We start from the raw sequence: 55506 nt of genomic DNA, 5'->3' as shown, positions 1-55506 counted from the left end.
GTGTGTCGGCTATGACCATCACGAGATTCGAGAACGGCCATACGAAGGGATATCCTGATACACTGTCGGCCATCCGCTTCGCTCTTGAGGGGAAGGGCATTCAGTTTCTAGAAGGCGGCACGGTATCGACCGGCGTTGGTGTGACACTCAAGACCGGACCAGACGACACGACACAGTTTGGCGGCGGGTAGCTGCGCCCCCTCCCTCGTTAGGCAGAGCACTGCAAGAGCGGCCCGGCCGTGCTATGGTCATCGGGCGTTACCGGAACCGCTGAACATGTCCAAGCTCAAACAATTCGTCTTGCACGTCGTGCTGTTCGGGCTTGCCTATTGCGTCGCCAAGGCTGTGATCGGCTGGCATCGCTTCGTATCGAGCCCGACGGATATGCTGTTCGGATCTCTAATTACGGGACTGGTTGCGGGGATCACCCTGGCGATTTTGACAAGCCTGCCCAATGGCGGGCGCTACAAGAAGTAGGCGCCTATCGCCACTTCGGCCTGAACACCTTGCCGTCCGACGTTCTAAGCTGAGGCCGGGCGGTCCGCCGCTGCGCGGCTTCCAAAACAAAAGCACTAATTCCCAAAAAAAGAAATCCTAGCTTCAATCATGAAATCACAACTTCACAATTCGTGATGGCATGTAACACGAATCGTGCTGCTCGATCACAAAAGATGTTGATGCGATAATCGCATTCTAGAGCGAAAATCGCATCAACTTTTGATGAAAATTCTTTTGAAATGTTATTTATGCGCTTGAATTTTATATCATAAACACGTCGATTCCGCCTACGATTCGCTTTATATTGCTTTTGGGTAACGTGAAGGAGAATCTATTATTTTGGGCAAGAAAGACGTTTATGACCTTCGAGACTTTGGGCCGAAAACGCCCTCTGCCGGCGCCGCGCCAAAATCAGCCCGGCTTTTGCCACGCCCCGCTCACCGCGACGGCGATTAGTGCGACCAAGCAGCCTGACGCCAGGCAGTCGCCTCCCAAGCCGGCCGAGCGGAAAAAGACAGGTGTCCCACCCAAGCCAGTGGTGGAGTTCCCGAAGGCGCTCTTTGACGTTGTAGATGAACCGCAGACGTTCCCAGAGGCATTGGCTCTGCACATGCGGCGCCATGACGATACCGCATGGCATCTTCATCGCGCCGTTGTCCCGGCCGATGGGAGCACGGATCGAAAGACTATCTTCAGCTGGATCAAAGGAACCAAGGTCCCCCGCAGCGTCGAAAGTATGGAGATTCTGGCACGTATTGAGCGCCGCTATCGGCTACCGGCGGGATATTTCACCAGCAAACTTCCACATCAATCCCGCGCTTCGACGGGCTTTCATCTCGACGACATATCGCCGTCAGAGCGCCGCCGAATGGCGTGGCATCTGCCTCCAGAATTCAACTTTCTGCCGTTGGACAAACAGGAAGAGATCGTCGAGTGGGTTAGACGTGTAATCATTAGCGGCGCCACTGGCTATCGACTTTTCCAAGCCGCTGCTATGAAGCAGAGATACGCCATCCGATTCCCGGGTGTGGTCTTCGGGCGCTCTAGCGGCTTCGGCTGGGATAAGTTCGACGCTGAGGATGCATCTTCCGAACATCTCGATGCCGACCCCGAACTATTCTCCGGCGTTGTTGACGCTCCTCCTCGCCTCAGAATGGAGATGGCGGAGCTGATCAGCTTCAAAACCTCCACTCTGACAGCGCTCGGATTGCAGCGAAATGGCGTGTGGGGCGAAGAGACGGCATCACAGAAGCTTGAGCACCTTGGCCTCATGTTGGGCGCTTTGGCAGCTTCTCCCAATGGCGAGGTCAGAGGGCTCGGCGTACCACACTCTCATCTGACGCTGGCGATGCTGGCCTTCCCTGGCATCTGGGATTGGTATCTGCAGTGGCGAGAGCGCCGCCGTGGCTTCTACACCTCATGGGAAGTGGACATGCTGCGCATAGCCTTGGCACTGACTCGCCAGGACACGGGCTGGCTAAGGCAGCACGGCCAGCTTGCGCAACGAGTGCGACCAATCGCCGGGCTGATCAGCGCCGATGAAATCGAGCGAGCAAAAACCGATTGGCACGGCGCTTGTGATGCATTCTACAAACACGCAACGGCCCGCGTGCGGGAGATCAGTAGGATCGCGCGGATCCATCGTGATCCGTTCGAGCCGATCATGCCGATTCTTGAGGCTCCCAGCCCTGTTGGGGAATACCGAAAGATCACCGACGAGATCCTGCGGCGCATTCCGGATGAACGGCGATATCCTCGCGACGCCGCCGAGGCGGTTCGATCCTTCCTATTGCTTCGGCTGGGCCTCCATCTCGGACTGCGTCAAAAGAATCTACGGCAGCTGATGCTATGCCCCCGCGGGCAGGCTCCGCGGACAGAACGGCAACTGGAAGATGTGAAGCGTGGCGAGCTTCGCTGGAGCGAGCGAGATGCCGGATGGGAAGTCCTGATTCCGGCCGTTGCGTTCAAAAACTCCAATTCCTCATATTTCGGGAGCAAGCCATTTCGCCTGGTGCTGCCAAACGTTGTCGACCTCTATGACCAGATAGAGGCCTACATCAGTCGCCACCGCCGCGTCTTGCTTAGAGGAATGCCTGACCCCGGGACGTTCTTTGTAAAGACAGTGAAGCTCACCAGTGCCGACGCTTCGTATGACGAAAACACGTTCTATGAGGCGTGGCGCCTGACCATTCAGCGATACGGGGTCTACAACCCCTACACGGGCCGCGGCGCAATCAAGGGGCTCCTGCCCCACGGTCCGCACAATGTGCGCGACGTGCTGGCAACCCATATCCTGAAACAGACAGGCTCCTACGAGCAGGCCAGCTACGCCATTCAGGACACGCCCGATATGGTCGCCCAACACTATGGGCGCTTTCTGCCACAGGATAAGGCAGCGTTGGCGGCGAAGATTCTGAATCAGGTTTGGAGGGACGAGGCGTAGTCCCCACCAAAAAGCCCGGCCATCTCAACACGGCCGGGCTTAAGTTGGCTCAGTGCGACACAGGGGGATGCGGACCTACACGACTCGATCACCCATTGGCGCGCGTGAAAGTCAGCAGGCACATACATTTACAGATCTAGCGTAATACCAGTGCGATCCTCGATCTGTTTTTTTACAAATCCCTTAGCCAAGGCGACCAATAAATCAACGGTGAATCCTTTGGCCGCGCTTGCTCCCGCTTTAGTGCGACGCCATATTTCTTCATCACGTACGCTATCCGCAAAGTCGTGCCCTTTCCACGACAGGCGCTCCGCAATCCATCCCTCACCCGTATGTGTAAATTCGACAAAACCGGCGCTCTCAAGAAGAGTAAGGTGATACTCTAGGCGGTCGGCCTCCGCCTTGCTGACGCCATTTCCTTCGATACCAAGGATCTCCGCCGTTTCATCCGATGTAGTTTCAAACCAGTCACGCCCATTCTCGATTTCGAGAACAAGTGAGCGAATAAGATCCATATCGCGCTTCATGTCCCATCCAAAAATTATCTAAGAAAAAGACCGGTGGTGCCCTTCACATAGGGGCGCTTCAATAGAGCCGTCACGGGCATTCAGGCAGACTGAGTAAATTGTCAAAACCAACCGAATCTGGCTCGGTCTTGATATATTTACGCCGCCCTACTGGGGACACAACGACTACATTAGCGGTGTATACCCCAACCTGAACGTAAAAGTCCTCGTGGTCCGCACCTTTGGTTTCAATCCGTCGAATAACTTCTTCGACTGAGAGCTTCCACTGTGGTGGCCCAAAGCCTCCAACGTGAGTGATGTGCTCTACTGAGCTATCGCGATTTGGCTTGTTGATGCATTTTATCTGAAAACGACCCGCCATAACTGCCTCCCCGTTTGCGTTGGGCAGTACAGAACCTCTGACGTGACAGCGGCGTTAAATACTACCGCCTCATACGCGCGAGCTGAAGTGAAAGGATTCGGGGGTGGATGCAGCTCGCCGTCGAAAAGCCCTGCGGTACTTGGCAGTGGAGAACCAAACCACCACTACGGCGAATCTACCCTATTCACCTTGTCGAATAAAAATGTAATGGAATATATCGTAAGCGTAACATAATGTATTATAAAGAATACAATGAAAATTAATAAAGCATTATTAAAAATTGTATTATATAATTCAGCTTCAAATTTAATGTTAATGTTAGAGACAATGAGATATACAAGTATATAGAAAATTCCAATTGAGCACAAATAGCCAAACAAAAGGCTTATATATTGCCTCAAAGTCAAAGCTTTATAAAAATATCCATTGTCCTGATTGCTCCATACCCGCAATTGGGCGTGGTTCCCCGGCAATACGTCATCGAGCCCGGACGCCTGGAAGGCGGCAAATGCGGCCAAAGCAGCCAGATGAAAAGGAACTACAAACACCATAAATTGGAATATCTTGTCCCCTAACCCAGACAATATGTTGCCACTGAAGGATGAAGGGAAAAGCCAATAGAATGTATAGAATACTAAAGAAAGAAATACCGGTATAAAAAATTCATATACCCTCTTGCTTTTATGTGCAGGCTCGACCCCTGTTATGGATATAAACTTAAAGCACGATGATATTTCTCTTATCCACCACATGTTATTTCCAATATTCTGGTTTATTGAGACACTTCATCGCAAACTTCTGAATCGGAACGAATATTTTAGCGTGACATTCAGTTAGTTCAGGCCCGATTCCTGGCATCGATATTGTTTTGCAATAACGCATGTCGCCATCGTCAAGAGCGTCTATCGCTATGGTGCCCGTGCTATCCACCGAATGGCCAGCATCATCCACCAATTCTAGGTTTAAATTCTCAAATGATATGTTTTCGAGGGCACCTTTTATGTGGTTGATGAGTGCAGTTACTTTTTTTACATCACTTGTTGGCGCAATCTTTGCCTGAAGCTGCACATCAAGCTTTTCAATTATAGCTTCATCTGCTTCGCCCATATATTTCGTCTTTCCTCTCGTTAATTTAAAACCGCCGATGCGCCCCTGTTCCAGATCGCCTTTTAGACTTCCATTTTCCTGCGGATGGAGTCGCAAGGTTGGACGATACGAAATGGTCTCCGGTTTTTCGTTTTTCCGTTGTCGCTTCTTTTCGGCAATGAATTTATGGGGGTTCTCGGCGGAGTATTTCGCTAGGAGATGAGCGAGAAATTCTCGAACAAGTGCGCGACCGATCCCTCGCGTTCTCTGAATAGCCACCCGAAAACGACCCTGGTCGGCGCCTGCTGCAATTTCCTGTTTCGAAATTACTACATGACAAGATGCACCAGGCACGTAGCCGGGCTCGTCTGCCTCAATCTGAATCACATCTCTGGTTGTTGGATTAACAAATCCCGGTAAAGCCCTGCCCGGGTCTCCCCTCACAAGGAGCAAAGAAAAATTATCTTCGTTCTCTTCTAGATCCGATATGTATATGGCATTTGTCTTATCCGGCGCGTCATTTTCTACACCTGAACCAACAATAAACGCTATAGCTTCTTGTTTATTATAGTAATAATTGCAAACTTCTACTAATAAACTTCCAGGAACTACGACGTCAACTGATGGATAACGCCCCATCGCTAGTTTCAGCAATGTGATGGTTTGCTCTGACATGCGATTCTCCCTAGCACCGAACTAGAAAGCGATTCTATCGAGCGTCGACCAAAAAAAGCAATATCCTGGGGAAGACTTATACAGGGTCAACTTGCTTTCGTCGCCAGTAAACTCTGGTATTCAAACCAAGGTACCGCCCAGCCTATCAATACCCCTGCCTCGCGTTGCGTATCAGGGGCCGAAGGCCCGGCAGTTCCACACTTGCCGGGCCTTCGCTCTTAGATCACCAACCCCTTTCGACTCTGATCTGATAGCGCCACCGCGCAAGGGTGAGACCGGTGGTCGAAGTCGCGCCGGTGCTTAAGTTGACGGCATGCCAGCCCGCATAGGTGCTGCCGGTCGTGAACGTGACGACGTTTTTCCGGGTCGCGACTTCGAACGAAGCCGCCGCCGCGCTGCCCCACAGATGGGGACAATCGAGCATGTCGCCGACCGAATAGCCGAGTTCAGCCGTCACGCAGCGAGCACGCAACCTGGCGACGACATCAGCATTGACGCCGATGTTATGATTTTTCGCCACATTCGTCCCGGCACCGGGCAGCGAGCCCGTGTCGTCATAGACGTAGATCCCCTGGTAGGCGTAGGCGATCGTGCTCGTGACCGAACTTGCGCCCGTCACCACCTCACCGACAAAGACAGCATTCACCGGGTTGGCCACCGAGCCATTACCCAGATACATCTGCATGGCGACGATATCGAATGTGTACTGGCCGTTCGTGGTCGAGATCGTCCCGCCGCGCTGATAGACCGGCTCCAGCGTCGTCGAGAACGGAGTCAGGGCGCCGCCGCTAATCGTTACGCCCAGATATACGGTCGTGGAGGCGGCGAGCCCCGACCAAGTCAGGTTGGTCGTTGACATGCCGATGACATTTGCCGCGCCGCTGGCGCCGAAGCCGTTTGCGGCGGTGACGACAAGTGCCGCGCTGCCAGTCGAAATGTTCTGGCTGGTCAGTGAGAGCGAGCCCGAAGTAGCCGGCAAGAAATTGGGCAAGCCACTGGCTGCCGGGCCGGAAAGAACCGTCTGGCGAACCGGGACCGCCGCCGCGTTGACGTTGGTTAACTGACTCCCATCCACAGCCGGCAGCCTAGCGGAGCCATCGAGTTGAACCACCTGGCCAGCGCTGGTTCCGACGTTCAAGAGTGCGGCCGAACCCAGGGGCGGGTTTTCGATAAGGTGCCAGTCCCAATTGGCCGCATAGACCGCGACGGCACCTTTGGGAGCGATCGTGTAAGTGCCACCGGATGCGCTGACGCCGCTACGCGAGTAGATATAGTTGTTGGCAGCCACTTTGAGCGTCTGCGGCACCGTAGATGCGTTGAAGATGTAATATTTGCAGGGCTGGGTACCGGTACCATTGTCCGGCAATGTCGTAATAAACGTGGTCCCGCTACTGAGGCGAATGATCGAGCCAGTGTCGCTCTTAGCAAGCGTGACATTCGCTGAATAGTTCTGGATCGGTGGCGATGCCAGCACCCTGACTTTCGGGCTATTCAGCTCACCCTGCACAAAGGCCGTCGTGGCGATGCTGGTGTCGTTATCGCCGGCCGAAGGCGTCGGAGCAGTCGGGTTGCCGGTGAAGGCGGGGGAGGCCAAGGGCGCGACGGTGACGTTGAACGCCGCATTGAAGAAGTCATAGACGTACTTCGTGTTTGCGACGTTTCCATTGCCTTCGCCTACCGACTGGTTGGGCACCAAAGCGCCGCCATTGAAGGTCTGCGCCGCGGTCCAAGTCTGGTTGATGTTGACCCGAGCCACATCACCCCACACCGCGCCGCTGCTTTTCACAGCCCCAGCGCCGGTATCAAACAACGCCACTTCATTGTCATTTGCGGCAGCGGGGGCGGCAACAGCACCAACAGTCACGCGCCATTGCGACGCGCTCGTTTTTGACAGTACGGTCTCGGAGAACGTGGTAACAGCTGAGGCCGGAAACGCCTGCAGAAAGGCCGCGTTGATCTGGTCCGCTCTGGCCAGGGTGTTCGCGACGAAGTTGGTAACAACACCGGTCATGGGTGCTCCAAAAAAGAAGCCCCGCCGAAGCGGGGCTGAATGTTGAGATTGTGGTGGGAGCGCGAGCCTAGATGCTCATCAGGTTCCCGCGCTTGATCGAGAGTTCTTGGAACAAGGGCGAGCCGTCCGTTTTGGCATCCACAGGGTGATCCTTCGACCTAACATCGATCGAAACGCGACCGTGTAGACCATCCCGGCCGGCAGCCGCGGCGTCCGCTTTGGCGCGGGTATTGGCCGCCGACTTCCTGGGCGTCGCGCTTGCGGTTGGCGTCGGATCTGCACCAATAATCCGCCCGGCTCGCCAGCCTTCATGCCGCTGCATGGCGTTGAGAAGTTGCTGGCGCTGGGCAGGCGTGAAGTCGCGCATGCGCGTGTTTGGGTCAGCACCCATCGCTTTCAGATAGGCTGGAACATTGTTCTCACTTGCCGGTGCCCATCGATGGATGGCGCCGGACAGAGTGAGGTCGCGATAGCGCTTCGAGTCGAACAGCAGGCTCTCCTGCGCTTTTCTGCCGGTCGCGTAATCCGGAAAAATCGCGAATCTGCCATCAGTGCCAATGGCGCCGTGAGATGCTGCGAACTTCCCATACTCGATATTACCCGGATTAAAATTTCGCCATGAGCGCGTACCACCGATACGCTTGCCGGCAGGCTCCGAGCCGGGATTGTATGATGGTGTGGTGACGCCAACGGCCTCTCGAACCGCTCTCATCCCATTGAGTGCCCCGCGAGCGCCACCTCCAGGCTGGTAGCTGGCTTTCATAAAGCCACCTCCACCGCCTCCACCCGCGCTAGGCGCGCCACCGTCGCCAGCCTGCAGCGTCTGCGCGAAGTCTTGCATGCCCTTCGTCACGCCTGCCGCGATCGTGGCAACGGTGTCTTGCGCGCGCGCCATGCCGGTGAAAGCTGCACGGGCGCCTGGTCGATACGCGATCGGATCGGCGCCCATAAACGTCTCGCGCATGCCGCGGTTGGCATTCGGGTCTGTTCCGGGCGTGGGTGTCGCAGTATGGGGATGTGCTGGTTGCCCAGGCTCACTTCCGTTGAGGAGCCAGTCCGCAAAGCTCCCCTTCTTCAGACCCAGGCTAAACCAGTTCTTAGGCAACTGATCGAGCCATGTGCCGGTTTTCTGCTGGAATATCTCGCCCGGTTTGGCTGCATCGCGGCTGCCGGCCATGTTCTGGTCAAGCTTGGGCGAAAGGCTCGTCATATATTCAATGAATGCCCTGGTCTTGCCGAAAACCAGGGCAATCGCCGCAGCGTCCTCGGACCAATTGTGCGAGCTGAGCGTTTTTCCAACATCGTCGAAAAATGCCTTCACCTGTCCTGAATTGGCATTCGCGAAAGCCGCCATGGCGTCCGCAACCGCCGTCAGGTTAGGTGCTAGAGCGCCGCCAACACTGAGCTTGATCTTGTCCAACGCAGCACTGACTCGCTCCGTGGAATCCAAGAACGCCTTCGCCTTTTCCTCGTCGTCCTTTGACTGTTGACTGATCGAGGCGCGGGCCGCGGACCGGCGCGTTGCCAGGTCGGCGGGGCTCTCATTGCCGAGCGCGCCCATGGACTCGTCGCCGAACAGCATCCTAGCCAGGGTGCGCCTCTGCTGGGCGTCCTTCTGGTTTTGGAGGTACCGAAGGCTTTTCTCCAAAACCTCGTCGTTCGACTTCGTGCCTGCCAAGTCGTTGGCGATCGACCGGCCGCCGGGGCCAAGGGCCGATAGCTCTTGGAACGTCCCCTGATGGCGCCGCAGGGCGTCCGCGTTCTGCGCCGAGAAGGTCACGGCCTGCTTCATGGCGTCGGAGTCGATGCCCAGGCCGGCCGATACGGCTTGCAGTTCTTTCAACTTGGCGGTCGCGATGCCGGTGTCGCGGGCGAAATTCCGCATTGCGACCGTCTGTGTTGCGAACTGGCGGGTGTTGGCGGTTAGTGCCGCAATAGCGCCGGCCGCCGACAGAGCACCGATCGATAACCCGGGCAAGCCCATGCCGCCGGCAAGGCCATTGCCCGCGTCCTTGATGGCGCGAGTGGCCTGGTTGACCTGATCGCGCAATGTCCGAAAATTACGCTCCACGGCGCGCATGCCGTCCGAGGGGCGAAAATCCTTCAGCTTTTTCTGAAGGTCTTGCAATGGCTTGCTGAAGCGGTCAGTTACGCTCGCCGGTAATACAAGTTCTTCTGCCATCAGGTCACGTGTCCTCTGCCGTAGTCCATGTTCACCACGGGGTTGCCTGGGGTTATGTCGTTTTGAGTAGCTTCCTGGGCCGGAGTTTGCGGCGGAGGCGAGCCGTTCACGTCCGGGTTCTTCGAAAGAACTTTCTGGAACAGCCAGGTTGTTCGCGTGCCACTTTGATCCTGGCTAAACAGCAGCTCTGCCACCGGCAGTTCGTTCGTCTTCAACATGAGCATGGGACTGTCTATTTCGATCGAGTCATAGACCGCTGGCAGCTTGCCACTAGCCAAAAGCCATCCCTGCGATACGATCTGCGCGGTGGCCTGCCTTGCTCCGCTAAGAAGCTGGTGCGTCTCGGCAAACCGACGCGCGTCGTCGGCGTCGCCGGGGACATCCATATGGGCCACGGAGTGCACTTTGTAGGTTCCGCCCGACATTTCGTATTTCGCCGCGCTGCCACGGTTTTGGTCCGGCGTTGTCGTATCGCTGCCCTTTTGGCTGCCGACTACGTCAGCGCTGGTGTCGATGACATATTCAATCTGGGCAGATGCCGAGAGAATGTTCTGACCTTCGACCAGGCCGCCCTTGCTGTCCTTAGACGCCGAGCCGTGGGCAACCAAGTTGCCTTCCGCGTCGTCGATAAGGCGGATTCCTCGGTAGCGAGACAAACGCTCCAGCAACGTCCACACGGACTCCCCCGGTTCGGTCTGCACGTTCCGAAATGGTTTGTCGAAACCAGGCGGAGGGTTCTGGACCTTGAATTTCACACCGAGCGGAGCCAGCACCTTGTTGGCAATCGCCTGAAAGTTATAGCCTTTGAAATTGCCATCCTTCAGCGGAACAGACGCGCGGGTGGTGGGCTGGACATTCGAAGCGACGGCAACACGCACCGAATGATTGTTCGCATCGAATGCGGCCTGGCGCTCATACACTCTGCCCGAAAGGAACAATTGGCCGGCCAAGGTCACGGTTGCCTGATCGCCGGGCTTGATCTGGAGAGCTTGGCCAACCTTGCCATTGGTGCCTGGGCTTTCCGTCACTGTCAGCACGACGACCCGAGTCGCCGTGCTGTAGCTCGTCGATGCCTGCACCGACTCCCAATCCCGAAATTCCCGGCCGTTGATGGTGACGACGCAGGTCTCTTGCGGCTTGGGCATCAACGCCTCCCGAACGTTTTGCGCAACGCTGCATCCCATCCATTGCCGGCCGTATCGGCCGAGCCACCACGCTCCTTAGCGATGGCCGCGATGGCTTTTTCCCAACTTGCGTTGATGGCCGTATTGTGCTGCAAATTGAGCTTGCGCTTGCCGCTGGCCAAAGCCAGCGCCGCGTCCCAGCCGAACGACCGGTCACGACGAGCAGCTTTGATGGTCGCACGGTGCTTTCGCGGCAGGGACGACATGTTGGGGGCGTCGCCCATTCCACTCGCTAGGTTGTCGGCGTAGCCGAGCCGGATGGCCTCGTCGGCGCTCATCAGACGGTCTTCGTCCATCAGCGCCCGAACCGCCGCTACAGACTGGCCAGAGCGGGCCGAATAGATCTTGGCGTATGAGTCAGACATGCGCTTCAAGTCGCCGGCAGCGGTGGCGAGGTCGTCAGCGTCGCCCGTAGCCGTGGTATAGGGCATGTGAATGAGCATGAACGCGTTAGGCGAGATCTCGATGTGATCGGCGGCCATGGCAATGAGAGATGCCGCGCTGGCAGCAATGCCTTCGATCCTGGCCGTAATGCGTGCGCGGCTGGCCTTAAGCATCGAATAGATCGCCATCGCGTCCATAACGTCGCCGCCTGGCGAGTTGATGCGCAAAAGAATAGAGCCAGGCGAACCCAGCTCTTTCAATTGGCTATCGAATTGTTTGGCGGTCACGCCGACGCCGGTCTCGGGGTCGACTCCGATAGGGTCGAAAATACAAATCTCGTTCATGCGGCAGCTTTCAGCGGAATGTGCTCGACGAGCACCGGCCGTTCGGCTTTGGGCTTTGGAGCGTAGGCGTCGGGCAGAACAATCTCGCCGAAGCTGATGGCGTGCACGGCAGGCGCGGCCTCGCGATATTCGAGACGGGTGAACCACTGCTTGGCGTAATACTCCGGCACGGGCGAGTGTTCGGGACGGTGATAGCCCCTGCCATTGCTTTCTTCCCGCACCTTGGCCTGGACGATCTCGGAGGCCGGCTCGCGCCGACCTTCGCGCACCCAGAGGTCGACGGTCTTCTCCTTGACGATCTCACGAGGCGCTGCCGGAACGGAGCGCAGCTCGCTGGAGCCGGCAATGTGGGCCGTATCGGCTGGAAGATCCGAATTGGCAGTGCGCACCACACCGTCGATCTCGGCGATCTTGGCGACAACGTCGCGCACCAATTGCGCCAGCCGACCATATTCGTCGATCAGATTTGGCAGTTCGTCTGCCCTGGCCTTCGCGGCCTTGTGGGTGCGCTTCCTGCCGTCCTCTGCCTCGGCCTCGATCGCGGCGGTGTGCTTCGTCCGCAAGGATTGAAGGGCGGCCTCGCCGTCCTCTACGTCGTCACGGGTCGAAGCCAAGTCGCTACGATACCGCCGACGGTCGGCTTCATCGGCAATAGCCATATCCGGCCGCTTGGCTTCCAATTCGGCCAGGCGCCGGCGAGCCGCGGCGGTCTCGGCTTCGGTCTGCGTGATGAGATCGGCCAGTTTCGTTGATGTCAGCGCCGTCTTACCCTTCAGGGCGGCGGCAATGGTGCCCAGGATCTTCATTGCACGTTCTCCGCCGTGGTCTTGGCAACGGCGCCGCGCCATTTCGCGGCGTGGGCGTCGAGATCCTGATGGGCGCCATAAATAGAGAGAATGGCCTTTGCGCCTTTCAGCATCACCCGCTTCTCCGCGGGAGTTGCCTCGGCGTACGCTACCGTGGCCGCGCTGACGGCGACGATGGCGAGGGTGGCGTCGTCATTGACGATGTCGGTGGTGGTGGGTGTGTCGTTCATGAAATTCTCCGGCGCCTACGGCGGCGCGAGCGGGTGGGAATGGTGGAAGTGCGAATGGCGATGGCCAGGGCATTGAAGGCGTTGCCGTCGACAATCGCGATGCGACGGATTTTCGATCTGGGCATGTCGGTTTCGGGAAGAAATGACTCTTCCGCGATATTGCCGTTGGGCTCCCGAAACCGGATCAGGGCGGCCGGGCTGATCGTGTCGAGACCAAGTTCGAACAAGTCCTGCGGGGCGGCCAGGAAGCGTTCCAGGGCCTGCAACAGGGTCCCACCGGTGTCACTGACCAGACGCAGATATTCAGCGGAAGGCAGCGCTGGAGACGGCCCAATCATGGCGCTGACAAGCAGGAGCGCGATGTGCTCGGCTGTGGCTGGTTCGGGTACGCCGGGTGTATTTGGCATGAGGCCGACAGCACGAAGGCGGTCGACATAGTATCGCCCGCGGGGGGCGATCAGGTTGAGATGGCGGTCAAGCAACGACGCCACCTGCCGGATGGCGGCGGGCATGATGTGTTGGCCTTTCGTGAAAGCTGAAAAGTGGGGTCTAAAAAGACAACGGCGCCCCGAAGGACGCCGCTGCTGAAGTCTTGCAAGGATGAAGAGCCGAGGAGCTCTTCAGGCATTCGGGCGCAAACCCTAGTTTGTGTCACACAAAATTTTCAGGGCTTCGACGATTAGATTTTTACCCCTTGCGGCAGCGCGCCAGTCATCTGGGCCGCGGCCGTTGCCAATGCGCCAGGTCTCGCAGCCAGTGGCGGCGTCGAGCAAGGCCTCGGCCATGTCTAGGCCTAAGCGCCGTCGCAGAATGCGAATGCGCTCCTGGGCGGCCTCGCGCTGCTGCCAGAGCATAGTGGGACAATGCTCATGGGCGACATAGGTTGCGTTCTCGTTTGATGCGGTCTTTCCAGCCAAGAACGAAAGGCCCTTCCACGGAATAGCGGCACCTCGATAGTCGTCGAGTTTGACGACATCCGCTGTTTTCGCAGCTCCATTCTTCTTGCTGGTACCCTTCGGTTTTCGCGTCCAGTCCTGCCCGCGCCGGTCGGAGGGAATAATGCGAGATTTGTCGTCAAAGCGGATTTCACCGACTTGCACGAGCTGAGTTATCTCGTCTTGCTTCTGGCGCCGCTTCACCATGACGATACCCGTCTTGCGATTAGTCTTCTGGCGGCGGCGCTCTTGAGCTTCCTGAACAACTGCAATGTTGTGTCGCGCTGGCGCGCTACTGTTTCCGGTGGCGACGCGCAAGAGCATGGGAATATCGTCATTAGCCGGCGCGCCGTTGGGCCACTGATTGATAAACAATTCCGGGCTCGGCGCATTGACATGCCAGGCCGTAATCAACCCTTCAGGCGACGTGCCCATATCACGCTCGGCTTCCCACCCCCATTGCGTGGCGGAGGGGTCGGTCTGTGCCCATGGCATTGGGGTTGCCGCACTTACCACGTTGTCAAGTTCCCGCAAAACGACAGCAGCAGCCTGATTCAATTCAGGGGTGGGCATCAACCGACCACGAACGGCTTCGTCGAGCGCCGGGCGCAGATGGCGAGTTCGCTCGCCATTATCATTCGCATGGTCCAACAGCCACAACTGGTAACGGTGGTCTTCACCTGTTGGTTCAATAAACTGCGGTGCCGTCTTCGGCATGCAAAACCTCGCAAGAAAATTCCCCGCCGGTTATCCGGTCGGGGTCGTCTCATTCATTTCTCATCGAAGCTTTTAGCACTATATCTAGTATGGCCTCACTCGTAAGGAGTCAAGATTTAGTGGCGAGAAAATTCCAGATCCGTTCCTATTAACTAGTCAACACATACCAATTGTCCTGTAGCAACTGATTGCACTTCACAGATTCAAAGACGGTCTCCCAGGCGATGGCAAACTCACTTTTTATCTTTTGATTTATGGCAATCACGTTTTGCGCGGACATCCCATATGTTGTTCCGAATAAACGTCTTACCCGCCCGGAATCCGAGTACGTACAATCGAGTACCGCTAGGTTTTGCGGGGCATAAGAAAAACCAAGAGATACAATATGATCCGCTCGGGAAAGCAGATTCCTGATTTCGCTCTTGAAATCGTCGTCCGTTATTTGTTCTGTAAAAGTTCTTATTTGTTTTGCGATCTCAAGCAATGCCGATCCAGATACATTAGCTCCGTAAGTGGCAATTTGACTGTTGCCCTCCTGCCAAGGGAGACGACCGCACTGGCCATAAACATGAATTATAGGAATTCTATTCACAATTTTTTGAGATATTTCTATTGCTATATTATAGTAATTAGCTAGCCAATGCGATATGTAATATTCCAGACAGCGGTCATAGTTAAATGTAATGATAGAAATATTTTCAATTGCTTGCTCTATGTTTCTCTTATTCACACCTTCTGTCATCATTTGACAAAGGGTGTTGTGCCATGAACTCACTGTATTTGGTATAATTCTGCTCGATTCTGGATCTCTATAGAATATATTCGAACCATTTTCACTTTTTAAAATCGAATAGGCGATACCTAATTTGCCCATCAGTACAATATTACTATCACTTTGGTGCGCCTCCAGGTAATTGTCTATAGATAGGGATTGCGGCATGGCGGTATGTATAGTCCTGCCGGATGCTGCAAGCCTGTTGGCATCGCCAGATCTATTTATGCGATCAATATGAAGTATTGATTCTGAAATATTAGAGGATCCACCAACTAGATCGAAGTGATTGTATCTAAGGTTTACGGCGTCGGCAATTTTGCCTTTGAGTTCGGAGCCCATCGGCAACCCAAAATCCACGCTCGCTCCGGCACCGACTATAAATAGAGTGTTCTTCCGTATCATTTGCTTTCAACTCACCGCCTCACAGTGATGACAATTTAAGGAAACGGGCCGCAAACAAAAGAAAATCAAAGCGTCATACACAGATTATAGGTGCATGCTGGGTACACCAGTAAAGGTGCCTTTCGCCCAAGACTTGGAGATCGGCGCTGTCGCAAAACGCAGCAAGATATCTCTGCATGCCAACAACCGGCCGGCACGCCTTGTCATCGCCTTTTCGGTGCCCGGCAGAAGCAACCGTTAGCCGGAGTTCACAGGCAGCAGAAGGGTTTCCTCTGCCCTCCCAGCACCATCAGAAGACAGGCCTCCCCCTAGAAAAGTCAAAGGTGCTCCCTGCGCTGGCCACACGAAGGTTTCGCAGCACCGCAATTGCCGGATAGCTGAAAGAGTCAAAAAGGTCTTCCAGTGTCCACCCGTAGGAAATTTCCACACCGTGACAAGTGGTTAAGCCTGTAAGGCCCTGCGCAGGGTTTTCATTTTTTGCGCAGGGGTTACGGTGTTAGGCAGCAACCGGCACGGGACCGCCCATGCGGACGGAATCGAGCAGAGACTCGAAAATAGCGGCAGCATCAGGCCGACTCTCCAGCACACGCCGGATAGCCTGAGCACGCTCGTGCTGCAGATAAGATCTTAGGCACGTCTCAAGGTCGTGCTCACCAGCTTTTGCGCGTGGCAGCGCGCCCTTGGAGATCAGTCGATCGACCGTCCGAGCGGACAGGTTAAGATGGGCTGCAACTTGATCAATAGAAGCCATAGAATATCCTCTCTGTTGGCTTGTGGAGCCCGGTGGTGGGCTCCGTTGTTATGGCTGGATTGTTTTGTCGCCTGAGGCCCAGAGCGACGACGCCACGCCTCTACGAAAATCTTCCATCTAAAAATGGATCGAGGTGGGGCGAAACCGGCGAGTGTTTGCCGGATGGGGGACCCGCCACTTTTTTGGCAGGTCGCTCGCCTGACGCGGCCTCACCGTCGGATCGCGGTCTTCATGGCCTCCAGCATCAGTCGCGGCGCCCGTACGGCCATCTCGCGTTTCATCACCTCGTTGAACGTCTCCCGGAACGGGACACGCTTCGGCACCGTGACACTGCTCTTCAACACGTAGGCGAGTCGCAGGCGTTTCCTTTTGCCCTTGCCGACCACCTCATAAATGACGTCACCCTTTCGGAAGGCCTGCTTCAGATTGCGTGGCCGCTGGCTTGGCACGATACCGCGAGCCCCGCGCCGCTGCCCGGCGACAGGCACGGCCAGGCGACCCTGGCCGGTGTGTGTGCCACCGTCTGCGAGTTGCTTGAGCAAAGTGCGCCCCCCAGCACGTTCGTCGCTGATCGTGACGGTTAAGTCGTTCTTGGTCGCCTTCTTTACGCCAAGCGCCCAGCCCAGAAAGCGACTGTTCTTCGACTGTACGCGGCCGGGCCAATCGTCGACCATAGTGGAGCGCGCGACGAAGGCTGACTCGTTGAGCGCCCTGGACAATGCGAAGGGCAATTGCTGTTCCGCGACCTTGAGCTTGGCCGCCATTTTCTGGAAAGCGCTGAAGTCGAATTTCAGGAATTCGTCAGCCATCGACGGACTCCGGTTCGTCGTCGAGCGATACGCCGAAAACCTCATAGGTCGTATCGGGACGCACGCTGCCGTTCTCGCCGGGGCGCATTATGATGAATTGAGGAACCGTGCCGTCGAGGGTGATGCCGACAACATGCACATTGGTGCCGTCCGCCAGATTGGCGGGATACGGCGGGATTGAGATGGTGGGCATGGGAAGCTCCATGGAGGGTTAGGCCAGCGCTGATGGCTGGGGTGGGGGAGGTTTTATTTCTTCAATTTCAAGCTGCGGGACAGGGACACCCTAAAGGGTGTGTCCCTGTCCGTCCCGCTAAGTGCTCCGGGACACTTTTACCGTGTCCCGATATGTCCCGTGATGTCCCGCAGGTCATAAGCAATTGATTTCACTAAGTTCCTGCGGGACATTTATTAGGTTTCGTCTGGCCGGCTAACGTCGGAAGTCAGCCAAAACCACTGCCCAGCCTGTCCCGCCAGGGATTCCCCGACGATCTGGTCGCGGCATCGCCAAAAGGCTTTCTTTCGGCTGTCAGGCTTCATGTCGGGCACTGCGTTATAAAAGGCCTGTCGCCACTGATCTTCGGTGACGACACGAACTCCGCCGGGGAAGTGAGTGCCCTCGGGGATGACGCCGATAGCCCGGATGGTGTCCCGTAATGACTGAAGTGCCTTGGCAGCGTTGCCCTTGAGGCTGGCAATCAACCCTTCAGCAGGATTGTTGTGCCGCATTACTACTGGCGCGCTCGTGGGCTCACCATCCTCGTCGACGCCCACTTCCACCGACTCCATGATGAACCGGGTCACTAGCCCCTCCGGCCCGTCGTTGGCACCATCGCAAAGGAACGCATATGTGCCATCGCTGCGCTTCTCGACCATGAAGCTGGCATCCACCGCGCCATCAAGGTCGATCGCACCCTTACCGCGCTCGCCCGACCATGCCGTGTGATGCACAGCGCTGACGTGTGCCCCGGTACCGTCCATGATCACGTCGCAGGATTTGACGTAGCGAATCATATCCTTCGATGCGTTCTGGTCACCGGCGCCGAATGTGCGCGTCAGGGTGTCCAGCACGATCCACACACATGGCATGCCGCATACGGATTCTGCCTGCTTCACCGCTGCGACAATCGCTGACGCATCTGCCGTGTCTCGCGTGAGATCGATGGCACCACCGAGCACTAGCAGCGGGATCTTGCTCACGCCGTGCTTCTTTCGAAACGCGAGTAGGCGGCGCTCTGTGAGTGTCTTGCGTTCGGCGGCTACATAGACAACGAGGCCCTGCTTCACCCTCCTGCCGTGCCATTCCATACCTGCAGCGACATGGCACGCCATGTCGGTCAGGATGACGCTCTTGCCGGTGCCGGGGAGGCCTGACACTGTCGTGAACTCGTGCACCCCAAAGACGCCCTTGATAATGGTCTCTTTGGGAGCCGAGTCCGCGATGTCATCGAACCACGTCAGCTTGAATCGATCTGTAGCGACAGCTGGTGGATTCAGGATATCGGCGGCCTTCTGGCGAAGCTCACCGGCAAGCTTGTCCTGGCGCTGGCGGGCCTCCTTAAGAGAGATCACGATCATCGGCGTGCCCCCGCGGCGAGCTGCTGGGCGACACGCTCGATGATTTCGTCATCGAGGTCATCGTCGTCGATGCTAATGTACTTGTCGGCCGAGTCTGCGCGCCGATTGAAGTCGGCGTCGCTCTCGCCTGGCCGTTGTGGGGCCTCGAATATCCGCTCGGCCAGTTCCTCCGCGCGCTCGATAGTCTCGGCGATGAAGAAACGAACGCCGCGCTCGTACAGCTCGGTATACGATCGCGAGCGCAGCGGAATGACGCCATCGCAATTGTCGCTCAGCCAGTCCATAGGATTTCGATGCACGCGCAGCGGGCCTGCATTCAGATACGTATGGCGCTCGACATCGGCATCATTCACGAAAGCAGCAGCACCGGTGACAACGCCCCAGAGGGTGGCGTCGGCTTTGTCGATAGCCAAGATATCCACTGCCCGGCCGTCAACATCGATGGGCATGACGATGGCGCGCAGCTTGCTGGCCGAGTTGGGTCGGAATGTCGCCGGAAAGGGAAAACCGGCGCACTGATGCCACTCGCCACGCATCTCGCCGATGGCGAAATGAGCACGGACGGTATCCGGATCGAACCAGTGATAGGCCAGCCAAGCATCAACGCCACGGTCATGTCCGTGGTCTGCCAGGGTGTCCGGGATCTGCGAGGGAGACGGGAAGGCGGGATCTTCAACGCTGAAGGGTTCAGGCTGCATGGCGTGCACCGCCAGCGCTGAGAGCCGCTACAGCGGCGTCGGTGATCCGTGTGGCCAAGACCGGGTGGAAGGTGGCAGCCTTCCGACCGCAGGCATTTGGCGCATAGGTGCGCATCTTGCCATCTTGATTGCGGGTGAGCATCAAGCCAAAGAGCCGAAGATGTTCTGTGATTTCGATATCGAAGCGTGCGACCACGCCAGGCTCATACGAGGGCCTGATATTGAGAATGTGCATTTGGGTTCCTAGTCGATGTTGACGCCTTCCGCTTCCGCGGCAGCGATTGCGAGGTCGCGAAAGACGTCGGCGAGGCCGGGGGACAGGCGGCAAGCCTTTCGCCCCCGCCGGCTTGGCGAATGGCAGTCGTAGTTGCCGCGGGTGTCGTAGCGCAGCTGCAAATCGTGGATGGTCAGGTCGGGACTGACAGCCACGTCGAACAGAGCGACGAGATTGCCGCCGCGGTAGCAGGGGCGGACATTGAGTGCGTTCATGCGGATTTCCTTGCCGCCGAGAGGCGCCGTGCCCCAGGGGGGCGTGTTGAAGGGTGCCCTGCCCGCGTGCGGGACGAGCGGTATCGTTCGCGCCGAAGCGCGTTTTGGTGGGCTTGGTTTTCAGAAGGAACGCCCCGGCAGGTGTTCCAGGGGTCGCACACGGCGATCGGCGCGGGGCGGGTTGGTTTAGGCGGCTAGTGCTTGGGGCTGAGCGTTGTCGTTCGCTCCCCACGTGCTGTTGCGAGTCCGTTCGTTCATCCAGATATCGAGATCGTCAGTGCTGTAGACTACGGCACGTCCGAGTTTGAAGTACCGCGGACCACCGCCGAAGCACCGAAGTTTGTCGAGACTGGACTTGGAGAGGCCAACATATTTTGCCGCCTCATTAACTCGAATGTTTGACATTGCTCGCCTCCGTCGCAACGCCTGTCGTTGCGTTGGACTGAATATCTTCCTTTGTCCTGCACAGATAAACACACCTATTTCTGTGCAAGCATCTTGGCTGCGAGAAGAAGTGCATTTTCCGCTTTAATTTCATAAGGTTGGCGGGCCAGGAAATCTGGCGGAGGCGCTTTTCGCGTGAGCGAGTTTCGAGCTGTTCCCGGAGCTATGCCGAACATTTTCGCGACGATCTTCGCCGCCTCGGTTCTCGTCAGGCCTTTGCCAATCTGATTTTTCATAGCCGACCGGACCGCGAAGTTCTCGAAGCCCACAGGCTTTCCACCCTTACCGCTCCGTCCGGTGCGGTCAGCCGGCGTCTCAATCTTGAATGCGGGATGGTACCTCAGCGCCAGTTCGATGGCGAGTTGGCGCCAACCTTCTTCTGTGGGATAGACGCCGTTGCACGAGGCCATGAGAGCCGACAGCCGCTCTGTCATCTCATCGACGAGTGACTCCGGGGTCGTCTCATCCGATACCTGCATCGGAGCGCGGCTCAGAACCTCGGCCCTCCAGTCTAGTTCGTCGTCCATCACCCCTCCCCCATAGCCGCAGCAATCTGACCCGCGATCACATCAGACGCTCGTTTCAACGGATCGTCCGCTAGATGCGCATATCGCTCCGTCGTCGAGCTGTCCGCATGGCCTAACAGTCGCCCGACAATCTGCAGGCCCATACCGCTGCCGGCTCCAACACTGGCGAAGGAATGGCGGAGGTCATGGAGCCTGACGCCTGCAAGGCCCGCATGGGCGCTGATGCGAGCCCATGGACGATTGAGATCGGAGCGCGGGCGCTCCTCCTCCTGCCCGGCCGTCTCGCCCGCTATGACGTAGATGCCCAGCCGTGGGAGCGTTGCCAGAATGCGTAATGCTGGCGCCCCGAGCACGATGGTCTTCTTTCCTGTCTTGGAGTCCGGCAGAAAAAGAAAGCCACGATCCATGTCGACCTCACTCCACCTCAGGTGCAGGATTTCCCGAAGGCGAGCGCCCGTGAACATAAGGAGTCTGAGCCCAGCCACGGCGAATTGGTCGAACTTCACCAACCTGTTTTCGGCCTTCGGCGCGTGTTTGGTTTTCTTGTCAGGATCGGGGGTCCAGGGAATGCCTTCACCTTCGGCCAGACGTAAGGCATGGCCTAAACGTCCGAGTTCATCGAAGGTAAGATACCGCTCACGGCTCTTCTCGCCATAGCGCGCGATGGCACCCACAGGGTTCTCAAATCCCTTCGGCAATCGACCGGTCTTGATTCCAAAGGCAAACGCGGCGTTGAGCAAGGTCATAATGCGGTTGGCGGTTGTCTTGTGCTTGACGCCCACCGCTTTGTGGAGCCTCGCGATATCCACCTGGGTGATCGCATTCACCCTCTTGCTCCCGATAGCCGGAGCGATGTGGTTGGTCACATAGCCATCGAATAGAACTGCCGTTCGCGGTTTTCGCTTGGGGCGGATCAGCTCCGACATGTACGCATCAAGCAGATCCGACACCGTTTCCGCCTTGCGTTCCTCTGTCCGCTTCGCGGCCGGATCTTCACCTAGATTAACTCGCGACAAGATCTTGCCAGCCTCGTCGCGAGCATCTTCTGGCGACATGACGGCGGGATCTCCGATGACCATGCGCCTTTTCGACACCGCCCTACCTCCGGCCCCAGGGCGATACTCGACAATCCACGAGCGGGACCCCGAGGGCATGACCTTAAGGCCGAACCCTTTCAGCACTTCGTCGAAATATATCGTCTGGCGCTCAACACCGGGCAGGCTCGCAACCGATCGGCGTGTCAACTTAAGAACGGGCATGATGCACCTCCCAACGACACTCTATCAGAGAGTCGCCACCGAGTCGCCACCATGATTTACAATCGGGTAAATGGACAGGAGATAGGAGGAAAAATTAACACGATATATATCAATGCTTTATGCAACGCATTGACAGATCACCCAACACAGGGAAAACTAAATCGTCAGCTTCCCAAGCTGAATGTCGTGGGTTCGATTCCCATCGCCCGCTCCAAAAACCAACACGATTTTCCGGCCATCACAGACCAGCCATGCTGGCCGTCCATAGGATGTCGTTGCTCTCGGCCTCGTACGGCCTCTTAGGGCGCTTCCCGCCCATTGCCGTTTCAGTCGGCTTCGGGATGGCCGCTTCCCTCCCGACAGTCTTGACTATTTCGCTCCAGGGTGTTACCGGTAAGTAACATTCATGGAGAATCAGAAGGTTTTCGGGGGAAGGGGGTTCTCGCCGATTTCAAAAAATTCCAAGGACCGACAAGGCATTCCGGCTTGTATGGCGCGTGCATAATCACGTGCTGAAGCGGCAGGGCTTCGGCTCCTTCCTATTCAATAACGAAATAATATTTCATTTTTAGCTCATGCGATATTTCGCATGGCAGCGGAATACGTTTCAGTTTTCAGAGTTTTACTTCAAAAATATTTTCAAGGATTCCAGCAATGAAGATCCTCATCACGTCTATTTTTCTATTTCTCAGCGCTGTTACCGCGATTACGCTGACGTCTGTTTCGGCTGAGCCCGCGGGCGACAGCACCGCCATCCCGCAAAGCCAGGCCCACGCAGCCATACGCAGTGGGGGTTCCTTCGCGTAACTGCCAGGGCTCCTGCTCGATCAGTGAATCGGAAGCGCCTCTTCAGCCGAACACGGCCTTGACCAGCTTGTTCCGGTCGTAATTGGCCCCGCACAGCAGCACCACATTGACCTGGCCGCGGCAGGCCTGCGCCACCTTGGCGAACCCTGCCAAGGCCAGGCCAGCCGAGCCTTCCGCCAGCATGTTCTCCTTGAAGGCGAGATCGCGGAGTGCCGCGGCGATCTCTTCCTCCGTGCAGATGATCGTCTCGTCCACGACTGCCCGCGCCAAGCCGAGCGTGATCGTTTCCTCGGCAAGCCCGCCGGCAACCCCATCCGCCAGCGTTTCCAGATGCTCGGTTTCGATTACCCTGCCCGCCGCCATCGACAGGACCAGGGCGCAGGAATTGCGCGCGGCGACGCCGTAGATGCGCGTGCGCGGCCGGAAAGCCTTCAGCACGCTGCCTATGCCGCTGATCAGGCCGCCGCCCCCCATCGCGATGAAGACATTGTCGATATCGGGATGCTGTTCCAGGAGCTCCAGCCCGATGGTGCCCTGCCCGGCGACGACGTCGGGATCGTCATAGGCCGAGATATATTCATAGTCCTTATCGCGGGCGAGTTCGAGGGCATGCTGCTCCGCATACCAGGTCTCCGCGCCATGCAGCAGCGTTTCCACGCCGTAGGAACGGATTCGGGCAAGCTTGGCGGCTGCAACCGTCTCGGGCAGCACCACGGTCAGGTCCCGCCCGAAGGACCGGGCGGCCTGGGAAGAGCCGATACCATGATTGCCGGAAGAAGCGGTGACGAGATGCCGGCCCGGCGCCATGGCGGAGATCTTGGCGCTGGCGCCCCGGATCTTGAAGGAGCCTGTCAGCTGGAAGTTCTCGGCCTTGAAGAAGAGCCGGCTGCCCATGTCTGCACCGATCTGCCGGGACGGCAGCAGCGGCGTTTCATAGATATGGGCCTTGATGCGCTGGCGAGCCTGTACCGAACGGGCGGCCGAGGCCAGAACGTCGGGGTTCATGACATTGTCCTCCTTGGCCGATGCTTTGCCATGGGTTCCATGTGCCGTGCGGTGTACCGGCCTTCCGACCGGCATCTTTACCGATGGACGCACCGTTTCCAAGAACGCCGATACCGAGATCGGCACACCGCATTCCCGCGCCTCAGCCGCGCAGGCGCTTGCCGTTCTCGTCGAAGCGCAGGGTTCGTGCCGGATCCGGCGTAGCATGGATGGTCTCGCCCGGCTCGACCCGATACTCGCCCGAGAGACGCACGGTGATCGACCCCGCCTTCTCGGTATCGAGATAGAGGTAGGTATCCGCCCCCAGATGCTCGGCATAGACGACAGTGCCCTTCCAGACACCGGCCTCGCGGCTGACGGTGACATGCTCGGGCCGCACGCCGATGGTCCTCACGCTTTCGCCGAGGCGCGCCCCGTCGACGAAATTCATCTTGGGCGAGCCGATGAAGCCGGCGACGAAGGTGTTGTCGGGATCGTTATAGAGCTGCATGGGCGCGCCGACCTGCTCGATATGACCGGCATTCAGCACCACGATCTTGTCGGCCAGGGTCATGGCCTCGACCTGATCGTGCGTCACATAGATCATCGTCGACTTGAGGCGCTGGTGGAGCTGGGCGATCTCGATGCGGGTGTTGACGCGCAATGCCGCGTCGAGGTTGGACAGCGGTTCGTCGAACAGGAAGAGCTTGGGCTCGCGCACCACGGCGCGGCCGATGGCGACGCGCTGGCGCTGGCCGCCGGAGAGCTCGGAGGGCCGGCGTTCCAGATAGGGTTCGAGGGCCAGCATGCCCGAGGCCGTCTTGATGCGCCTGTCGATCTCCGCCGCCGCCTCGCCGGCCTGCTTGAGGCCGAGGCCCATATTGTTGCGCACGGTGAGATGCGGGTAGAGCGCATAGCTCTGGAACACCATGGCGATGCCGCGTTTGGCCGGCGGCACGTCGTTGACTCGCTGGCCGTCGATCTTCACCACGCCGGAGGTGGTATCCTCAAGCCCGGCGATGATGCGCAGCAGCGTGGACTTGCCGCAGCCCGACGGCCCCACGAAGACGACGAACTCCCCGTCCTCCACCGCCAGATTGATCCCCTTGAGGATATCGACCGAACCGAATGATTTCTTCACATTCTCGATATTCAGCGAACCCATGATATCTCCCCTGGAATTGTGACTGTGGGGCGCATGCGCGCTTTTTCATCCACTGCCAAAGAATGGGACCGAGCAGGCGTCTACGGTTGAACGCACTTTGCTCCAGCGGACGGTGACGAGGTTGCCGTAAGCCGGCTCAATAGAGGCCGCTATTTGACGGCGCCCGAGGTGATGCCGCGGATGAGCTGCCGCGAGAAGATCACATAGAGCACCAGCACCGGCAGGATGGCGAGCGACAGCGCGGCCAGCACGGCATTCCAATTGGTGACGAACTGGCCGATGAAGACCTGGGTACCGAGCGTGATGGTCTTGGTGCTCTCGCCCGGCGCCAGGATCAGCGGGAACCACAGATCGTTCCAGATCGGGATCATGGTGAAGACCGCGACGGTGGCCATGGCCGGCCGCACCAGCGGCAGGACGAGGCGGAAGAAGATGCGGTATTCCGACAATCCGTCGATGCGGCCGGCATTCTTGAGATCGTCCGAGACCTGCTTCATGAACTCGGACAGGATGAACACCGCCAGGGGCAGCCCCTGCGCCGTATAGACCAGGATGAGGGCCGTCAGCGTATTGACCAGGCCCGAGGCGACCATGAGCTGCAGGATGGCGACGGTGCCGAGCCGGATCGGGATCATGATGCCCAATGCCAGATAAAGCCCCATCAGGGTGTTGCCCCTGAAGCGGTACTCGGCCAGCGCGAAGGCCGCCATGCCGCCGAGCAGCAGCACGAAGAACAGGGAGACCACTGTGACGATCATGCTGTTCTGGAAGTAGAGGAAGAAATCGCCCTGGGCGAGCACGGTCTTGTAGCCGATGGCGTCGAAGGTTGCCGGCCCCGGCGGCGTCAGGGGCGAGCGGAAGATCGCATCCCTCGACTTGAAGGAGTTGATCAGGATCAGGATCACCGGAAACAGGGCGATCACGGTGTAGGCGATCAGCACCGCATGGGCGGCGATCGACCGGGCCGGCGAGTGCGTGGCTTTGCTCATGTCGATCTCCTCAGAACTGATACCGCCTGAGCCGCGTCTGGATGGCGAAGAGATAGACGCACACGCCCGCCAGGATGATGAAGAACATCATGGAGGCGATGGTGGCGCCCATGTTCGGATCGCCGAGCTGCAGCTGGAAGCCGAAAAAGGTGCGGTAGAGGAAGGTGCCGAGGATGTCCGTGGCGTAGTTCGGCCCGGCCAGAGCCCCCTGCGCCGAATAGATCAGGTCGAAGGCATTGAAATTGCCGACGAAGGTAAGGATCGAGATGATGCCGATCGAGGGCAGGATCAGCGGCAGCTTGATCTTCCAGAACTGGGCGATGCCGGTGATGCCGTCCATTTCGGCAGCCTCGATCACTTCGTCGGGGATCGACAGCAGGGCGGCATAGATCAGCATCATCGGAATGCCCACGAACTGCCAGACCGAGACGAGGCCGAGCGTGGTCAGCGCATAGGTTTCCTTGCCGAGCAGCGGCGTGAACCAGCTCTTGAGGCCGATCAGGTCCAGCATCGAGGGCGCCACGCCCCAGAGCGGGGAGAGGATCAGTTTCCACACGAAACCGACGATCACGAAGGACAGCACGGTCGGGATGAAGATCGCCGTGCGGTAGAACGCGGCGAAGCGCAGCTTGGGATGGGAGAGCAGCGCCGCCAGCACGACGCCGATCGGGTTCTGCACCACCATGTGGATGAGGAAGAACCAGCAATTGTTGCGCAGGGCGTTCCAGAAACTGGAGGCCCAGCGCGGATCGCCGAACAGCGTGCGAAAATTGTCGAGTCCCACGAAATGCGACGCACCATCGGCGGTCCGGAACAGCGAAAGCTGCAGGGTGCCGACCAGCGGCAGGATCATCACCAGCGTGTAGATGATGACGGCTGGCGCCAGGAAAACCGGAATGTGCCAGCGGAACGCTTTTCTGGCCGGGGAATCTTCGAGAGACATCGCAGCAATCCTCGCCTGTGCGTTGCTGTGGCCGGAGATGGCGATATGACGGGAGACCTGTCTTGGCCTCCTTCACCCTCTCCTGGAGGGGGAGGGTGAGGAGTGGAGCTAACTTACTTAGCCGGCTTATACCAGCTGTCGAGACCTTTCTGAAGCTTCTCGGCAGCGGCTTGCGGCGTGTCGACGCCGTTGATCACATTGGCGGATTCGACCCAGGTCTCGTTTTCGAGATTGGGCGTGCCGCGCGAGAGGATCTTGTAGGTCGAGCGGATGGTCGACTTGCACTTGTTGCGCCAGGACACGAATTCCTGAGCCAGGGCATTGTCGAGCTTCACCTCGTTCTTGGCGAGGCTGAAGAAGCCCGGAAGCGCATTGGCGTAGAGCGTGGCGAATTCGGGCGAAGCCATCCAGGCGAGCAGCTTCTTGGCCGCTTCCGGGTTCTTGCTCTTGGCGTTCAGGCCAAAGCCGATATCGTTGTGGTCGGAGATGTAGCAGGTGTCGCCGGCATTGCGCACGGGCGGAGGGAAGGCTCCCATCTTGAACTGGGCCTGGGCGCCGAACGGGGAGATTTCCCAGGAACCGGCCGGATAGATGGCGGCGCGGCCGAGGGTGAACAGGTTCTGGCTGTCGGGATAGGTCTGCGCTTCGAAACCATCGCCCAGATAGGACTTCCACTTGGCCAGCGTGACGAAGGGCTCGACCCAATCGGCATCGGTCAGCTTCTGCGTGCCCTTGATCAGCGCCAGGCGGCCATCCTCACCCTTCCAGTAGTTCGGACCGATGTTCTGGTAGCCCATCGTGGCGGCTTCCCACAGATCCTTGGTGCCCATCGCCATCGGGATATAGGTGCCGTCGGCCTTGATCTTGTCGAGCGCGGCGAAGAATTCCTCCTCGGTCTGCGGCGGCTTGAGGCCGAGCTTGTCGAAGGCGTCCTTGTTGTAGATGAAGCCGTGGATCACCGATGCCACCGGCACGCAGAAGGTCGTTTTGCCATCATCGGTCTGCCAGGCAGACTTGGCGGCGTCGGTGAAATTGTCCATGCCGGCGAGGCCGGACAGATCCGTCAGCTGCCCCTTCTTGTAGAGCTCGAGCGAGGCATCGAAAGGACGGCAGGCGATCACGTCGCCGGCTGTACCGGCATCGAGCTTGGCATTGAGCGCGGCATTATATTCGGGCGGCGCCGACGGGGTGAAATTCACCTTGATGCCGGGATTTGCCTTCTCGAAGGCAGGGATCAGCTTCTCCTGCCAGATGGCGAGATCATCGTTGCGCCAGCTTTCGATGGTGAGCGTTGCGTCCTCGGCCGAGGCGGCCGTCGCACCGAGAAAAGCGGAGCCCAGCAAAAGGGCCGCCAAAAGTCGCTTCTTCATCCGTCTTCCTCCCTGTACCGGCCACTGCCAGGGCCGGCTCTGGTCGATGTCGGGGTAATCCAGCCCCACCGGAACGCACGCTTTGCGCTGCCCTACCGGCCGGCGGCTGGCCCGCTGTCCGGAGACCCGGCGATCCTGCGTCGCCATGCCCCCTTCGACGGTCGCGACAATACCAAATAAATACCACTTGTCCAGTGGTCTTGCGGTACTTTTCTTAGCAAGCCGCCAAAATCCCATTAAATCATTGATATTGCTTCATATTGTTTTTCATGCCCGAATTCTCCTTGACGAGTGGTAGCTTATTGGTATTGTCACGCCATAGGAGAAGACGGCAATGATGGTGCTTGGCATCGATGGCGGAGGAACAAGCTGCAGGGCTGCGCTCGCAACGGCCCAGAGCCAGATCATCGGCCGCGCCAAGGCCGGACCGGCGAACATCCGCACGGATCTGGACGGAGCCTGCGAGAACATCATGGCCGCGGTGAGCCAGGCCTTCGCCAATGCCGGCCAGGACCCTGCCCGCATCCCGGATACGCCCATCGTGCTCGGTATGGCCGGCGCCAATATCGCAGCCTATGCCACCAGGCTGCTCGCCCGCCTTCCCTTCCACCAATGCCGCATCGAAACCGACGTGCTCATCGCCCTGGAAGGCGCGATCGGCGCGGGAGACGGCGCCATCGGCATTCTGGGCACCGGCAGCCATTATCTGGCACGCCAGTCGGGCCAGGTCCGTCATCTCGGTGGCTGGGGGTTTGCCGTCGGCGACCAGGGCAGCGGGGCCCGGATCGGCCGCGACCTGCTCGAGGAGACCCTGCTCGCCTATGACGGCATCGTCCCCCGCTCGCCCCTCGTCGGGGCAGTGCTGACCGCCCACCATGACGACCCGCAGGAGATCGTCGAGTTCACCAAGGCCGCCCGGCCGCGCGATTTCGGCACCTTCGCGCCAATGGTCTTCGACTATCTCGACCGCGGCGATCCGACGGCGGCCAGAATCGTCCGTCGAGCCGTCGCGGCGGTCGAGGCATCGCTGGATGCCCTCGGGCTTGCCAATGCAACGCCCCGTTGCTTATTGGGCGGGCTGGCAACGCTGATCGGGCCTCGCCTCTCCGCAAGGCACAGGGAGCGGCTCGTGCCGCCCCTGCAGGACGCTTTGGGCGGTGCGGTGACGATGGCTGCCCGACTATTCGGCCTGGAGCGGTCAATGTCGGATGGCATAGGAGGGCTGATCCAGCCATGATCGCCAGAGCGTTGAGTGACGCCGAACTCTTGCCCTCCTTCACGGGACAGGTCCGGGAATTCGGCTTGGAAAGGCAAGCCATGAGTGACGCCGTCGACCTCATCTTCCGCTCCCTCGCCGATGCCAAGGGCAGCAATGCGCCGCTCTACCTGCAATTGCGCAAATCGATCGAGGAAGCGGTCCGGGATGGCGTCCTGACGCCCGGTGACGCACTCCCCTCCGAGCGCGACATCGCCATCAAGGCCGACATCTCGCGCGTCACCGTCCGCAAGGCGCTGCAGAACCTGGTGGAACAGGGCGTGCTGATCCAGCGCCATGGTTCCGGCACCTTCGTGGCGCCCCGCATCGAGCGCGTCGAGCAATCCCTGTCCCGCCTGACCTCCTTCACCGAAGACATGGCGCGGCGCGGCAAGCTGGTGCAGTCGGTCTGGCTCGAGCGGGGCCTCTACGTGCCCTCGCCGCAGGAGACGATGGTGCTCGGCCTGACCGCCAACGAGATGGTGGCGCGCGTGAACCGCCTGCGCTTTGCCAATGAAGCCGCCGTTGCGATAGAGCGTGCCTCGATCGGCGCCTCGCTGCTGCCGAATCCGGAGGCGGTCGGCTCCTCGCTCTATGCGGCCCTTGCCGAGCACGGCAACAAGCCGGTACGCGCCGTCCAGCGCATCTCCGCCGCCAATCTCGGACCGGAAGACGCCCAGCTCCTGCGGGTGCCTCCCGGGGCCGCCAGCCTCAACATCGAGCGCGTCTCCTATCTGCCGAGCGGCAAGGTGGTTGAATTCACCCGATCGATCTATCGGGGCGATACCTATGATTTCGTGGCGGAATTGCGGCTGGCCGAGCCCAGCGAAGGAGAAGCACCGTGACATCCCAAACCCATATGCGCCGCGAGGTGCTGGAAATTCCCCAGGCCGTCGCACGGCTGTTCGAACAATCGGCGGCCGAGATGGAGCGGGCCGGCACCGCGCTGAAAGCCGTCGACCCGCGCGTCCTCGTCACCGTGGCGCGTGGCTCATCGGACCATGCCGCCTCCTTTCTCAAATATGCGGTCGAGCTGACCACCGGCGTCCCCGTCGCCTCGCTCGGCCCCTCCATCGCCTCGATCTACGAAGCGCCGCTCAAGCTCGCCGGCGCCGCCAGTCTCGCCATCTCGCAATCGGGCAAGAGCCCCGACATCGTCGCCATGGCGGAGGCCGTGCGCCGCAGCGGCGCGGTCGCCATCGCCTTGACCAACACGGCGGGCTCGCCCCTGGCGCTCGCGGCCGATCATGCCATCGACATCGCTGCCGGCACCGAGAAGAGCGTTGCCGCCACCAAGACCTTCGTGAATTCCGCCGTGGCGGGTCTCGGCATCCTCGCCCACTGGGCCGGCGACACAGCGCTGCTCGCCGCCCTGCACGACCTGCCTCGCCAGCTTGAACAGGCGGTTGCCTGCGATTGGACCGCCTTGGCCGACGCCCTGGACGGCACCTCGTCGGTCTTCGTGCTCGGCCGCGGCCCTGCCCTGGCGATCGCCAACGAGGTGGCGCTGAAGTTCAAGGAAACCTGCTCCGTGCACGCGGAAGCCTATAGCGGCGCCGAGGTCATGCACGGGCCGATGGCGCTGGTCGGGCCGGGCTTTCCCGTGCTCGCCCTGGCCGCGCGCGACAAGGCCGAAAGCTCCATCATCGGAACCGCCGACGCGCTCGCCGCCAAGGGAGCCGCCGCCTTCATCACCGCCGACGGCGCCCAGCAAGCCGCCCGCCTGCCTTTCGCAGCCACCGGCCACCCGCTGACCGACCCGCTGGTGCTGATCGCTTCCTTCTACGCCTTCGTCGAGGCCTTTGCCCGTCGTCGCGGCCTCAATCCCGACGAGCCCCGCAATCTGCGCAAGGTCACGGAGACGGTATGAGCACGCAATCGGCCCTGCTGGCCCCGCGCATCTTCGACGGCGAGGCCTGGCACCAGGATGCAGCCGTGATCGTCGATGGCGAGCGCATCGAGGCGATCGTGCCTCGCACCGCCATCCCGGCGGGCATTGCGGTCGAGACGGTCGAGGCCGGCTTCATCGCACCCGGTTTCGTCGACCTCCAGGTCAATGGCGGCGGTGGCGTGATGCTGAACGACCGCCGCGACGCCGAAACCATCGCCACCATCTGCGCGGCCCATGCGCAGTTCGGCACCACGGCGCTGCTCGCGACCCTGATCACCGACACGCCCGCCATCACCGCCGAGGCCCTCGAGGCCGGCGCTGAGGCCGCACGGCAGAAGGTGCCGGGCTTCCTCGGCCTGCATATCGAGGGCCCGCACCTGGCCGTCTCACGCAAGGGCGCGCACGACCCGCAATTGATCCGACCGATGGAGGAGAGCGATCTCGCCAGGCTGGTCGCGGCCAGGAGCCAAGTCCCCGTCCTGCTGACGACGGTGGCCACGGAATCGGTGACGCCGGCCCAGATCCGCCGGCTCTCCGAAGCCGGGCTGGTCGTCAGCATCGGCCATTCCGACGCCGAGTATGGTGACGTGGTCGCGGCGGCGGAGGCGGGAGCATCCATGGCGACGCATCTGTTCAACGCCATGAGCCAGATCAAGAACCGCGAGCCGGGGCTCGCCGGCACCGCGATCGCCCTTGGCGGCTTCTCCGCCGGCCTGGTGGCCGACGGCATCCATGTCGATCCCACCACGATCGACATCGCCCTGCGGGCCAAGCGGCCGCCCGGCCGCATTTTCCTGGTCACCGACGCCATGGCCACGATCGGCACGGACATGCGGCAGTTCACGCTCAACGGCCGCGTGATCAAACGCGAAAACGGCCGCCTGACCCTGGATGACGGCACGCTCGCCGGCGCCGACCTCGACATGATTTCGGCCGTGCGCTTCATGCATGAGCGGATCGGCGTCGATCTCGGCGAAGCCTTGCGCATGGCCTCGCTTTACCCCGCCCTGGCCGTGGGCATGGATCGGCATTATGGCCGCCTGGGCCGAGACAGCCGAGCCGACATGGTGGTACTGACGGATGATCTGGCGATTGCCTCGGTCTGGATCAGTGGATCGGTTGTTTTCCGATCAAATACGTAGCGTCAATGCAATAAATTAGGATTTTCTTTCAATGCGCCTTCTGCGAAGATTTGCTCAGAGGGCGCCTTCATCCTCAGCTTACGCTCAGTCGCGGTTACGACAGCTTCATAGTATGTTTTTCTTGCCTTTGCGGCAGCCTGATATCTCTGCTGTCTATCCAGTTCAACAAAATTCTCAAATGATATATTTCGTATCACGCCCATGTCACAGCCCTTCGTCATAGGGAGGGCCATTACTGGATTTGGGCATTGGATGATGGAATGAGCGATCCTTCGGACCCGCTCGAAAGCGGCGACGGCTCGGTCGTCACGCCGCTTCTCACGAAATTTCGCGGCCTGACCTCACCGGAGCATCGGCAATTCGCCGTGGCCGAATTCGAATTCGCGGACGGGGCCATCATCCGCATCCCGATTGCCAGCGATGCTGTGGCCTCTTTCAACGATGCATTGGTGGTATGGATGTCCAAGGGTAACGCGACCAGCGCCGTCGTGCATTGACACCAGCCCGCGAAGAAGCCGACACACGGACCAGTACTCCTGGGAGTACTCAAGCGGGCCACTATTTTCGAGGCTTGATATAAGCCGCTATACCGACGGGCCGGCGAGAAATTGGAAGGAAAACGGTCCGTGGAGTTTGAGGCTCGGCCTCAGCCATGCAGGTGTCGCCCGCCCCATTTGCGCTCGGACAGCTCGGCGTTGCAGCGTTCCTGTTTCCTGTGCCAGAGATAGCCCGACAGGATGACCGCGCCGATGATGATATCGGCGGCCAGGACCTTGAACAAAGCCGGCATCCAGAGGGCTGCCAGCAGCGCACTGGCATCGGCTGCGAGACTGGTCATCGGAACAACTCCCTCAATCGTCCCAAACCAACAACGAACCTACGCCCCGACCCCGGCAATTTAATGTCGTAACCCGAGGGGGAGGAAAAAATGCCTCACAGCTCGCCAAGGAAACTGGCGAGATTGTCGCCGAGCGCATCGCAGACATAGCCTCCCTCCTGCACGATCGCCATCGGCAGCCCCAGGCTGGCGATGCGGGCGGCGATCCGGCCAAACCCCTTGGTGGTCACCGTCAATTCCTGGAAAGGGTCGCCCTCGAAAGCGTCGAGGCCGAGCGCCACCACCAGCGCGCCCGGTGCGAAGGCGGCGATGCGGTCCAGGGCCACGTCGAGGGCCGTGAGGAAGCCCTCGTCCCCCGTTTTGCGTGGCAGGGGCAGATTGAGATTGTAGCCGAGCCCCTCGCCTTCACCCCGCTCGTCCGCGTGCCCCCAGAAGAAGGGATAGAAGCGGATGGGATCGGCGTGGACGGAAACGGTGAAGATATCGGAACGGCCATAGAACATGCCCTGGGTTCCGTTGCCGTGATGCAGGTCGACATCGAGAATGGCGACGCGGTCGTAGCGGCTGCGCAGGGCCTGGGCGGCGATACCGCTATTGTTGAAGAAGCAGAACCCGCCGGCGAGATCAGCGAAAGCGTGATGGCCCGGCGGCCGGCAAAGCGCATAGGCGGCGCGTTCCCCGTCGAGCACGAGGCCGGCAGCATGATAGGCCGTGTGGGCGCTGGCCAGGGCCGCTTCATAGGTCCCGGCGGAGATCGGGCAGGCGGTGTCGGCCATGTGATAGCCCGCCTGCCCCACGGCGGAGGCGGGATAGGCCCCGTTGCGGCGATCGGGATGGATGTTGGGGATCACCTCGGCCGAAGCCCCGTCGATCTCGCGCCAGCGCGCATGGATGTGGCGCAGGAAGTGGATATAGTCGGGCTTGTGCACGGCGGCGACGGGCGCCAGCCCGGCATCGTCGGGGGCGATCTGCGTCAGCCCGGCACCAAGGGCTGCCCGCAGCAGGATATCGCAACGGCGCGGCACCTCCGGATTGGGCCGTTGCGTGCCGCTCGACAGAAAGAAGCTCGGGTCGTGGCGCCTCTGGGTTTCGCTGAATACGACCTTCATGCCTGCCATTCCTCCGTCCGCTGCGACTCGATCCGCCTCTTGTCTAGCCGATCCGGCAGGAGCCGTGTCCGGCAAATTGCCGCTGGCTGTGACCCGCGAAACTGCCGGACAGGTCAATCGATGCAAGAAAGCGGCATTGTTTCCCAAGGACTTGTTTCATGCGCCCGAGCACCGGTTTCCCTGCGCTGCTGGCTTTCGGCTGCGCCGTGCTGGTCTTCTTCGAGACGCGGGGACACTATCTGGCACGGCTGATCAATGGCTGGTTTCCCTGCCGGCAGGATCCTGCCAATTCCGCCCCCTGCTATGTGACGACGAGCCTTGCGGTCATCGTCGTGGCCGCCGCCGTCGGGCTGGCGGCGCTCGCCGTGATACTGGTGCGGGTGCTGATGGCCCGCCGGCCCTGAGATATTATCAATAGGTCGCGCGGCCGCCTGAAATATCGAAGACAGCGCCGGTGGTGAAGGAACACTCTTCGCTGGCGAGCCAGGTGATGATGGCAGCCAGTTCCTCCACAGTGCCGAAGCGGCCCATCGGGATCTTCGACAGCATGTAGTCGATATGGGCCTGACTGACCTGCTGGAGGATCGGCGTGTCGACCGTCGCGGGCGTGATGGCGTTGACGGTGATGCCTTCCTTCGACAGCTCCTTGCCCAGAGATTTGGTCAGGCCGATCACCGCAGCCTTCGACGAGGAATAGGCCGAGGCTGTGGGATTGCCTTCCTTGCCGGCGATGGAGGCGACGTTCACGATGCGGCCATAGCCATGCTTCTGCATCAGCGGCGCGACGAAGCGGTTGCAGTAGAACAGGCCGTTGACGTTGATGTCATAGACCCGCTTCCACTCCTCGATTGGATAATTGACCAGCAGTTCGTTCTTGCCGGCCACGCCGGCCGAACAGACCAGGACGTCGATGCGGCCGAGCTGGCTTTCGGCCTGCTGCGCTGCCTTTTCCACGGCAGCGGCGTCGGTGATGTCGATGGCAATGCCGTGGGCCCGCGGCCCCAAGGCCTGGCAAGCCGTCGCGACACGGGCGGCGTCCACATCCCATATCGAGACCGAGCCGCCTTCGGCCACGATGCGCTCAGCCGTCTTGAGGCCGATGCCGGAGGCTCCGCCGGTGATGATGGCGCCGCGGCCCTCAAAGCGAATGATCGTGGTCATGCCGGTCCTTCCCTTGCCTTCCAAATGCCGGCCAAGCTGCCGGCGCCTTCGCATTTTTTTGAGGCAACAGGGGTGATATCGGATTATTTGTCAGACAACAAGAGAGCGTGCCTTCCGGAATTTGTAAACTTGACTGACAAGTTTCTTGCGTCACTATTCCGTGCAACAAAACGCAGGAAGGACGAGGCATGGCATCTGCCCGCATCAAGCAGGTCAGGACCTATCTGGTCCGCAGCGAGGGTGGTGGCGACTATTTCAGCCAGAAGCAGGGGCATTGGCTGATCGACACGCTGATTGCCAATCCGATGTCGGGCTATGCCGACTACAAGGCCTCGCGCACCAGCTGGGGCGTCAACGTCATGGGTTCGATCGTGGTGGAGATCGAGGCTGAAAGCGGCCATGTCGGCCTTGCCACAGGCTTTGGCGGCGAGCTCGCCTGCTGGCTGATCCAGCATCATTTCCGCCGCTTCCTCGAGGGCGCCGACCCGCGCGACCTCAATCGCCTTTGGGACCAGATGTTCCGAGCCTCGATGTATTACGGCCGCAAGGGGCTGCCGCTCGCCACCATCTCCGTAGTGGACCTCGCGCTGTGGGATCTCATCGGCAAGATGCGGGAGGAGCCGGTCTACAAGCTGATCGGCGGGCGCACCAAGGAAGAGATCCGCTTCTATTGCACCGGTCCGCGGCCGGAAGCGGCCCGCCGGCTCGGCTTCTGGGGCGGCAAGGTACCCCTGCCCCACGGCCCGGCCGACGGCATCGCGGGCCTGCGCGCCAACCTCGCCTTCCTCGCGGCGCACCGGGAAGCCGTCGGCCCCGACTATCCGCTGATGGTGGATTGCTACATGGCGCTGGACGTGCCCTATGCGATCGAGCTCGCCACCGCCTGCAGGGACCTCGATATCTACTGGTGGGAAGAGGTGCTGCATCCCGACGATGTCGAGGGCTATGCGCTGCTTAAGAGAGCTTTGCCGGCTATAAAATGGACCACGGGCGAGCATGAATATTCGCGCTACGGCTTCCGACGGCTGATCGAAGGCCGCCACATCGACATCTTGCAGCCCGATGTGATGTGGGTCGGAGGCCTCACCGAATTGCTGCGGATCTCCGCCCATGCCGGCGCCTACGATATTCCCGTCGTGCCGCATGGCAGCGGCCCGTTCAGCTACCACTTCGTGATGTCGCAGCCCCACTCGCCCTATTGCGAATATGTCGCCAACAGTGCCGACGGCCAGGACGTATTGCCGGTTTTCGGGCCCCTCTTCAGCAACGAGCCGGTGCCGAAGAACGGACGCCTCGACGTTCCCGATACGCCGGGCTTCGGCCTCACCCGCAATCCCGCGGCGGTGCTGGTCGAGGCCGGGATATAGCAGGGCACGCCCTGCCCTGCTCAGGGTTCCGAATTCAGGTTAACGCCAAGCGTCACTACCCTCCCCTCGATGGGGAGGGTCGGCCTGAAAGGTCGGGGTGGGGTGAGAAACGCCATCCATTAAAAAAACAATGTGAGAGCGACCTCTTGGAGCTGTCGCGCCATCACCCCACCCCGACGCTGCGCGTCGACCCCAGGTCATTCCAAGAGGAATGACCGACCCCATCGAGGGGAGGGTAAAGTGTAGCGTCACGTTAACCTGAATTCGGAGCCCCGCTTCGGCGCTTGCTCTCAGCACGCCAATGTGATCACAGTCGGGGATGAGCACCGATAGTCTCGCTGCCGTCGAACCGGCCGACACCGCGACCAATCCACTGCACCAGCAGGTCTACAGGACGCTGCGCGAGCAGTTGATCATCGGTAATTTCCCTCCCGGCAAGAGCATGAGCCTGCGCGGCATCAGCGACATGCTGGGCGTGGGCGTGATGCCCTGCCGCGAGGCGATCCGCCGCCTGGCGGCGGAGAACGCCCTGGAAGTCCAGCAGAACCGGCGGGTCTGCGTGCCCCATCTGACCGTGGCCCGCTTTGAGGAGCTGATGAGCGCGCGTCTCGCCCTCGAGCCGCTCTGCGCCCGGCGGGCCCTGCCTTTTGTCGACGGCGACAGGCTGGAACGCATGATCGCCCATGACGAGACGATGAACCGGAACTACAAGACCGGTAGCGCCGACATCTACATGCTGGCCAATTACAACTTCCACTTCGAGCTCTATCGCGCCGGCAATTCGGACGTACTGGTCCCCCTGCTCGAAAGCGTCTGGGTGCAGTTCGGCCCCTTCATGCGCACCATCTATGACGTGGTCGAAGGCGCCGAGATCATCGACAAGCACAAGATGGCGATCGAGGCGATCCGCCGGAACGATGCGGATTCGCTGCGCACCGCCATCGAGGCCGACATTCTCGATGGCATGTACCTGCTGCGGCACACCCTCGGCCTGGGCGCGAACTAGGCCTTGCGCTCCTGCAGGATGTTGCCGCCATCCACCACCAGCACGGAACCGTTGACGTAGCTGGCGCCGTCGGAGGCCAGGAAGGCCACTGCGGCGGCGACCTCGTCGGGGGTTCCGGCACGCCCCGGTGGCGTGGCACGGGCGGCGACACGCTCCTCCTCGGTGGAGGAACCCGTCTCGATCCAGCCCGGCGCCACCGCGTTGACGGTCACGCCATCCCCGGCCACTTCCAGAGCAAGGGCGTGGGTCAGCCCCACCATGCCGGCCTTTGCCGCCGAATAGGCCGCCTCGCCCGGATTGGAGACATAGGGGCCGGTGACCGAGGCGACATTGACGATGCGCCCATGCCGCCCGGCGATCATGGCCGGCAGGAAGGCCCGCGTCACCAGGAAGGCGGTCTTCAGGCTGACGTCGATGCCGCGGCTCCATTCGGCCTCGTCGAGATCGACGAAGCGCTTCTGCAGCGCGGGCTGCAGCACGCTGCCCATGCCGGCATTGTTGACGAGGATGTCGACGTCACCCGCCGCCGACCGCAATCGGCGCACCTCGTCGGGCCGCGTGAGATCGGCGACCGCCGCCCAGGCGTCGATGCCCTCGGCTTCCAGCTCCGCAGCGCGGCGATAGATACGGTCGGTCGAGGCCGTGATCGCGACCGACAATCCAGCGCGCCCGAAGGCCCTGGCAATGGCGAAGCCGATCCCGTCGGGAGACCCGGCCCCCGTCACCAGGACCGAGCGCGAGCGGACGAAAGGTCCCGATGCCATCTCAGCCTCCAGCCTGTTCGAAGCTGGTCAGCACGTTGACGGCGTTGACCCCGAGCGCCCCGACGGCATAGCCGCCTTCCATCACGAACAGGGTCGGCAGGCTCAGCGCCGCGATCCGTGCCCCGATCTCGCTGAAATGCGGGCTGTCGAGCTTGAATTGCGAGATCGGGTCGTCCTTGTAGGTATCGACCCCGAGCGAGACCACCAGGGCCTGTGCGTCGAAGGCTGCGATCCTGCGGCAGGCATCCTCGAAGGCGGCGGACCATTCCGGCCATTGTGTGCCTGATGGTAGCGGATAGTTGAGGTTGAAGCCTTCGCCCGCGCCTTCGCCGCGCTCGCGGGCATAACCGAGATGGAAGGGAAATTCGAAATCGGGATCGCCATGCATGGAAGCGACCAGCACATCGGCCCTGTCGTAGAAGATCTCCTGCGTGCCGTTGCCATGGTGATAGTCGACATCGAGCACCGCCACGCGGGACCGGCCGGCATCGCGGAAACGCTGTACGGCGATGGCGGCATTGTTGAGGTAGCAATAGCCGCCGAAGAAATCGCGGCCCGCATGATGGCCGGGCGGGCGGCACAGCGAGAAGGCCGTGCGCTCGCCGCCGAGCACGGCATCGGCGCCGGCGAGTGCGGTGTCGGCGGCGCGCTTGGCCGCCTGCCAGGTGGTGGCGGTGATCGAGCCGGCCATGTCGAAGGAATAATAGGAGAGACGGGCATCAAGGCCGTTCGGCGCCTTGTCGATCGGCGGCATGGAACGGTGGCGCCAGCTATAGGGCCAGACCTCGCCGTCGCGGCCGGCTGCCCGCCATTCCTCATACACGCCCTTGAGGAAATCGACATAATCAGGCGTATGGATGCGCTTGATCGGCGCGATCTCGTAATCCTGCGGGGTCAGCACCGGGCCGAGCCCCACTTCCTTGACCCGTGCCAGGATGATCTCAGCCCGTTCCGGCTTTTCGAAGGTCTCGACGATCTTGCCGAAGGAAAGCTCCATGCCGCTGTGATGGAGATGGTGATCGGCGGTGTAGAAGGTCTTCATGCCAAAAGCTCGGGTTCAATAGCCTGCGGTGATACCGAAATCGATGGAAAGGGCCGCGCCGGTGATCGGTGCGGCGCCGGGCTGGCAGAGATAGTGGATGAGGCCGGCAATCTCTTCGGCCTTGATGAAACGGGCGTTCTCGCCCTGCGGGTAGTTGCCGAGCAGCCGGCGCTTATAGGCGTCGGGATCGCCGTCGCCATAGGTCGCGGCCTGGTATTCGATCATCGGCGTGGCGACGTCGCCGGGGCAGATCGCATTGACGCGGACGCCCTGCGGCGCGAGTTCGAGCGCCAGGGCCTTGCTGAGCAGCACCAGCCCGCCCTTGGAGGCGCAATAGACGGCCGCCCCGTTGTTGCCGACCAGCCCGGCATCGGAGGCGATGTTGACGATCACCCCCCGCGACGCGGCGAGATGGGGAATGGCCGCCGAGATCAGGAAGAAGGCGCCCTTGAGGTTGACGTCGAGCACCCGGTCCCAGTCCTCCTCGCCGACCTCCGTGGCGGGGCCTTCCAGCCAGACACCCGCGGCGTTGACGAGCACATCGAGACCACCGGCCTCGCTCGCCTTCGCCACCACCTCGCGGCAGGCCTGGGCTGAGCGGATGTCGAGCGGCAAAGCGAGGACCTCGGCGCCGGCCTCCTCTACCCTTGCCCGGGCCTCTTCGAGACGTGCGCCCGGAAGATCCGCCAGGACCACGCGCGCGCCGTCCTGGGCGAAACGCAGCGCGGTCGCCAGACCCATGCCGCCGGCGCCACCGGCAATCAGAATGGTCCGCCTGGCCATCTCAGACGACCTCCCCGTAAAGCTGCAGCTCCAATGCGGTGATATCGGCGGCAAAACGCCGGTATTCCGCCCGCTTGAGCGCCAGCAGCACATGGTGAAGGCGCTCGCCCAGGGCCTCCTTCAGGAAGGTCGAGCCGGCCGCCGCCTTGATGGCGCTGCGCCAATCGGCCGGCAGGGCGTCATCGGCCGCACTGGCATAGGCGGTGGCCGGCGGGCCCGGATCGCGCTGGGCGGCAAGGCCCCGGCGGATGCCCGCCAAGACGACCGCGCCGACCAGGTAGGGATTGGCATCTACGCCGGCGGCGCGCTGCTCCAGATGCCGGCCCTCCGGCGAGCCGGCGGGAACGCGCACGGCGACGGCCCGGTTGTTGACACCCCAGCTCGGCGCCGTCGGCGCATAGCTCTGCGCCGCGAAGCGCCGCCATGAATTGAGGTGGGGCGCGAAGACCAGCATGCTCTCCGTCATGGTCTCCAGCAGGCCGGCAATGGCATGACGCAGGGCCGGCGCGAGCGCACCGTCGCGGTCGGCGAAAAGATTGGCGCCGTCGCGGCCCGCCAGGCTCGCATGGGCGTGCATGCCCGAGCCGGCGCGGCCGGCAAAGGGCTTTGCCATGAAGCAGGCCTTCATGCCGTGGCGCACGGCGAGTGCGCGCAACAGGCGCTTGAGCATGATGAGGTCGTCGGCGGCCCGCAGCGCATCCTCGCGATGGCGCAGGGTCAATTCGAACTGGCCCGGCGCATATTCGGAGATCAGCGTCTGCACCGGCAGGGCCTGCGCCTCGGCGGCGCGATAGACCGCATCGACGAAGGGCTCGAGGCGATCGAGTTCATCGACCGAATAGACATGGATGCCGCTCAGGCGCTCGCCGGTCAGCGGCATGCGGAGCGGCTGCGGGCGGCCATCAGCCGCCGCCTCGCGGTCGAGCAGGTAGAATTCGAGCTCGAAGGCGGCGACGGGCTGCCTGCCCTCGGCCTGCAACAGGTCCTGCTGGGCGGCCAGGGCATGGCGGGGATCGGCGGCCATCGCCGAGCCGTCGAGTTCGAACAGCGACACGCGCACCTCGCCGCGCGGCGGCGAAGTCCACGGCAGCGGCACCAGCGAGCCCGCGATCGGCCAGGCGCGCCGGTCGGCATCGCCATCCGACCAGACCAGGCCGGTCTCCTCGACATCCTCTCCCGTGACGTCGAGGCCGAGAATGGAGCCGGGCAGATGCCGGCCGCCGCGGAACAAAGGCAGCAGTTCCTCCCGCCTTATGATCTTGCCGCGGGCAATGCCGTTGATGTCGATCAGCACGAGATCGAAGGCGCCGATCTCGGGGTGATCGGCCAGGAACGCCTCGGCCTCGGCGATATTGGCGGCCTGGGCGGGCCGGGTCGAAGAGGCTGACATCACGCGGCCTCCGCGGCCTGGCAGAAGCGGGCGAGGATTTCGCCATAGACGGCGACCAGCGCCTGAGCTTCCGCCTCGGCCAGGGCAGGACTGACCAGGATCATGTTGTGGAAGGGCGTGAGCAGGAAGCCGCGATTGAGCAGGGAAAGATGCAGGGCCTCCTCGATCACCGATGAGGCGGCTTGCCGGGCTTCCACCGCGTTGCGCACCGGCTCGGGGCTGAACACCACTTCCAGCCGGGCGCCGACACGAGTGACGTGCCAGGGCAGGCCCTGCGCCGCTATCGCCGTGATCAGGCCTGCCTCGATGATGTCGGTGCGGGCGGCCATGGTGGCGTAGGTCTCTGATATCATCACCTTTTCCAGGCTGGCCCTCAGGCAGGCAAGCTGCAGCGCGCTGCCGGACAGGGTGGTGCCGATGCCGGAATGGCCGTGGCCGTCGCGCGCCCGCCGCGCCCTGTCGAGCCCCTCGGCCACCGCGGCGCTCATGCCCCATATGCTCACGGGCACGCCGCCGCCGATGGGCTTGCCCATCACCATCAGGTCGGGCTCCAGGCCGTGGAGCATGGTGTAGCCGCCGAGGCCGGTCGAAATCGTGTGGGTCTCGTCGATCAAAAGCAGCGTGCCATGTTCGCGTGTCAGCCGCCGCAGCGTGTCGTGGAAGCCGGGCGCGGGCAGGATCATGCCGCAATTGGTCATCACCGGCTCGGCCAGCACGCAGGCGACCTCGCCGGATGCCAAGGCGTTGCGCAGCGCTTCCTCGTCATTGAAGGGAATGGCGATGGTGGTCTCGCCGAGATCGACCACCTGCCCGAGCAGGCTCGCCCGCGAGAAGGTGCGGCCGTTGACGAGATCGACCAGCGTATCGTCGACCGCACCGTGATAGCAGCCGTCGAACACCAGGATCTTGCGCCGGCCGGTCACGGCTCGGGCCACGCGGATGGCGAAGCGGTTGGCATCGCTCGCCGTGGCGCCGATCTGCCAATGCGGCAGGCCGAAGCGGGCAGCGAGCAATTCGCCGACGATCTCGGCATCGGCGGATGGCAGCATCGTCGTCAGGCCGCGATGACCGGCATTGCGCAGTACGTCCAGGATCGGCTCGGGCCCATGGCCGAACATGGCGCCGGTGTCGCCCAGGCAAAGATCGACCGCCGCATTGCCGTCGATGTCGGTGAGATGCACGCCGCTCGCCTGTTCGATCACCATCGGGAAGGGCATCGGCCAATCGAGCATCCAGTGCATCGGCACATTGTCGAAGAGGCCCCTGCCCTTGCGCTCCGCCATCGCCCGCGCCTTGGGCCGGCGCTCGGCGTAGAGCTGCCGTTCGGCCGGCAGCAGGGTCTTCACCCGCGCCTCGATGGCCGCATTGTCGATCGGCGTGCTGGACACGAGAAATCTCCGCTGAATGGATTGCCACACCGCTCGTCGCCAGGAGACAGCGAGCGTTATTGTGATCACAATCAGCAGAATACAGACCGCATTGTCAACCGAATATCCATTAAATTCATAAATTGTGATCACGTTGCGATTGCGCGAGCGATGTCCTTCTTTTTTGAGGGCGACAGGCCCGGCCAGCAGGCCGAGCGGCCGCCGGCAAATTACGATGCATGGTATAACTGTGGTGCATTTTGACCGCCCTCCATGCCCCACTGTTGTCCCCGCGCCACCGCTGGTGGCGAGGAGGGATGAGAGATCAGGCCAGCGGCAGGGGAGCGCTTTTCCCTGCTCAGGCGTGCGGCGGCAGGGGCGCGCCGTCCAGCCGCGTTCTCAGCCAATCGCGCGCCCGGTAGTAGCGCAGCGTGAGCTGGGGTCCGAAACTCATATAGAAGGGCGCCTTGTGCAGGGGCTCGACCTTGAGCGAGAGCTCCTGCTCCGGCACGTCCAGCGCCCATTCCGACAGGATGCCGCCGAGCATGCTGCCGGTGGGCACCCCGCGCCCGGAGAGTCCCGTCAGGGCGACGACGCCGGGCGCCAGGCCGTAGAGGCGGGGGATGGTCCTGGCCTGCATGTCGAGCTCGCCGAACCAGAAATACTCCCAGCGGATCTCCTGCCTGATCTGCGGATGCAGCCATTTCAGGCGATCGCTCATCACCTGATGGGTATAGGCGAGATCGCGCCCGCGCCGCCCCATCGGGAACATCGAGGCGACGATGCGGCCCTCGACATTGTATTTGTAGACATAGATGTCACCGCGGCCATCATGCATGGTGGTGTTCTCAGGCAGGACGGAGCGGCGCTCCTCCTCGCTGAGCGGCTGCGTCGCCGCCACGAAGACGCGCATGATCTTGAAACTCTGGTCGAGCCTGGGCCAGCCCGCCACCGTATAGGCGCCGGTGGTGAAGATCACCTTGTCGGCAACCACGCTGCCATCGGCGGTATGAGCCACCCAGCGCGAGCCCTCGCGGGTGACGTTGGTCACCTTTGATCCCGTATGCAGCACGCCGCCTTCCTGCAGCACTGCCCGCGCCAAACCGCGCGCATAGCCCAAAGGATTGAGATGGCCCGCCTCGCTGTGGAACCAGCCGCCATGGAAGCGCGGGCTGCCGGTGATCGCCTCCACTTCCGCCTTGTCGACGAAGCGGGTGCGGGCGCCGACGGCATTGTATTGCTCGACCTTACGCTTGATGGCGTCGATGGCACCAGGGCGGGCCGCCGCCTGGACATAACCGTTCTGCTGCCATTCGCACTGGATCTGGTAGTGCTCGATCATGGCGCTGACGCGGGCATTGGCCTGGGTCTGCCGGGCAATCAGCCTTTCGGCCCAGGGCTCACCGAGCAGCCGGCGCAGTTCGGGCAGGCTGAAATGGGTGAAGGTCGGCGTGCAATGGCCGGCGTTGCGGCCGGAGCCGCCGAAACCGGCCTGCTCGGCCTCCAGCAGCACCACGCTGACGCCCTTGCGCACCAGTTCGAGCGCGGTCGTCAGACCGGTATAGCCGGCACCGACGATGCAGACATCGGCCTGGACGCGCCCAGCCAGCGGCACGGTCTGCGGCGCGGGAGCAGCGGTCGCATACCAGAGCGTCGTGTCGAAGGGAGAGAATTTCGCCATGGCCGTGCCCCTCAGTTCAGGTCGCTTCGGGCATCGAGGGCATCGCGCAGCCCGTCGCCGATGAAGTTGAAGCTGGTGACGGCGAGCGTGATCGCCACGCCCGGGACGATGGCGAGCCAGGGGGCATTGGCGAGATATTGCTGGGCGCCGTTGAGCATGTTGCCCCAGCTCGGCAGCGGCGGCTGGATGCCATAGCCCAGGAAGCTCACATAGGCTTCCAGCAGAATGGCGCGGGCCACTGTCAGCGTCGCCGCCACGATGATCGGCCCGATGACGTTGGGCAGCAATTCACGGAACATGATCCAGCTGTTCGACAGCCCCACCATGCGTGCCGCCAGCACGAAGTCACGCTCGCGCAGCGAGCGCACTTCCGCCTCCACGATGCGTGCCACCTCCATCCAGCTGGTGACGGCGATGATCACCGTGATCATCAGCGGGCTCGGCTTGATGAAGGCCGCCAGCGTCAGGAGCAGGAAGATGCTGGGGAAGGACAGGAAGGCATCGACGAAGCGCATCAGGGCAGAGCCCGCCCAGCCGCCATAATAGCCGGCGGTGACGCCGATCACCGTGCCAAGCGCCGTGCTCAGCAGCATGGCGAAGAAACCGACCAGCAGCGAGATGCGCCCGGCCATGAACAGGCGCGCGGCAAGGTCGCGGCCGAGCGGATCGGTGCCGAAGATGTGGTAGCCGGTCAAAGGCGGCGCAAATCGGGCCCTCAGATCGATGAAGAGTTCGTCATAGGGCAGCAGGCGCGGGCCGAGGATGCAGGCGAGCGTCAGGAGGATGATCATCGCCAGGCCGACCATGGCGAGCCGATGCCGGCAGAAGCGCCGCACCGTGCGATTGCGCCACCAGCGCGGCTTGGGTGAGGGCGATGCGGGGGAAAGGGTCGCTGAAGCCATCTTTTTCTCCCAGGAGCAAAGCGCGTTTCGCAAAACGCTTTAGCCAAGCCGAATGCGGGGATCGACGAAGGCGACGAGTAGATCGGCGATCAGATTGCCGATGAGCACCAGGATCGCCGAGAACATCAAAAGCCCCATGATCACCGGATAATCGCTGTAGCCGAGGCTATCGAGGAACAGCCGGCCCATGCCCGGCCAGGTGAAGACGGTCTCGGTCACCAGCGCCCCGCTCAGGATGGTGGGCAGTTGCAGGCCGGCCAGGGTGATCATCGGCAGCAACGCATTGCCGATCACATGCTTGACCAGCACGCGGCGCGGCTTCAGCCCCTTGGCCTTGGCCGTGCGCACGAAATCCTGGTTGATCACGTCGAGCGTGGCCGTGCGCATGTAGCGGCTCCACACCGCCACGTTCACCAGCGCCAGCACGATGCTCGGCATGATGAGATGGATGGCGTAGTCGGCGAAGCTGCCGTCTCCCACCGTGTACATATTGCCCGCCGGCAGCCATTTCAGCTTCAGCGAGAAGAGGTAGATCGCCACCAGGCCGAACCAGAAGGTGGGAATGGAGAGCGCCACCATCGCCCCCACCGTCGCCAGCGTGTCGAACAGCGAATAGCGGCGCGTCGCCCCCATCACGCCGATCCAGGTGCCGAGGACAATGGAGATCAGGGTGGAAAAGCCCATCAGCAGCAGCGTGGCGAAGAGATGCCCGCCGATGATGGCGAGCACCGGTTGGCCGTCGCGATAGGACCGCCCCCAATCGCCCTGCACCAGATGCCAGAGCCAGTCGAGATACTGGATCGGCAGCGGGCGATTCAGGCCCATCTGCTCGGCGATGCGGTCGAGCGCCTCCTTGGTCATGCCCGGCGTGAGCGTATATTGCGAAAGCGGCCCGCCAGGCGCCAGATTGAGCACGGCAAAGCCGATGACCGAGACCAGCAGCAGCAGGATGAGGCTCTGCCACAGCCGGCCAGCGAGATAGCGCAGCATGGGATCGTCTCCACTCGGCCGGCCTTAAGGGCCGGCTGTCAGCAGTGTGGCGGGCCAGGCCAACCACTTCGGGTTAACGCGGAGGCACCACTACCCTCCCCTGGAGGGGGAGGGTCGGCCTGAAAGGCCGGGGTGGGGTGAAGAGCTCTGACGTGATCATGCGAACAGACCGCTAAGCGAAGAACCACCCCACCCCGAGGCTTTGCCTCGACCCTCCCCCTCCAGGGGAGGGTGAGACGGCGCTCGTTTACCCTGGGCCGTTACCCCGGGGTGGCAGGCCTATTTTTTGGCCCAGTGCCAGGTGTTGACGTTCCAGCTGTCGATCCGGTTGTTGATGTTGGGCCGGAAGCCCTCCACCCCCTTCTTGCGCCCGCGCACGGTGGCGTATTGATACATCGGCAGGAAGGGCAGGTCGGCGCGCATGATCTCCTGGATCTTGAAATAGAGCTTGCGGCGTTCTTCCCGCACGAAGGTATTGCCGGCCTCTTTCAGCAGCTTGTCCACTTCGGGATTGGCATATTGCCAAGTGTTCTGGCCGTTGCCGCCCTTCGCCCCGCTGGATGTGGACATGAAATAGTCCGAGGTATCGGGATCCGGCCCGGTTATGAAATTGATGCCGACGACGACGCTGTCGAACTTCGACATCATCCAGTAGTCGCCCCACATCACGGCCGGCGGCAGGTTGGAGATCGTCATCTCCACGCCGATATCCTTGAAGGATTGCTGCATGAACTGCTGCGCCTGCTCGCGCAGATGATTGCCGGCGGTGGTCGAGTTGCTGAAGGACAGGCGCACGCCATCCTTGGCGCGGATGCCGTCGGCGCCGGGCACCCAGCCGGCCTCGTCGAGAACCTTCTTGGCCTTCTCGGGATCGTATTCCTGCTTGGGCAGGTCCGGATTGTAATAGTAGGACTGCTGCGGCATGTAGGATTCGGTCGGGGCCGGCAGGCCGTAATACAGCGCCTCGATGATCGTCTTCTTGTCCAAGGCGTGATAGAGCGCCTTGCGGACGGCCGGGTCCTTGAACTGCGGGCGCTCCATATTGAATCCGACCGATTCGATGGTCGCGTTCGGCACGACGTCAACGATTTTGCCCTCGAGGGTCTTGGCCTCCTCATAGTGGTCGGCCGTGATCCATTGCAGGCCGACGAGGTCGACATCCCCGGTCTTGAACTGGGTGTACATCACCGTCATGTCGGGGATGTATTTGTAGACCACGCGCTCCAGATAGGGGCCCTCGCCGAAATAGTCCTCATTGGCGGCGAGCTCGATATAATCGCCGGGAACGCGCTTGCTCCACTTGAAGGGGCCGGTCCCGACGGGCGCATTGTTGAAGGGCGCCGTGTTCTTGTCGGCGGCTTCGCTCAGTATGTGCTTGGGCACGATGAAGGTGGAGGCGAGGATCGAGGGATAGGGCGCAAAGGCCTTGTCCATGCGCCAGGTGATCTCGGTCGGCGACACCACCTTGATGTCGCGGACATGCTCGTGACCGGTGCGCCGCCAGCTGCGGAAGTTGGGATCGACCATCAGCTCCAGGGTGAACTTGACGTCCTCGGCCGTGAAGGGCTTGCCGTCATGCCATTTCACGCCGTCGCGCAGCTTGACCTTCCAGGTGAGGCCGTCGGCGGAAATGCCGCCATTCTCCACGGTCGGTACCTCGACGGCGAGAGATGGCGTGAACTTGCCGTCCGGATCGACGTCGAACAGCGGGTTGAACACGCTGTAATGGATGCCCTCGTCCACCTCGATGTGCAGCAGATGCGGATTGAAGACCGTCGGCTCCTGCGAGAAGCTGATGACCATCTGGCCCGACGGCTTGTCCTTGCCGGCCGCCAGGGCTTCCTCCCGCCCGAGCAGGGCCGGCATCAGCAGCGCCGAGGCGCCGGTCGCCATAAGGCCGAGGGCCTGCCGCCGATTGGGATGTGGGAACTGGTTCCGCTCTTGTTTCGACATGATGAGTTCCTCTGGAGAGTGACGATTTTTTATAGTTGTTTTCAGTCGGTTGCCGGCCCGGGCCTGCCCGGACCGACGGCTCAGAACCCGCTGATCAGCTCGATCTTCGATCCGTCCGAGAAGCGGGAAAAACGGAAATTGGCCGGGTCGACCAAGGGCGGCCGCCCCGTGACGAGATCGGCCATCAGCTTGCCGGCGGCCGGACCGATGCCGAAGCCGTGGCCGGAAAAACCGGTGGCGATGTGGAAGCCCGGAATGGCTTCGACCGGTGAGATCACCGGCACGGCATCCGGCGTGACGTCGATATAGCCGGCCCAGCGCTGGGCGATCTCCGCCTTGGCGAAGACGGGGAAGGCCTTGGTGAGATTGGCCAGGGCGACGTCCGTCAGTTCTTTCGCCGGCTCGGGATCGAGCACGCGGCAGCGTTCGAAAGGGCTGACCTCGTCCATCGCCCATTGCTTCGGCACGCGGGCTTCTTCGAAGAAGCGGCTCCCCATGCGCAGATTGAGCGATCGCCATTCCTTGCGCAGCGCCGGCAGGAAGTCGAAGAAGAAACGGAAGCTGTTGGGCACGATGTCGACGACGTTCTCGTGCCCGGAGGCGATGGTGTAGCCACCATCGGCACGCTTGCGCACGGCAAAGCCGTTGGACCAGATCGCCGGTTCCGGCCCGCCTTCGAGCGGCTTGGTGCGCAGCACCGAGTTCTTCACCTTCAACTGCGGCAGGCGGATGCCGAAACGGCCCGAGAACAGGCTCGACCAGGCCCCGCCGGCCAGGACGACGGCGCTGCAGGCGATCGGGCCGCGTTCGGTGACGACGCCGCTGATCGCCCCGCCCGACGTCTCCACGCCGCGCACGGCACATTCGGTCAGGATGGCAGCCCCCTTGCGCCGCGCCGCCTCCGCGATCAGCGGCGCGGCGCGCTGCGGTTCGGCCCGGCCGTCCTCGGCGGTGAAAAGCGCGCCCTTGATATCCATGGTCGTGCCAGGGAACATCCGCCTGTACTCGCTGCCCGAGATCATGCGCGAATCGAGCTGGTAGCCGTCGAGATTGCGGTTCCAGCGCTCGTGGTCGGCATATTCCTTGTCGGTGGCGCAGGTGAACATGATGCCGGCGCGCGCATAGCCGGTGTCGCCCTCGACCCGCTGGTCGAGCGTCTTCCAGATCCTCAGCGCCTCGGCCATCAGCGGCACTTCCCGCGGGTCACGGCGCGAGATGCGCACCCAGCCCCAATTGCGGCTCGACTGTTCCTGGCCGATGCCCCCCTTTTCGCAGAGCGCGACCTTGAGGCCCCGCTCGGCCAGTTCGAGCGCCGTCGAGGTACCGATGATGCCGCCGCCGATGACGACGACATCGACCTTGGCGGGCAGCGTCGCATCGCCTTGAACGGGAATGACGGTGGGGCCGGGCATGTCAGTAGGACTCTTCGAGCTGGCAGTTGATGGTGAATTCGGCGACGCTGGCTTCGTTGGGCAGTTCGATCAGCATGGCGATGATGCGGGCCAGGTCATGCGGCGAGGTCATCTTCTCGGCGGCGCGGTCAGTCAGGCCGAGGGCCATGTCGGTGGCGACGAATCCAGGGCAGATCGCGGTGGCGCGGATGCCGCGCTCGAAGCCTTCGTGACGGATGCCGTGCGCCAGGGCGACGGCCGCATATTTGGAGATGGAATAGAGCCCGGCCTGCGAGGACTTGACCCGCTTGCCCGAGAGCGAGGCGATGACGACCACCCGCCCGCTCCCGCTTTCCGACAATGCCTGCCAGGCCGCCTTGGCCAGACGCCGCGGTGCCTTGACGTTCACGGCCAGCATGGCGTCGAGATCCTCGTCCTCGGCCTCGATGACGTTTCTCGGGATCATGATGCCTGCATTGGCGATAACGGCATCGATGCGCCCGAAACGCCGCAGCGCCGCACCGGTCCAGTTCGCCTCGGCTTGCGGATCGGTGGCGTCGTAGGCTTGGAGATGCACCCGCTCCGGATCCGCCCAGGCCGGCTGTTCCGGATGCCGCATGCCCAGCGAGAGCCGCCATCCCCGGCGCGCGAGTTCGGCCGCCGCCGCCTGCCCGATCCCCCGATTGGCGCCCGAGACCAGGGCCACCCTCTGCTCGCTCATACAACCTTTCCTTCCTTGTCGGCACCATGCTGAGGCGGCAGGCCCACGAAGCGGCGATAGGCCCGCTTGAGGATGTCCATGACCTGTCTCTGCTCATGTTCGGGAATGAAATCGAAAAAGCGCTTCGACTGCTCCGTCGCCAGCACACGCACCTTGGCGGCCAGCTCGGCGCCGGCAGGCGTGATATAGAGTTCGTGTGCCCGGCTGTCGTCGGATGAAATCCTGCGGGTGAGCAGCCCCTGCTCGATCATATGGTCGACCAGCCGCCCCATGGCGGAACGGTCCTTCATCACCAGATGGGCGATCACCGAAGGGCGGATGCCGGGATGGCTGTCCACCAGCAGCAGCGTGGTGACCTTGCCGGTGCCCTTGGCGACTTCGAGACCGTCGAGCCATTCGTCGAGGTCCCGCGATACGGCCAGGCTGATCACCCGGATATAGAAGCTCAACGTATCCTCCAGCACATCGAGATCGATATGCTCGGGCAGCGTCGGCGGTTTAGCCCGTGTTCCCTTCATCGAGCACCCCATGCAACATGGCGCGTTCACGACCGAACGCCCGTTGCTTTCATTCCTGTTCGGCGCGTCTTGCGATCCATGGCGAGCCCGCCGAATTGCAGACGCTCAAGCATTTGCTCTGGATACCGGCAGGTTTCCCGGTGCGGCGGCGAACCGCCGTCATATCAGGCTGGTGACGGTATCAAACGACAGATAGTGGACAAACACAACTAATTTGGGCGTGCCCTTGGGTGACAGGTTCTCCTTTTTCGTTGCTCCGGTTCTCTGGGTTCAGGCGGCAGGCTCCCACTCGCTGCCCGGAATGGCCGCCACCAGGCGTTTGGTGTAGTCGTTCTGCGGCTTCCGAAAGACCTGCGCCGGCGGCCCGGACTCGACGATCCGGCCCTTGAACATCACCGCGACCTCGTCGCAGATCTGGCTGGCGACGCGCAGGTCATGGGTGATGAAGATCATCGCCAGATGCATCTCCTTCTGGATGCGTGCCAGCAATTGCAGGATCTGGGCCTGGATCGAGACGTCGAGCGCGGAAACCGCCTCGTCGGCGATCAGCAGGACAGGATCGAACATCAGCGCCCGGGCAATGCCGATGCGCTGGCGCTGGCCGCCGGAGAATTCGTGCGGAAAGCGGTCATAGGCACCGGAATCGAGGCCGACGCGGCCGAGCAGGCCGATCGCCTTTTCCTTGGCCTTGCCGGCGGCCATGCCCTGCGCGATGGGCCCGACGGTGAGAATGCGCCCGATCGTGTGGCGGGGATTGAGCGAGGCGTAGGGATCCTGAAAGATCATCTGGATGCGCGGGCGCAGCGGGCGGAACTCGTCCTCGCGCAACGGCGCGATATCCCGCCCCTCGAACAGGATGCGGCCGCCATCGCTGCCCATCAGCTTCATCAGCACCCGCCCCAGCGACGACTTGCCGGAGCCCGATTCCCCGACGAGCCCGAGCGTGCAGCCCTGCCGGATCGAGAAGCTCACATCGTCGACGGCACGCACCGGCGCGCCCTTGGTAAAGAAGCGCCCCTGCCCCTGATAGGTCTTGCTGATCCCCTCGGCCGCCAGGATGACGGGTGGCAGTGCGGCAGGCGCAGCATCTTGGGAGGCCATGCGCGGGACCGCCGCGATCAGCGTCTTGGTATAGGGGTGCTGAGGGTCGCGCAGAACTTGGGCGGCGGTACCCTGCTCCACCAGCCGGCCCTTTTCCATCACCACGACGCGGTCCGCGATCTCGGCCACCACACCGAAATCATGGGTGATGAACATCACGCTCATGCCCTTGCGGCGCTGGATCTTGCGGATGAGCTCGAGGATCTGGGCCTGAGTGGTGACGTCGAGCGCCGTGGTCGGCTCGTCGGCGATCAGCACGTCCGGGTCGAGGGCGAGAGCAATGGCGATCATCACGCGCTGGCGCTGGCCGCCCGAGAGACGGAAGGGATATTGGTGACGAATGGCGGCGGGATTGGGCAAGCCGACTTCGCCGAGGAGTTCGACGACCTTTTGCTGCCGGGCGGCCGGCGTGCCCACACCATGGGCCTCCATCGCTTCGGCGATCTGGTCGCCGATGGTCATCAGCGGATTGAGAGCGGAAAGCGGATCCTGGAAGATGATCGAGACGGCCCGGCCGCGCAGGTCGCGCAGCTGTTCCTCCCGGGTCGCCAGCAGGTCCATGCCCTTGAACAGGATATGCCCGCCCGTCACCGTCAGCGACGACGATAGCAACCCCATGATCGTGTTGGCGGTAACGGATTTGCCCGAGCCGGATTCGCCGATGATGCAGAGGATCTCGCCGGCCTTGAGCTCGAAGGAGATGTCCTCGACGGCGTAGGGCCGTTCCATGTTGCGCGGCAGGCTGACGGTGAGCTTCTCGACCGACAGGATGGTGGCGCCCGGGGTTTTCGGCTCGGCGTCGGAGACCAGCATCGTGACCATCCTTCCCAATCACCGGCGGGAGGTCAGTAACCCGCCCTCGATATAGTGGACGATTACAACTAATTTTGCCGGCGGCGCCAAGTGGAAATTTCAGGCAGGGAAGGTATCTTGTTGCCGCAATAGACAGCAGGCCGGTCAGGCCGCGTTCGGCTGGGTGCCGGAAAACGAACGCGGCAGCAGGCGGAAATAGGCCAATCCCTGCCCGGCGCCGCGTGCCACCAGGAAGCCGATCAAGGCAAGCCACAGGCCGTGATTGCCGAGGGGCTGCAGCAGCCACCACAGCCCGAAATAGCAGGCGAGCGCCACCGCCATCAGGTTGCGCATGGCTGCGTTCCAGGTGGCGCCGACATAGATGCCGTCGAAGGTGAAGGCGAGCGCACCGGCTATGGGCGTGACGGCGGCATAGGGCAGGAATTGCCGGGCCAGTTCGCGGACCGAGGCGCTGGTGGTCATGAAATCGATGAAGGCCCCGCCCGCCGCGAACAGCACGGCGGACATGGCGATCGCCAACCCCAGGCTCCAGATCACCGAATAGCGCACGGCCTTTTCGAAGGACCGCCGGTTGTTGGCGCCGATCGAGCGCCCGCTGAGCTGTTCGGCCGCTGTGGCGATGCCGTCGAGGAAATAGCCGCCCACCAGGAAGAAATTGTTGAGGATGGCGTTGGCGGCCAGCGTCACGTCGCCGGCCAACGCACCCTGGCGCCCGAAGAAGACGAAGGCGGCCAGCAAGGCGAAGGTCCGCAGCATGATGTCGCGGTTGATGGCAATCATGCGCACAAACTTGGCCTTGTCGAAGACGAGGGCGCTCGGCACGCCCAGATGTCCGCCGAAATGGGCGATCACCACGGCCAGGCCGGCACCGACGCCAGCCGTCTCCGCCAGTGTGGTGGCCCAGGCGGTGCCGGCGACGCCCCAGCCCATTCCCAGCGTGAACAGGATGCAGAGCAGGATATTGACCACGTTGATGCCGATCTGCAGGAACAGGCCGGTGGTGGTGCGTCCCAGGCCGATCAGCCAGCCGAGCACGGCATAATTGGCGAAGGCGAAGGGTGCCGACCAGATACGGATGGCAAAATAGATTTCCGCCGCATGGGTTACCTCGGGCGAGGCGCCGAGAAGCGGGAAGGCAACAGCCGCAATCGCGCGTTGCAGCGCCACCATGGCGAAACCGAGCACGGCGGCCATCACCAACGCCCGCAGGAACACCGCCCGCTGTTCCAGCCTGTCGTCGGCGCCGACGGCCTGCGCCGTCAAGCCGGCGGTGCCCATGCGCAGAAAGCCGAAGCCCCAGAACAGGAAATCGAACAGGAGGGCATTGAGCGCCACCGCGCCGAGCAAGGCCTCGCTGCCGATCTGCCCGATCACGGCGGTATCGACCAGCCCGAGCAGCGGCGTGGACAGATGCGCCAGAGTCATCGGCGCTGCGATGCCGATGACGATGCGGTGGCTGACGGGAACGGGGCGGACGGGGATGTCGATCGAAGCGGCGGGCATGGGCGGTGATTTTCCTCGCGCCTTGGTAGCCCCAATCAAGAGTCATTCCAAGGTGCCCGCCCAAGATACTCCGAGCCGATTTGCCCGCCCCCGTTACGAGCCGTTCCCGGGAACCGGTTGCGCCAAGCGCAAAGCCGCCCCCTGCCCGGCATTATCCTTCTCCGCCTCTTCGCTGAGTTCACGGCCCCGTGTTTCCGGCAACAGGGCGATGGCGAGGAGCACGAAGAAATAGGCGCTGACCGCGGTGACGGCCATGGCGTCGCGCAGCGGGAGGTGCCCGCCTGCGGTCATCAGGCCGATCACCGTGGGAAAGAACGCGCCGGCGGCCCGGCCGAAATTATAGGCAAAGCCCTGGCCATTGCCCCGGATGGCATTGGGGAACAATTCGGTGAAATAGGGCCCGAGCGCGCTGTAGATGCCCAGAGCCGCAAAGCCGAGCACGAAATCG

The 55506-nt window shown here is 61.6% G+C and carries 57 protein-coding genes (2 of these 57 only partly in view); 11 read left to right on the top strand and 46 right to left on the bottom strand.

The genetic code is table 11. From position 1 onward, the window contains the following. The 3 genes from C5L14_RS23310 to C5L14_RS23300 form a co-directional block, all read left to right on the top strand. Window positions 1-191, top strand: partial view of a hypothetical protein gene (locus C5L14_RS23310; RefSeq protein ID WP_245443520.1) — the 3' portion only. The gene continues 10 nt to the left of window position 1, outside the view; the window shows 191 of its 201 coding nt (coding positions 11-201); its start codon lies off the left edge, out of view; it ends in the stop codon at window positions 189-191. Window positions 192-276: 85 nt separating this feature from the next. Then, the gene (locus C5L14_RS23305) at window positions 277-477 is read left to right on the top strand and encodes a hypothetical protein (protein WP_105864459.1); all 201 of its coding nucleotides are present in this window, start codon (window positions 277-279) and stop codon (window positions 475-477) included. 379 nt (window positions 478-856) lie between these two features. Beyond that, window positions 857-2941: a hypothetical protein gene (locus C5L14_RS23300; protein WP_245443518.1), complete on the top strand. Its 2085-nt coding sequence runs from the start codon at window positions 857-859 to the stop codon at window positions 2939-2941. Between the two features lie 128 nt (window positions 2942-3069). Here the strand turns inward: C5L14_RS23300 and C5L14_RS23295 are convergent, their stop codons facing one another. The 27 genes from C5L14_RS23295 to C5L14_RS23165 all read right to left on the bottom strand — a co-directional run bounded on the left by C5L14_RS23295 (window position 3070) and on the right by C5L14_RS23165 (window position 28370). Beyond that, the gene (locus tag C5L14_RS23295) at window positions 3070-3468 is read right to left on the bottom strand and encodes a DUF2513 domain-containing protein (protein WP_105864458.1); all 399 of its coding nucleotides are present in this window, start codon (window positions 3466-3468) and stop codon (window positions 3070-3072) included. A gap of 70 nt (window positions 3469-3538) precedes the next feature. Then, window positions 3539-3829 (bottom strand): DUF3892 domain-containing protein, encoded by a 291-nt coding sequence (locus C5L14_RS30995; RefSeq protein ID WP_105864457.1) that lies wholly within the window; start codon window positions 3827-3829, stop codon window positions 3539-3541. 753 nt (window positions 3830-4582) lie between these two features. Next, complete coding sequence (locus C5L14_RS30085; protein WP_146127005.1) at window positions 4583-5590, bottom strand: hypothetical protein; 1008 nt, start codon at window positions 5588-5590, stop codon at window positions 4583-4585. A gap of 223 nt (window positions 5591-5813) precedes the next feature. Then, window positions 5814-7601 carry a hypothetical protein gene (locus C5L14_RS23275; RefSeq protein ID WP_146127004.1) on the bottom strand — a complete coding sequence of 596 codons (1788 nt, stop codon included), beginning with the start codon at window positions 7599-7601 and terminating at the stop codon, window positions 5814-5816. A 67-nt stretch (window positions 7602-7668) separates the two neighbouring features. Continuing rightward, window positions 7669-9783 (bottom strand): hypothetical protein, encoded by a 2115-nt coding sequence (locus C5L14_RS23270; protein WP_105864453.1) that lies wholly within the window; start codon window positions 9781-9783, stop codon window positions 7669-7671. Next, complete coding sequence (locus tag C5L14_RS23265; protein WP_105864452.1) at window positions 9783-10928, bottom strand: phage baseplate assembly protein; 1146 nt, start codon at window positions 10926-10928, stop codon at window positions 9783-9785. The genes C5L14_RS23270 and C5L14_RS23265 overlap by 1 nt, the downstream gene beginning before the upstream one ends. Continuing rightward, window positions 10928-11695: a head maturation protease, ClpP-related gene (locus C5L14_RS23260; RefSeq protein ID WP_105864451.1), complete on the bottom strand. Its 768-nt coding sequence runs from the start codon at window positions 11693-11695 to the stop codon at window positions 10928-10930. Before C5L14_RS23260 ends, C5L14_RS23265 begins: the two co-directional genes overlap by 1 nt. Then, entirely contained in the window at window positions 11692-12501 is an 810-nt protein-coding gene (locus tag C5L14_RS23255) for a hypothetical protein (protein WP_105864450.1), read from the bottom strand. Before C5L14_RS23255 ends, C5L14_RS23260 begins: the two co-directional genes overlap by 4 nt. Then, on the bottom strand, window positions 12498-12731 hold the full coding sequence (locus C5L14_RS23250; RefSeq protein ID WP_105864449.1) for a hypothetical protein: 234 nt from the start codon (window positions 12729-12731) through the stop codon (window positions 12498-12500). Before C5L14_RS23250 ends, C5L14_RS23255 begins: the two co-directional genes overlap by 4 nt. Further along, complete coding sequence (locus tag C5L14_RS23245) at window positions 12728-13243, bottom strand: hypothetical protein (RefSeq protein WP_105864448.1); 516 nt, start codon at window positions 13241-13243, stop codon at window positions 12728-12730. Before C5L14_RS23245 ends, C5L14_RS23250 begins: the two co-directional genes overlap by 4 nt. Before the next feature lie 129 nt (window positions 13244-13372). Beyond that, window positions 13373-14383, bottom strand: a complete 1011-nt coding sequence (locus C5L14_RS23240; protein ID WP_146127003.1) for a hypothetical protein — start codon at window positions 14381-14383, stop codon at window positions 13373-13375. A gap of 148 nt (window positions 14384-14531) precedes the next feature. Further along, window positions 14532-15560, bottom strand: a complete 1029-nt coding sequence (locus C5L14_RS30080) for a hypothetical protein (RefSeq protein WP_146127002.1) — start codon at window positions 15558-15560, stop codon at window positions 14532-14534. 960 nt (window positions 15561-16520) lie between these two features. Beyond that, complete coding sequence (locus tag C5L14_RS23230) at window positions 16521-17120, bottom strand: hypothetical protein (RefSeq protein ID WP_105864445.1); 600 nt, start codon at window positions 17118-17120, stop codon at window positions 16521-16523. After that, window positions 17113-17313 (bottom strand): hypothetical protein, encoded by a 201-nt coding sequence (locus C5L14_RS23225; RefSeq protein WP_105864444.1) that lies wholly within the window; start codon window positions 17311-17313, stop codon window positions 17113-17115. The genes C5L14_RS23230 and C5L14_RS23225 overlap by 8 nt, the downstream gene beginning before the upstream one ends. Window positions 17314-17528: 215 nt before the next feature. Then, window positions 17529-18695 carry an AAA family ATPase gene (locus tag C5L14_RS23220; RefSeq protein WP_105864443.1) on the bottom strand — a complete coding sequence of 389 codons (1167 nt, stop codon included), beginning with the start codon at window positions 18693-18695 and terminating at the stop codon, window positions 17529-17531. Then, entirely contained in the window at window positions 18692-19393 is a 702-nt protein-coding gene (locus C5L14_RS23215; RefSeq protein ID WP_105864442.1) for a hypothetical protein, read from the bottom strand. The genes C5L14_RS23220 and C5L14_RS23215 overlap by 4 nt, the downstream gene beginning before the upstream one ends. Continuing rightward, window positions 19383-19628 (bottom strand): hypothetical protein, encoded by a 246-nt coding sequence (locus C5L14_RS23210; protein WP_105864441.1) that lies wholly within the window; start codon window positions 19626-19628, stop codon window positions 19383-19385. The genes C5L14_RS23215 and C5L14_RS23210 overlap by 11 nt, the downstream gene beginning before the upstream one ends. Before the next feature lie 8 nt (window positions 19629-19636). Then, entirely contained in the window at window positions 19637-19882 is a 246-nt protein-coding gene (locus C5L14_RS23205; RefSeq protein WP_105864440.1) for a hypothetical protein, read from the bottom strand. Window positions 19883-20068: 186 nt separating this feature from the next. After that, window positions 20069-20287, bottom strand: a complete 219-nt coding sequence (locus tag C5L14_RS30710; RefSeq protein WP_105864439.1) for a helix-turn-helix transcriptional regulator — start codon at window positions 20285-20287, stop codon at window positions 20069-20071. Between the two features lie 74 nt (window positions 20288-20361). Further along, on the bottom strand, window positions 20362-20853 hold the full coding sequence (locus C5L14_RS23195; protein WP_105864438.1) for a hypothetical protein: 492 nt from the start codon (window positions 20851-20853) through the stop codon (window positions 20362-20364). After that, on the bottom strand, window positions 20853-22112 hold the full coding sequence (locus C5L14_RS23190) for a tyrosine-type recombinase/integrase (RefSeq protein WP_105864437.1): 1260 nt from the start codon (window positions 22110-22112) through the stop codon (window positions 20853-20855). Before C5L14_RS23190 ends, C5L14_RS23195 begins: the two co-directional genes overlap by 1 nt. A gap of 614 nt (window positions 22113-22726) precedes the next feature. After that, on the bottom strand, window positions 22727-22894 hold the full coding sequence (locus C5L14_RS30460; RefSeq protein ID WP_181161303.1) for a hypothetical protein: 168 nt from the start codon (window positions 22892-22894) through the stop codon (window positions 22727-22729). A gap of 67 nt (window positions 22895-22961) precedes the next feature. Beyond that, entirely contained in the window at window positions 22962-23924 is a 963-nt protein-coding gene (locus tag C5L14_RS23185) for a threonine ammonia-lyase (protein WP_105864487.1), read from the bottom strand. A gap of 142 nt (window positions 23925-24066) precedes the next feature. Further along, window positions 24067-25068 carry an ABC transporter ATP-binding protein gene (locus C5L14_RS23180; RefSeq protein WP_105864436.1) on the bottom strand — a complete coding sequence of 334 codons (1002 nt, stop codon included), beginning with the start codon at window positions 25066-25068 and terminating at the stop codon, window positions 24067-24069. A gap of 149 nt (window positions 25069-25217) precedes the next feature. After that, window positions 25218-26057, bottom strand: coding sequence for a carbohydrate ABC transporter permease (locus C5L14_RS23175; protein WP_105864435.1), 840 nt, complete (start codon window positions 26055-26057; stop codon window positions 25218-25220). A 10-nt stretch (window positions 26058-26067) separates the two neighbouring features. Further along, window positions 26068-27000: a carbohydrate ABC transporter permease gene (locus C5L14_RS23170; RefSeq protein WP_105864434.1), complete on the bottom strand. Its 933-nt coding sequence runs from the start codon at window positions 26998-27000 to the stop codon at window positions 26068-26070. Between the two features lie 113 nt (window positions 27001-27113). Next, window positions 27114-28370 carry an ABC transporter substrate-binding protein gene (locus tag C5L14_RS23165; protein ID WP_105864433.1) on the bottom strand — a complete coding sequence of 419 codons (1257 nt, stop codon included), beginning with the start codon at window positions 28368-28370 and terminating at the stop codon, window positions 27114-27116. Window positions 28371-28704: 334 nt separating this feature from the next. Here C5L14_RS23165 and C5L14_RS23160 point away from each other — a divergent pair, with 334 nt between their 5' ends. The 4 genes from C5L14_RS23160 to nagA all read left to right on the top strand — a co-directional run bounded on the left by C5L14_RS23160 (window position 28705) and on the right by nagA (window position 32658). Continuing rightward, entirely contained in the window at window positions 28705-29607 is a 903-nt protein-coding gene (locus C5L14_RS23160; RefSeq protein WP_105864432.1) for an N-acetylglucosamine kinase, read from the top strand. 80 nt (window positions 29608-29687) lie between these two features. Then, window positions 29688-30470: a GntR family transcriptional regulator gene (locus C5L14_RS23155; RefSeq protein ID WP_105864486.1), complete on the top strand. Its 783-nt coding sequence runs from the start codon at window positions 29688-29690 to the stop codon at window positions 30468-30470. A 14-nt stretch (window positions 30471-30484) separates the two neighbouring features. Further along, window positions 30485-31495 carry an SIS domain-containing protein gene (locus C5L14_RS23150; RefSeq protein ID WP_105864431.1) on the top strand — a complete coding sequence of 337 codons (1011 nt, stop codon included), beginning with the start codon at window positions 30485-30487 and terminating at the stop codon, window positions 31493-31495. Next, window positions 31492-32658 carry an N-acetylglucosamine-6-phosphate deacetylase gene (nagA, locus tag C5L14_RS23145; protein ID WP_105864430.1) on the top strand — a complete coding sequence of 389 codons (1167 nt, stop codon included), beginning with the start codon at window positions 31492-31494 and terminating at the stop codon, window positions 32656-32658. Before C5L14_RS23150 ends, nagA begins: the two co-directional genes overlap by 4 nt. A 2-nt stretch (window positions 32659-32660) precedes the next feature. Here the strand turns inward: nagA and C5L14_RS30075 are convergent, their stop codons facing one another. Further along, window positions 32661-32861: a hypothetical protein gene (locus C5L14_RS30075; RefSeq protein WP_146127001.1), complete on the bottom strand. Its 201-nt coding sequence runs from the start codon at window positions 32859-32861 to the stop codon at window positions 32661-32663. A 57-nt stretch (window positions 32862-32918) separates the two neighbouring features. On the opposite strand from C5L14_RS30075, the gene C5L14_RS23140 reads away from it, so the two are divergent. Then, entirely contained in the window at window positions 32919-33155 is a 237-nt protein-coding gene (locus C5L14_RS23140) for a hypothetical protein (protein WP_105864429.1), read from the top strand. 149 nt (window positions 33156-33304) lie between these two features. Here C5L14_RS23140 and C5L14_RS23135 read toward each other — a convergent pair whose 3' ends face one another. Then, complete coding sequence (locus C5L14_RS23135; protein WP_105864428.1) at window positions 33305-33496, bottom strand: hypothetical protein; 192 nt, start codon at window positions 33494-33496, stop codon at window positions 33305-33307. A 95-nt stretch (window positions 33497-33591) separates the two neighbouring features. Continuing rightward, window positions 33592-34605 (bottom strand): histone deacetylase family protein, encoded by a 1014-nt coding sequence (locus C5L14_RS23130; protein WP_105864427.1) that lies wholly within the window; start codon window positions 34603-34605, stop codon window positions 33592-33594. Between the two features lie 158 nt (window positions 34606-34763). Between C5L14_RS23130 and C5L14_RS23125 the strand changes: the two genes are divergently transcribed. After that, window positions 34764-35009, top strand: coding sequence for a hypothetical protein (locus C5L14_RS23125; RefSeq protein WP_105864426.1), 246 nt, complete (start codon window positions 34764-34766; stop codon window positions 35007-35009). A gap of 7 nt (window positions 35010-35016) precedes the next feature. Here C5L14_RS23125 and C5L14_RS23120 read toward each other — a convergent pair whose 3' ends face one another. Further along, a complete protein-coding gene (locus tag C5L14_RS23120) occupies window positions 35017-35766 on the bottom strand; it encodes an SDR family NAD(P)-dependent oxidoreductase (protein ID WP_105864425.1) in 750 nt (249 codons plus the stop codon). A 188-nt stretch (window positions 35767-35954) separates the two neighbouring features. On the opposite strand from C5L14_RS23120, the gene rhmD reads away from it, so the two are divergent. Continuing rightward, a complete protein-coding gene (gene rhmD, locus C5L14_RS23115) occupies window positions 35955-37133 on the top strand; it encodes an L-rhamnonate dehydratase (protein ID WP_105864424.1) in 1179 nt (392 codons plus the stop codon). Window positions 37134-37452: 319 nt separating this feature from the next. Beyond that, on the top strand, window positions 37453-38139 hold the full coding sequence (locus tag C5L14_RS23110; RefSeq protein WP_105864423.1) for a GntR family transcriptional regulator: 687 nt from the start codon (window positions 37453-37455) through the stop codon (window positions 38137-38139). On the opposite strand, the gene C5L14_RS23105 is transcribed toward C5L14_RS23110, so the two are convergent. The 15 genes from C5L14_RS23105 to C5L14_RS23035 all read right to left on the bottom strand — a co-directional run. Continuing rightward, window positions 38136-38903 (bottom strand): SDR family NAD(P)-dependent oxidoreductase, encoded by a 768-nt coding sequence (locus C5L14_RS23105; protein WP_105864422.1) that lies wholly within the window; start codon window positions 38901-38903, stop codon window positions 38136-38138. The two genes, C5L14_RS23110 and C5L14_RS23105, sit on opposite strands and share 4 nt — an antisense overlap. A 1-nt stretch (window position 38904) precedes the next feature. Continuing rightward, complete coding sequence (locus C5L14_RS23100; RefSeq protein ID WP_105864421.1) at window positions 38905-39945, bottom strand: histone deacetylase family protein; 1041 nt, start codon at window positions 39943-39945, stop codon at window positions 38905-38907. A gap of 15 nt (window positions 39946-39960) precedes the next feature. After that, complete coding sequence (locus tag C5L14_RS23095; RefSeq protein WP_105864420.1) at window positions 39961-40728, bottom strand: SDR family NAD(P)-dependent oxidoreductase; 768 nt, start codon at window positions 40726-40728, stop codon at window positions 39961-39963. Window position 40729: 1 nt separating this feature from the next. Continuing rightward, window positions 40730-42118, bottom strand: coding sequence for a glutamine synthetase family protein (locus C5L14_RS23090; RefSeq protein WP_105864419.1), 1389 nt, complete (start codon window positions 42116-42118; stop codon window positions 40730-40732). Then, window positions 42118-43506 (bottom strand): aspartate aminotransferase family protein, encoded by a 1389-nt coding sequence (locus C5L14_RS23085; RefSeq protein ID WP_245443517.1) that lies wholly within the window; start codon window positions 43504-43506, stop codon window positions 42118-42120. The genes C5L14_RS23090 and C5L14_RS23085 overlap by 1 nt, the downstream gene beginning before the upstream one ends. 337 nt (window positions 43507-43843) lie before the next feature. Further along, window positions 43844-45166, bottom strand: a complete 1323-nt coding sequence (locus tag C5L14_RS23080; RefSeq protein WP_105864418.1) for an NAD(P)/FAD-dependent oxidoreductase — start codon at window positions 45164-45166, stop codon at window positions 43844-43846. Window positions 45167-45177: 11 nt separating this feature from the next. After that, window positions 45178-46068 (bottom strand): ABC transporter permease, encoded by an 891-nt coding sequence (locus C5L14_RS23075; protein ID WP_105864417.1) that lies wholly within the window; start codon window positions 46066-46068, stop codon window positions 45178-45180. Window positions 46069-46107: 39 nt separating this feature from the next. Then, window positions 46108-47058: an ABC transporter permease gene (locus C5L14_RS23070; RefSeq protein WP_105864416.1), complete on the bottom strand. Its 951-nt coding sequence runs from the start codon at window positions 47056-47058 to the stop codon at window positions 46108-46110. A 279-nt stretch (window positions 47059-47337) separates the two neighbouring features. Continuing rightward, on the bottom strand, window positions 47338-49011 hold the full coding sequence (locus C5L14_RS23065; protein WP_105864415.1) for a peptide ABC transporter substrate-binding protein: 1674 nt from the start codon (window positions 49009-49011) through the stop codon (window positions 47338-47340). Between the two features lie 80 nt (window positions 49012-49091). After that, window positions 49092-50423 carry an NAD(P)/FAD-dependent oxidoreductase gene (locus tag C5L14_RS23060; protein WP_105864414.1) on the bottom strand — a complete coding sequence of 444 codons (1332 nt, stop codon included), beginning with the start codon at window positions 50421-50423 and terminating at the stop codon, window positions 49092-49094. 1 nt (window position 50424) lies between these two features. After that, window positions 50425-51123 (bottom strand): SDR family NAD(P)-dependent oxidoreductase, encoded by a 699-nt coding sequence (locus C5L14_RS23055; RefSeq protein ID WP_105864413.1) that lies wholly within the window; start codon window positions 51121-51123, stop codon window positions 50425-50427. Beyond that, window positions 51120-51641, bottom strand: coding sequence for a MarR family winged helix-turn-helix transcriptional regulator (locus C5L14_RS23050; RefSeq protein ID WP_105864412.1), 522 nt, complete (start codon window positions 51639-51641; stop codon window positions 51120-51122). The genes C5L14_RS23055 and C5L14_RS23050 overlap by 4 nt, the downstream gene beginning before the upstream one ends. 270 nt (window positions 51642-51911) lie before the next feature. Further along, complete coding sequence (locus C5L14_RS23045) at window positions 51912-53555, bottom strand: ABC transporter ATP-binding protein (protein WP_105864484.1); 1644 nt, start codon at window positions 53553-53555, stop codon at window positions 51912-51914. 144 nt (window positions 53556-53699) lie between these two features. Then, window positions 53700-55058, bottom strand: coding sequence for an MATE family efflux transporter (locus C5L14_RS23040; protein ID WP_105864411.1), 1359 nt, complete (start codon window positions 55056-55058; stop codon window positions 53700-53702). A gap of 93 nt (window positions 55059-55151) precedes the next feature. After that, on the bottom strand, window positions 55152-55506 hold the 3' portion of the coding sequence (locus tag C5L14_RS23035; RefSeq protein WP_105864410.1) for an MFS transporter. 962 nt of this gene lie beyond the right edge of the window; only the last 355 of its 1317 coding nucleotides appear in the window; the start codon falls outside the window, past its right edge; it ends in the stop codon at window positions 55152-55154.

Origin of the sequence: Labrys okinawensis (assembly GCF_002982075.1) — a bacterium.
Classification (GTDB): Bacteria; Pseudomonadota; Alphaproteobacteria; order Rhizobiales; family Labraceae; genus Labrys; species Labrys okinawensis_A.
The sequence above is the reverse complement of the archived record's forward strand: the minus strand, read 5'-3'. Positions and strand labels throughout refer to the sequence as shown.

Excerpts from the sequence above, each read along its gene's own strand:
- C5L14_RS23185 (WP_105864487.1), bottom strand. The coding sequence starts at position 23,924 with ATGAACCCCGACGTTCTGGCCTCGGCCGCCCGTTCGGTACAGGCTCGC.
- C5L14_RS23125 (WP_105864426.1), top strand. The coding sequence starts at position 34,764 with ATGCGCCCGAGCACCGGTTTCCCTGCGCTGCTGGCTTTCGGCTGCGCC.
- C5L14_RS23230 (WP_105864445.1), bottom strand. The coding sequence starts at position 17,120 with ATGGCTGACGAATTCCTGAAATTCGACTTCAGCGCTTTCCAGAAAATG.
- C5L14_RS23040 (WP_105864411.1), bottom strand. The coding sequence starts at position 55,058 with ATGCCCGCCGCTTCGATCGACATCCCCGTCCGCCCCGTTCCCGTCAGC.
- C5L14_RS23175 (WP_105864435.1), bottom strand. The coding sequence starts at position 26,057 with ATGAGCAAAGCCACGCACTCGCCGGCCCGGTCGATCGCCGCCCATGCG.
- C5L14_RS23160 (WP_105864432.1), top strand. The coding sequence starts at position 28,705 with ATGATGGTGCTTGGCATCGATGGCGGAGGAACAAGCTGCAGGGCTGCG.
- C5L14_RS30075 (WP_146127001.1), bottom strand. The coding sequence starts at position 32,861 with ATGGGCGTGATACGAAATATATCATTTGAGAATTTTGTTGAACTGGAT.
- C5L14_RS23245 (WP_105864448.1), bottom strand. The coding sequence starts at position 13,243 with ATGCCCGCCGCCATCCGGCAGGTGGCGTCGTTGCTTGACCGCCATCTC.
- C5L14_RS23205 (WP_105864440.1), bottom strand. The coding sequence starts at position 19,882 with ATGAACGCACTCAATGTCCGCCCCTGCTACCGCGGCGGCAATCTCGTC.
- C5L14_RS30085 (WP_146127005.1), bottom strand. The coding sequence starts at position 5,590 with ATGTCAGAGCAAACCATCACATTGCTGAAACTAGCGATGGGGCGTTAT.
- C5L14_RS23135 (WP_105864428.1), bottom strand. The coding sequence starts at position 33,496 with ATGACCAGTCTCGCAGCCGATGCCAGTGCGCTGCTGGCAGCCCTCTGG.
- C5L14_RS23075 (WP_105864417.1), bottom strand. The coding sequence starts at position 46,068 with ATGGCTTCAGCGACCCTTTCCCCCGCATCGCCCTCACCCAAGCCGCGC.
- nagA (WP_105864430.1), top strand. The coding sequence starts at position 31,492 with ATGAGCACGCAATCGGCCCTGCTGGCCCCGCGCATCTTCGACGGCGAG.
- C5L14_RS23170 (WP_105864434.1), bottom strand. The coding sequence starts at position 27,000 with ATGTCTCTCGAAGATTCCCCGGCCAGAAAAGCGTTCCGCTGGCACATT.
- C5L14_RS23045 (WP_105864484.1), bottom strand. The coding sequence starts at position 53,555 with ATGCTGGTCTCCGACGCCGAGCCGAAAACCCCGGGCGCCACCATCCTG.
- C5L14_RS23190 (WP_105864437.1), bottom strand. The coding sequence starts at position 22,112 with ATGCCCGTTCTTAAGTTGACACGCCGATCGGTTGCGAGCCTGCCCGGT.
- C5L14_RS23150 (WP_105864431.1), top strand. The coding sequence starts at position 30,485 with ATGCGCCGCGAGGTGCTGGAAATTCCCCAGGCCGTCGCACGGCTGTTC.
- C5L14_RS23130 (WP_105864427.1), bottom strand. The coding sequence starts at position 34,605 with ATGAAGGTCGTATTCAGCGAAACCCAGAGGCGCCACGACCCGAGCTTC.
- C5L14_RS23270 (WP_105864453.1), bottom strand. The coding sequence starts at position 9,783 with ATGGCAGAAGAACTTGTATTACCGGCGAGCGTAACTGACCGCTTCAGC.
- C5L14_RS23265 (WP_105864452.1), bottom strand. The coding sequence starts at position 10,928 with ATGCCCAAGCCGCAAGAGACCTGCGTCGTCACCATCAACGGCCGGGAA.
- C5L14_RS23120 (WP_105864425.1), bottom strand. The coding sequence starts at position 35,766 with ATGACCACGATCATTCGCTTTGAGGGCCGCGGCGCCATCATCACCGGC.
- C5L14_RS23180 (WP_105864436.1), bottom strand. The coding sequence starts at position 25,068 with ATGGGTTCGCTGAATATCGAGAATGTGAAGAAATCATTCGGTTCGGTC.
- C5L14_RS23195 (WP_105864438.1), bottom strand. The coding sequence starts at position 20,853 with ATGGACGACGAACTAGACTGGAGGGCCGAGGTTCTGAGCCGCGCTCCG.
- rhmD (WP_105864424.1), top strand. The coding sequence starts at position 35,955 with ATGGCATCTGCCCGCATCAAGCAGGTCAGGACCTATCTGGTCCGCAGC.
- C5L14_RS23260 (WP_105864451.1), bottom strand. The coding sequence starts at position 11,695 with ATGAACGAGATTTGTATTTTCGACCCTATCGGAGTCGACCCCGAGACC.
- C5L14_RS23300 (WP_245443518.1), top strand. The coding sequence starts at position 857 with ATGACCTTCGAGACTTTGGGCCGAAAACGCCCTCTGCCGGCGCCGCGC.
- C5L14_RS23220 (WP_105864443.1), bottom strand. The coding sequence starts at position 18,695 with ATGATCGTGATCTCTCTTAAGGAGGCCCGCCAGCGCCAGGACAAGCTT.
- C5L14_RS23275 (WP_146127004.1), bottom strand. The coding sequence starts at position 7,601 with ATGACCGGTGTTGTTACCAACTTCGTCGCGAACACCCTGGCCAGAGCG.
- C5L14_RS23090 (WP_105864419.1), bottom strand. The coding sequence starts at position 42,118 with ATGTCAGCCTCTTCGACCCGGCCCGCCCAGGCCGCCAATATCGCCGAG.
- C5L14_RS23305 (WP_105864459.1), top strand. The coding sequence starts at position 277 with ATGTCCAAGCTCAAACAATTCGTCTTGCACGTCGTGCTGTTCGGGCTT.
- C5L14_RS23250 (WP_105864449.1), bottom strand. The coding sequence starts at position 12,731 with ATGAACGACACACCCACCACCACCGACATCGTCAATGACGACGCCACC.
- C5L14_RS30080 (WP_146127002.1), bottom strand. The coding sequence starts at position 15,560 with ATGATACGGAAGAACACTCTATTTATAGTCGGTGCCGGAGCGAGCGTG.
- C5L14_RS23240 (WP_146127003.1), bottom strand. The coding sequence starts at position 14,383 with ATGCCGAAGACGGCACCGCAGTTTATTGAACCAACAGGTGAAGACCAC.
- C5L14_RS23210 (WP_105864441.1), bottom strand. The coding sequence starts at position 19,628 with ATGCACATTCTCAATATCAGGCCCTCGTATGAGCCTGGCGTGGTCGCA.
- C5L14_RS30460 (WP_181161303.1), bottom strand. The coding sequence starts at position 22,894 with ATGGCTGCGTGGGCCTGGCTTTGCGGGATGGCGGTGCTGTCGCCCGCG.
- C5L14_RS23055 (WP_105864413.1), bottom strand. The coding sequence starts at position 51,123 with ATGAGCGAGCAGAGGGTGGCCCTGGTCTCGGGCGCCAATCGGGGGATC.
- C5L14_RS23225 (WP_105864444.1), bottom strand. The coding sequence starts at position 17,313 with ATGCCCACCATCTCAATCCCGCCGTATCCCGCCAATCTGGCGGACGGC.
- C5L14_RS23105 (WP_105864422.1), bottom strand. The coding sequence starts at position 38,903 with ATGGCATCGGGACCTTTCGTCCGCTCGCGCTCGGTCCTGGTGACGGGG.
- C5L14_RS23080 (WP_105864418.1), bottom strand. The coding sequence starts at position 45,166 with ATGGCGAAATTCTCTCCCTTCGACACGACGCTCTGGTATGCGACCGCT.
- C5L14_RS30710 (WP_105864439.1), bottom strand. The coding sequence starts at position 20,287 with ATGTCAAACATTCGAGTTAATGAGGCGGCAAAATATGTTGGCCTCTCC.
- C5L14_RS23295 (WP_105864458.1), bottom strand. The coding sequence starts at position 3,468 with ATGAAGCGCGATATGGATCTTATTCGCTCACTTGTTCTCGAAATCGAG.
- C5L14_RS23095 (WP_105864420.1), bottom strand. The coding sequence starts at position 40,728 with ATGGCCAGGCGGACCATTCTGATTGCCGGTGGCGCCGGCGGCATGGGT.
- C5L14_RS23060 (WP_105864414.1), bottom strand. The coding sequence starts at position 50,423 with ATGCCCGGCCCCACCGTCATTCCCGTTCAAGGCGATGCGACGCTGCCC.
- C5L14_RS23050 (WP_105864412.1), bottom strand. The coding sequence starts at position 51,641 with ATGAAGGGAACACGGGCTAAACCGCCGACGCTGCCCGAGCATATCGAT.
- C5L14_RS23100 (WP_105864421.1), bottom strand. The coding sequence starts at position 39,945 with ATGAAGACCTTCTACACCGCCGATCACCATCTCCATCACAGCGGCATG.
- C5L14_RS30995 (WP_105864457.1), bottom strand. The coding sequence starts at position 3,829 with ATGGCGGGTCGTTTTCAGATAAAATGCATCAACAAGCCAAATCGCGAT.
- C5L14_RS23255 (WP_105864450.1), bottom strand. The coding sequence starts at position 12,501 with ATGAAGATCCTGGGCACCATTGCCGCCGCCCTGAAGGGTAAGACGGCG.
- C5L14_RS23155 (WP_105864486.1), top strand. The coding sequence starts at position 29,688 with ATGAGTGACGCCGTCGACCTCATCTTCCGCTCCCTCGCCGATGCCAAG.
- C5L14_RS23065 (WP_105864415.1), bottom strand. The coding sequence starts at position 49,011 with ATGTCGAAACAAGAGCGGAACCAGTTCCCACATCCCAATCGGCGGCAG.
- C5L14_RS23140 (WP_105864429.1), top strand. The coding sequence starts at position 32,919 with ATGAGCGATCCTTCGGACCCGCTCGAAAGCGGCGACGGCTCGGTCGTC.
- C5L14_RS23070 (WP_105864416.1), bottom strand. The coding sequence starts at position 47,058 with ATGCTGCGCTATCTCGCTGGCCGGCTGTGGCAGAGCCTCATCCTGCTG.
- C5L14_RS23215 (WP_105864442.1), bottom strand. The coding sequence starts at position 19,393 with ATGCAGCCTGAACCCTTCAGCGTTGAAGATCCCGCCTTCCCGTCTCCC.
- C5L14_RS23110 (WP_105864423.1), top strand. The coding sequence starts at position 37,453 with ATGAGCACCGATAGTCTCGCTGCCGTCGAACCGGCCGACACCGCGACC.
- C5L14_RS23165 (WP_105864433.1), bottom strand. The coding sequence starts at position 28,370 with ATGAAGAAGCGACTTTTGGCGGCCCTTTTGCTGGGCTCCGCTTTTCTC.